General features: G+C 61.8%; 45 protein-coding genes and 1 pseudogene (1 of these 46 cut by a window edge). 27 read left to right on the top strand and 19 right to left on the bottom strand.

Annotated elements, in window-relative coordinates; translation table 11 throughout:
• The first annotated feature begins 342 nt into the window (after positions 1-342).
• On the top strand, positions 343-1,272 hold the full coding sequence (locus P3T20_RS26445) for an EamA family transporter (RefSeq protein ID WP_429288279.1): 930 nt from the start codon (positions 343-345) through the stop codon (positions 1,270-1,272).
• A gap of 37 nt (positions 1,273-1,309) precedes the next feature.
• On the opposite strand, the gene P3T20_RS26450 is transcribed toward P3T20_RS26445, so the two are convergent.
• Positions 1,310-3,340, bottom strand: coding sequence for an FAD-dependent oxidoreductase (locus tag P3T20_RS26450; RefSeq protein ID WP_429288280.1), 2,031 nt, complete (start codon positions 3,338-3,340; stop codon positions 1,310-1,312).
• 331 nt (positions 3,341-3,671) lie between these two features.
• Here P3T20_RS26450 and P3T20_RS26455 point away from each other — a divergent pair, with 331 nt between their 5' ends.
• Positions 3,672-4,463 carry a DUF4397 domain-containing protein gene (locus P3T20_RS26455; protein ID WP_074264071.1) on the top strand — a complete coding sequence of 264 codons (792 nt, stop codon included), beginning with the start codon at positions 3,672-3,674 and terminating at the stop codon, positions 4,461-4,463.
• Positions 4,464-4,760: 297 nt separating this feature from the next.
• Here the strand turns inward: P3T20_RS26455 and P3T20_RS26460 are convergent, their stop codons facing one another.
• Together P3T20_RS26460 and P3T20_RS26465 are read right to left on the bottom strand one after the other, a co-directional pair.
• Entirely contained in the window at positions 4,761-4,901 is a 141-nt protein-coding gene (locus P3T20_RS26460; RefSeq protein ID WP_074264072.1) for an entericidin A/B family lipoprotein, read from the bottom strand.
• Positions 4,902-5,130: 229 nt separating this feature from the next.
• Positions 5,131-6,570 (bottom strand): sensor histidine kinase, encoded by a 1,440-nt coding sequence (locus tag P3T20_RS26465; protein ID WP_429288328.1) that lies wholly within the window; start codon positions 6,568-6,570, stop codon positions 5,131-5,133.
• A gap of 262 nt (positions 6,571-6,832) precedes the next feature.
• Here P3T20_RS26465 and P3T20_RS26470 point away from each other — a divergent pair, with 262 nt between their 5' ends.
• The 5 genes from P3T20_RS26470 (at position 6,833) to P3T20_RS26490 (ending at position 9,161) form a co-directional block, all read left to right on the top strand.
• On the top strand, positions 6,833-7,009 hold the full coding sequence (locus tag P3T20_RS26470; protein ID WP_074266002.1) for a DUF1328 domain-containing protein: 177 nt from the start codon (positions 6,833-6,835) through the stop codon (positions 7,007-7,009).
• 89 nt (positions 7,010-7,098) lie between these two features.
• Entirely contained in the window at positions 7,099-7,260 is a 162-nt protein-coding gene (locus P3T20_RS26475; protein WP_074264073.1) for a DUF1328 domain-containing protein, read from the top strand.
• 88 nt (positions 7,261-7,348) lie between these two features.
• Entirely contained in the window at positions 7,349-7,912 is a 564-nt protein-coding gene (locus P3T20_RS26480) for a ferritin-like domain-containing protein (protein ID WP_074264074.1), read from the top strand.
• Positions 7,913-8,047: 135 nt separating this feature from the next.
• A complete protein-coding gene (locus tag P3T20_RS26485) occupies positions 8,048-8,680 on the top strand; it encodes a response regulator (protein ID WP_074264075.1) in 633 nt (210 codons plus the stop codon).
• Positions 8,681-8,735: 55 nt separating this feature from the next.
• On the top strand, positions 8,736-9,161 hold the full coding sequence (locus tag P3T20_RS26490; protein ID WP_074264076.1) for a response regulator: 426 nt from the start codon (positions 8,736-8,738) through the stop codon (positions 9,159-9,161).
• A gap of 33 nt (positions 9,162-9,194) precedes the next feature.
• Here P3T20_RS26490 and P3T20_RS26495 read toward each other — a convergent pair whose 3' ends face one another.
• Positions 9,195-10,400 carry an MFS transporter gene (locus tag P3T20_RS26495; RefSeq protein WP_429288281.1) on the bottom strand — a complete coding sequence of 402 codons (1,206 nt, stop codon included), beginning with the start codon at positions 10,398-10,400 and terminating at the stop codon, positions 9,195-9,197.
• Between the two features lie 172 nt (positions 10,401-10,572).
• Between P3T20_RS26495 and P3T20_RS26500 the strand changes: the two genes are divergently transcribed.
• Complete coding sequence (locus P3T20_RS26500; RefSeq protein ID WP_429288282.1) at positions 10,573-11,064, top strand: DUF2569 domain-containing protein; 492 nt, start codon at positions 10,573-10,575, stop codon at positions 11,062-11,064.
• An 88-nt stretch (positions 11,065-11,152) separates the two neighbouring features.
• The gene (locus tag P3T20_RS26505) at positions 11,153-13,084 is read left to right on the top strand and encodes an extracellular solute-binding protein (protein ID WP_429288283.1); all 1,932 of its coding nucleotides are present in this window, start codon (positions 11,153-11,155) and stop codon (positions 13,082-13,084) included.
• Here the strand turns inward: P3T20_RS26505 and P3T20_RS26510 are convergent.
• The 6 genes from P3T20_RS26510 to P3T20_RS26535 form a co-directional block, all read right to left on the bottom strand.
• A complete protein-coding gene (locus tag P3T20_RS26510; RefSeq protein ID WP_429288284.1) occupies positions 13,081-13,908 on the bottom strand; it encodes a phosphodiesterase in 828 nt (275 codons plus the stop codon). The genes P3T20_RS26505 and P3T20_RS26510 overlap by 4 nt on opposite strands.
• 27 nt (positions 13,909-13,935) lie before the next feature.
• Complete coding sequence (locus tag P3T20_RS26515; RefSeq protein WP_429288285.1) at positions 13,936-14,991, bottom strand: ABC transporter ATP-binding protein; 1,056 nt, start codon at positions 14,989-14,991, stop codon at positions 13,936-13,938.
• On the bottom strand, positions 14,988-15,923 hold the full coding sequence (locus tag P3T20_RS26520) for an ABC transporter permease (RefSeq protein WP_429288286.1): 936 nt from the start codon (positions 15,921-15,923) through the stop codon (positions 14,988-14,990). The genes P3T20_RS26515 and P3T20_RS26520 overlap by 4 nt, the downstream gene beginning before the upstream one ends.
• A gap of 89 nt (positions 15,924-16,012) precedes the next feature.
• Positions 16,013-16,837: an ABC transporter permease gene (locus tag P3T20_RS26525; protein ID WP_429288287.1), complete on the bottom strand. Its 825-nt coding sequence runs from the start codon at positions 16,835-16,837 to the stop codon at positions 16,013-16,015.
• Complete coding sequence (locus P3T20_RS26530; protein WP_429288288.1) at positions 16,834-17,919, bottom strand: ABC transporter substrate-binding protein; 1,086 nt, start codon at positions 17,917-17,919, stop codon at positions 16,834-16,836. The genes P3T20_RS26525 and P3T20_RS26530 overlap by 4 nt, the downstream gene beginning before the upstream one ends.
• 128 nt (positions 17,920-18,047) lie before the next feature.
• The gene (locus P3T20_RS26535; RefSeq protein WP_429288289.1) at positions 18,048-19,097 is read right to left on the bottom strand and encodes a LacI family DNA-binding transcriptional regulator; all 1,050 of its coding nucleotides are present in this window, start codon (positions 19,095-19,097) and stop codon (positions 18,048-18,050) included.
• A gap of 1,004 nt (positions 19,098-20,101) precedes the next feature.
• On the opposite strand from P3T20_RS26535, the gene P3T20_RS26540 reads away from it, so the two are divergent.
• On the top strand, positions 20,102-20,710 hold the full coding sequence (locus P3T20_RS26540; RefSeq protein ID WP_429288290.1) for a MarR family winged helix-turn-helix transcriptional regulator: 609 nt from the start codon (positions 20,102-20,104) through the stop codon (positions 20,708-20,710).
• Positions 20,711-20,862: 152 nt separating this feature from the next.
• On the opposite strand, the gene P3T20_RS26545 is transcribed toward P3T20_RS26540, so the two are convergent.
• Both P3T20_RS26545 and P3T20_RS26550 read right to left on the bottom strand, forming a co-directional pair.
• Positions 20,863-23,565, bottom strand: a complete 2,703-nt coding sequence (locus P3T20_RS26545) for a TonB-dependent receptor (protein WP_429288291.1) — start codon at positions 23,563-23,565, stop codon at positions 20,863-20,865.
• Positions 23,566-24,351: 786 nt separating this feature from the next.
• Positions 24,352-25,095: an SDR family oxidoreductase gene (locus P3T20_RS26550; RefSeq protein ID WP_429288292.1), complete on the bottom strand. Its 744-nt coding sequence runs from the start codon at positions 25,093-25,095 to the stop codon at positions 24,352-24,354.
• Between the two features lie 455 nt (positions 25,096-25,550).
• Between P3T20_RS26550 and P3T20_RS26555 the strand changes: the two genes are divergently transcribed.
• The gene (locus P3T20_RS26555) at positions 25,551-26,027 is read left to right on the top strand and encodes a DUF2501 domain-containing protein (RefSeq protein WP_074264088.1); all 477 of its coding nucleotides are present in this window, start codon (positions 25,551-25,553) and stop codon (positions 26,025-26,027) included.
• Between the two features lie 75 nt (positions 26,028-26,102).
• Here the strand turns inward: P3T20_RS26555 and P3T20_RS26560 are convergent, their stop codons facing one another.
• A complete protein-coding gene (locus tag P3T20_RS26560; protein ID WP_429288293.1) occupies positions 26,103-27,074 on the bottom strand; it encodes a helix-turn-helix domain-containing protein in 972 nt (323 codons plus the stop codon).
• A 94-nt stretch (positions 27,075-27,168) separates the two neighbouring features.
• On the opposite strand from P3T20_RS26560, the gene P3T20_RS26565 reads away from it, so the two are divergent.
• Together P3T20_RS26565 and P3T20_RS26570 are read left to right on the top strand one after the other, a co-directional pair.
• Entirely contained in the window at positions 27,169-28,413 is a 1,245-nt protein-coding gene (locus P3T20_RS26565; protein WP_429288294.1) for a DUF1479 domain-containing protein, read from the top strand.
• Positions 28,414-28,551: 138 nt separating this feature from the next.
• On the top strand, positions 28,552-29,397 hold the full coding sequence (locus P3T20_RS26570) for a protein-L-isoaspartate O-methyltransferase family protein (RefSeq protein WP_429288295.1): 846 nt from the start codon (positions 28,552-28,554) through the stop codon (positions 29,395-29,397).
• A gap of 86 nt (positions 29,398-29,483) precedes the next feature.
• Here the strand turns inward: P3T20_RS26570 and P3T20_RS26575 are convergent, their stop codons facing one another.
• Positions 29,484-30,749, bottom strand: coding sequence for a lactonase family protein (locus P3T20_RS26575; protein ID WP_429288296.1), 1,266 nt, complete (start codon positions 30,747-30,749; stop codon positions 29,484-29,486).
• A 425-nt stretch (positions 30,750-31,174) separates the two neighbouring features.
• Here P3T20_RS26575 and P3T20_RS26580 point away from each other — a divergent pair, with 425 nt between their 5' ends.
• Genes P3T20_RS26580 through P3T20_RS26595 form a run of 4 tightly spaced genes read left to right on the top strand, consistent with a single transcriptional unit; the run spans position 31,175 to position 38,660 of the window.
• Positions 31,175-33,319, top strand: a complete 2,145-nt coding sequence (locus P3T20_RS26580) for a type VI secretion system Vgr family protein (protein WP_074264092.1) — start codon at positions 31,175-31,177, stop codon at positions 33,317-33,319.
• Between the two features lie 21 nt (positions 33,320-33,340).
• Positions 33,341-33,802, top strand: a complete 462-nt coding sequence (locus tag P3T20_RS26585; RefSeq protein WP_074264093.1) for a DcrB-related protein — start codon at positions 33,341-33,343, stop codon at positions 33,800-33,802.
• Complete coding sequence (locus P3T20_RS26590; protein WP_254368802.1) at positions 33,799-38,124, top strand: RHS repeat-associated core domain-containing protein; 4,326 nt, start codon at positions 33,799-33,801, stop codon at positions 38,122-38,124. Before P3T20_RS26585 ends, P3T20_RS26590 begins: the two co-directional genes overlap by 4 nt.
• On the top strand, positions 38,118-38,660 hold the full coding sequence (locus P3T20_RS26595; RefSeq protein WP_074264094.1) for an SMI1/KNR4 family protein: 543 nt from the start codon (positions 38,118-38,120) through the stop codon (positions 38,658-38,660). Before P3T20_RS26590 ends, P3T20_RS26595 begins: the two co-directional genes overlap by 7 nt.
• 43 nt (positions 38,661-38,703) lie before the next feature.
• Here P3T20_RS26595 and P3T20_RS26600 read toward each other — a convergent pair whose 3' ends face one another.
• On the bottom strand, positions 38,704-39,498 hold the full coding sequence (locus P3T20_RS26600; RefSeq protein ID WP_074264095.1) for an aldolase: 795 nt from the start codon (positions 39,496-39,498) through the stop codon (positions 38,704-38,706).
• 353 nt (positions 39,499-39,851) lie between these two features.
• Here P3T20_RS26600 and P3T20_RS26605 point away from each other — a divergent pair, with 353 nt between their 5' ends.
• Entirely contained in the window at positions 39,852-40,493 is a 642-nt protein-coding gene (locus tag P3T20_RS26605) for a hypothetical protein (protein WP_074264096.1), read from the top strand.
• A 95-nt stretch (positions 40,494-40,588) separates the two neighbouring features.
• On the opposite strand, the gene P3T20_RS26610 is transcribed toward P3T20_RS26605, so the two are convergent.
• From P3T20_RS26610 to P3T20_RS26620, 3 genes and pseudogenes are all read right to left on the bottom strand, one after another.
• A complete protein-coding gene (locus P3T20_RS26610) occupies positions 40,589-41,734 on the bottom strand; it encodes a porin (protein WP_074264097.1) in 1,146 nt (381 codons plus the stop codon).
• A gap of 491 nt (positions 41,735-42,225) precedes the next feature.
• A pseudogene (locus tag P3T20_RS26615) lies at positions 42,226-43,131 on the bottom strand (LysR family transcriptional regulator); the annotation flags it as partial.
• Between the two features lie 175 nt (positions 43,132-43,306).
• The gene (locus P3T20_RS26620) at positions 43,307-44,299 is read right to left on the bottom strand and encodes a transposase (RefSeq protein WP_143787486.1); all 993 of its coding nucleotides are present in this window, start codon (positions 44,297-44,299) and stop codon (positions 43,307-43,309) included.
• A gap of 374 nt (positions 44,300-44,673) precedes the next feature.
• Between P3T20_RS26620 and P3T20_RS26625 the strand changes: the two genes are divergently transcribed.
• From P3T20_RS26625 to P3T20_RS26650, 6 genes are all read left to right on the top strand, one after another.
• Entirely contained in the window at positions 44,674-45,795 is a 1,122-nt protein-coding gene (locus tag P3T20_RS26625) for an ABC transporter substrate-binding protein (RefSeq protein WP_254368803.1), read from the top strand.
• Positions 45,795-47,615: a PAS domain S-box protein gene (locus P3T20_RS26630; protein WP_429288329.1), complete on the top strand. Its 1,821-nt coding sequence runs from the start codon at positions 45,795-45,797 to the stop codon at positions 47,613-47,615. Before P3T20_RS26625 ends, P3T20_RS26630 begins: the two co-directional genes overlap by 1 nt.
• Before the next feature lie 393 nt (positions 47,616-48,008).
• Positions 48,009-49,505 (top strand): ABC transporter substrate-binding protein, encoded by a 1,497-nt coding sequence (locus tag P3T20_RS26635; protein ID WP_429288297.1) that lies wholly within the window; start codon positions 48,009-48,011, stop codon positions 49,503-49,505.
• 8 nt (positions 49,506-49,513) lie between these two features.
• Complete coding sequence (locus P3T20_RS26640; protein WP_429288298.1) at positions 49,514-50,455, top strand: ABC transporter permease; 942 nt, start codon at positions 49,514-49,516, stop codon at positions 50,453-50,455.
• The gene (locus P3T20_RS26645; protein WP_429288299.1) at positions 50,456-51,286 is read left to right on the top strand and encodes an ABC transporter permease; all 831 of its coding nucleotides are present in this window, start codon (positions 50,456-50,458) and stop codon (positions 51,284-51,286) included. It abuts the gene before it with no gap.
• Positions 51,283-53,175 carry a dipeptide ABC transporter ATP-binding protein gene (locus P3T20_RS26650; RefSeq protein WP_429288300.1) on the top strand — a complete coding sequence of 631 codons (1,893 nt, stop codon included), beginning with the start codon at positions 51,283-51,285 and terminating at the stop codon, positions 53,173-53,175. Before P3T20_RS26645 ends, P3T20_RS26650 begins: the two co-directional genes overlap by 4 nt.
• Positions 53,176-53,309: 134 nt before the next feature.
• Here P3T20_RS26650 and P3T20_RS26655 read toward each other — a convergent pair whose 3' ends face one another.
• A complete protein-coding gene (locus P3T20_RS26655) occupies positions 53,310-54,509 on the bottom strand; it encodes a porin (RefSeq protein WP_074264104.1) in 1,200 nt (399 codons plus the stop codon).
• A 258-nt stretch (positions 54,510-54,767) separates the two neighbouring features.
• Here P3T20_RS26655 and P3T20_RS26660 point away from each other — a divergent pair, with 258 nt between their 5' ends.
• The 3 genes from P3T20_RS26660 to P3T20_RS26670 form a co-directional block, all read left to right on the top strand.
• Complete coding sequence (locus P3T20_RS26660) at positions 54,768-55,697, top strand: LysR family transcriptional regulator (RefSeq protein WP_074264105.1); 930 nt, start codon at positions 54,768-54,770, stop codon at positions 55,695-55,697.
• A gap of 244 nt (positions 55,698-55,941) precedes the next feature.
• On the top strand, positions 55,942-57,060 hold the full coding sequence (locus P3T20_RS26665; RefSeq protein WP_429288301.1) for a succinylglutamate desuccinylase/aspartoacylase family protein: 1,119 nt from the start codon (positions 55,942-55,944) through the stop codon (positions 57,058-57,060).
• Positions 57,061-57,093: 33 nt separating this feature from the next.
• On the top strand, positions 57,094-57,671 hold the 5' portion of the coding sequence (locus P3T20_RS26670; protein ID WP_429288302.1) for an ornithine cyclodeaminase. Its footprint extends 481 nt past the window's final position; the window shows 578 of its 1,059 coding nt (coding positions 1-578); the start codon lies at positions 57,094-57,096; its stop codon lies off the right edge, out of view.

The raw sequence follows: 57,671 nt of genomic DNA on the forward strand, positions 1-57,671 counted from the left end.
CCTCGATCTGAACCTCGCACCTGATTTTCGGAGACTTGAAACCTCGCATGCTCTAGCCGTCGCGGCGTCTGTTCGGCAGGCAGTCGCTCGCACGGACGCCCAGCCGCTTTCCGGATACAGAATTTACGATTCTTTCATGGACGCCCAACCGCGTTCCTGCATAATGCTGCGGTGCGTGCCGCGGTTGTCCGCCGTTGCCGTCCCCAAGTACTTCTGCCCGTTCTACCACCATGTCTTTGAGCCTTGCCTGCCAGGCCGCATCCACGATGCGGCGCCCGCCATCTGGACCCAGCGTCCCCAGCGGGGGCACAACGCCTCGAACGACATGGGTGGATTGAACGCATGTCGCTGCAACTTCCTGGCCGTTTTCCTCTCCGTTTTGCCTTTCGCCTGCCTCAGTCTCATGCTGGCCGGATCGCGCTCGCGCTGAGCGTCGTCTACCTCGTGTGGGGCTCCACGTATCTGGCCGTGCACGTGGCGCTCGGATCATTCCCGCCGCTCCTTCTGTCCGGCCTGCGCAACCTGTTTGCGGGCATCGGCCTGTTCGTCTTCGCCGCGCGTCGCGACCCGGTCTGGCCAAACGCTGCTGAGATTCGCAACGCCGGGCTGGTCGGCACGATGCTGGTGGGTCTCTCGAGCGGGATGCTGGCGTTCGGCATGCGCACGGTCGGCACCGGCACTGCCGCGGTCATGGTCGCTACCGTGCCGCTGTTCGCTACCGTCATCGCCGCTGTGGCGGGACGCAAGATCGGGCGGGGCGAATGGTTTGCCGTGGGCCTCGGACTCGTGGGGATTGCGATCCTGAGCCAGGGCGGTGGAGCGTCGGGTTCGGCCGGCGGGAGTCTCGCAATTCTGTGTGGCGCGCTCTTCTGGGCAGGCGGCGCGCATCTGGCTGGACGGCTGAAACTGCCGTCGGACCTGTTTATGTCTACCGCGTTGCAGATCGGATTGGGTGGCGCGATGTCGACGATCGTCGCGTGGCTGTCCGGCGAGCGCATGGCCGAACTGCACATCCTGCCGCTGCTGGCGTTCTTCTACCTGATGCTGGTCGGCACCATGGCCGCGTATGTCGCGTACGGCTATCTGATCCGGCATACCAGTCCGATCATCGCCAGCAGTTGCATGTACGTGAATCCGGTGGTGGCGGTCGCGCTTGGCGCGCTGCTGCTCGGCGAACCGGTGACCGGCGCAACGGTGATTGCGACGGTGGTGATCCTGGCGAGTGTCGGTCTGTCGTTCTGGTTCGATTACCGGCGCCGCGGTCTGGCGTGAGAGGCAGAGGCGCGCAACGCGCCCCCGCGTTGCCTGACTATAAACGCGCCGCCAGCTCCGCCCCTTCGCGGATCGCCCGCTTGGCATCGAGTTCGCTCGCCAGCGCCGCGCCGCCGATCACGTGATACCGCGGGCCGTCCGCAGGCGGCGTGGCCGGCTGCAGATCGCGCAAGGATTCCTGCCCCGCGCAGATCACGATCGTCTCCACTTCGAGCCACTGCTCGGCGCCTTCGCGTGCGATCTTCAACCCACGTTCGCTGATCTCCAGATACGACACGCCGTCGAGCATCCGCACACCGTTGCGCATTAGCGTGGCCCGGTGCACCCAGCCCGAGGTCTTGCCGAGCCCCGCACCGAGCTTGCCGGCTTTGCGCTGCAACAGCCAGATGTCGCGTACCGGTTGCGCAGGCAGCGGCGCTTTCAGACCGCCGCGCTCACGCACGGCCAGATCGACGCCCCATTCTTCGAGCCACGCGTCGCGCGGCTGCGGCAGCGGCTCGCCGGGATGATGCAGCAGGAACTCGCTGACGTCGAAGCCAATCCCACCCGCGCCGATTACCGCGACGCTGCGGCCTACTGGTGCGCCGCGCAGCACCTCGACGTAGGTCAAGACGTTCGGCCCGTCGATGCCGGGAATCGCCGGGCGGCGCGGAGCAATGCCTGTGGCGAGGATCACGTCCTGGTAGCCGCCCGCGGCGAGCAGCGCGGCATCGACGCGAGTGGCGAGCCGCACGTCGACGCTATACCGCTGCAACTGGCTCTGAAAATAGCGGATCGTCTCGCTGAACTCTTCCTTGCCCGGCACACGCATCGCGAGATTGAACTGTCCGCCGATGGTTGTGCTCGCATCGAACAGCGTCACACGGTGGCCACGCGAGGCGGCCACCGTCGCTGCCGATAGCCCGGCCGGCCCGGCACCCACCACGGCAATCGTCCGCGGCGTCTCCTGACTGGCGATCGGCCGGTACACCAGTTCAGTTTCGCGTCCCGCGCGCGGATTGACGAGACAGGTGGCGCGCCGGTTCTGGAATGTGTGATCGAGGCAGGCCTGGTTGCACGCGATGCAGGTGTTGATCTCGTGCGTGCGCCCCTCGGCGGTCTTTATGACGAAGTCCGGGTCGGCGAGTAGCGGCCGCGCGAGCGACACCAGATCGCCCGCGCCCTGAGCGAGCAGATCTTCGGCGACGTCCGGTGTATTGATGCGGTTCGAGACGATCACCGGTACCTTGACTGCTGCCTTCAGGCGCGCGCTGAGCGGCGCAAAGGCCGCTCGCGGCACCGAGGTGACGATGGTCGGCACACGCGCCTCGTGCCAGCCGATACCGGTATTGAACATCGTGACGCCGGCCGCTTCCAGAGCCTGCGCGACCTGCACGGTCTCCTCCCACGTATTGCCGCCTTCGACGAGATCGATCAGCGACAACCGGTACACCACGATAAAGCGCTCGCCGCACGCGGCCCTGACTGCTTCGACGATCTCGCGCGCAAGCCGCATGCGGTTCTCGAGACTGCCGCCGTAACGGTCGGTACGCTGGTTGGTGCGCGGGCAGAGGAACTGGTTGAGCAGATATCCCTCGCTGCCCATGATCTCGACGCCGTCGTAACCGGCGCGCTGGGCGAGCCGCGCGCAGCGCGCGTAGTCGCGCACGGTCTTCGCCACGCCGGCCAGCGTCAGTGCGCGCGGCTTGAACTTCGAAATCGGCGACTTCAGCGCCGAAGCGGACACCACGAACGGTTGATACCCATAGCGTCCCGCATGCAGGATCTGGAGCGCGATCTTGCCGCCTTCGGCATGCACGGCCTCGGTCACGAGGCGGTGATTGCGCAGGTCGAACACCGAGTTTAGCGTGCCGCCGAACGGCAGCAGCCAGCCTTGCCGGTTCGGCGAGATGCCACCCGTGATGATCAGACCGGCGCCGCCTCTGGCGCGCTCGCGGAAATACGCGGCGAGTTTCGGGTAGTTCCAGAAGCGGTCTTCCATGCCCGTATGCATCGAACCCATGACGACCCGGTTGCGCAGAGTCGTGAAGCCGAGGTCGAGTTCGGCGAGCAAGAATCGGTAAGGCATGCAACGGACCTTGTAAAAGTGGGGTGCGCCCGAACAATACACCGCCGATCGGCCGAACCTTCCGAGGAAAAATTCTAATCCTGCGAACTCGTTGGCCACCAGGCCTGTACCGACGGTATCTGATCCAGTCTGGTGCATGCGGCACATCGATTGCTGAATGCGAGCGTCCATATCACGCGCGTCACACTGAACCGATGCGCAACAGGGATAAGAGAGAGCGTCGCTGAGACAGCTCATCGGGGCCGTTCGCCTGAAAACGAACGCGCCATCCGGCGGGTACGGCGTTCGTACAACTAATGGGTCGAGACCCGACATCGATATAGGTGCACATATGAAGCTAATCCGAACCATGGCGGCCATGATTGGCGTTGCGGCCGTCCTGACAGCTTGCGGTGGCAGCGGCAGCGACGCCGCGAAAACGTTGGGGATCACCGATCCGGAAATCCACTTCGAAAATGCCGTGCCCGGCAGTTCGCCCTATGACTTCCTCGTCAACGGCTCGGCGCCAGGTGGACAAACCAATGTCGCCTACCTGGGTGTGACGAACTTCACCAACATCGGCACGGGCGCGACCACGGTCGCATATGCCGCTACGGGCACCAAGACGGCGCTTGCCAGCGGCAGTTTCCCGGACGTGGCCAACGGACATGAATACACCGTGATCGCCTTGCCGGGCCTCACGAGCCCCGGTATCGGCCTGATCGATGATCCGTTCGACAAGGGCCTGCTGTCGAACGACGCGCGCGTGCGGGCGTTCAATGCCTCGGCGAACGCGACCAATCTCGACCTCTATATCGTGCCGGCAGGGACCAACATCAACACTGTCAGTCCGACGATGGCGGGTGTTTCGTTCAGCAATGCCGTACCGGCTAGCGGTCAGGACTCGCTGTATCTGTCGGGTGGCACCTATATCGCGATCGCCACGGTAGCAGGCAGCAAGACGGCGATTTTCCAGTCGGCGTCGTTTAGTCTTGCTAACAACGCGGACTGGCTGGTCACCACGGTGCCGATCGCCGGCACGTTGAGCCAGTTGCTGCCGGGCCAGATTCACTTGCTGGTTGCACAGGGCGGTAACACCGGCACGCCGGCGATTGAATTGGCCAACACGCTGACGGGCCAATAAGCGGTCAAGCGGTCCTCAACAGGCGCTCAAAAGCGAGTCCATTAGCGATTAACAGGCAACTATAAGACCGACGTAGTTCGGCATGGCAGGGAGGAGCAGGGCGGCGATCCACCAATGGTGGGTCGCCGCGTTGCTATTTGTTGGCCAACATCGTGTGCGGCGCGATTGGCATGCGATGGCGTGTCCTTGCCACCCCGCGGCACGTAAAAAAGCCCGACGCGCAAACGCATCGGGCTCAACTTGCAGATCACATCGAAAGCGATCTTGCAGACGCCGCTACGGCGCCAGCAAGCCGCGTTACTTGGCTTCTTCCGCGCTGTTCGTGATGGCGTGGCCGCCGCTGGAGATATCCTGGCCGGCGCCAGCCACGGTGTTGCAGCCGGCGAGGGCCGCAGTGCCGGTAATCAGAAGCAAAGCGATGGCGATGAGTCGAGTCATGAGTTTTCCCCTTCTGAAGAATGCATCGATTGACGCGCCTGATGAGCGGCGCGCGCTCCCTGTCGACCAACCGGGCATCGCGCCAGCCGATCTGGTCTGATTGCATCTTAAAAAATGGGGCGTCGCGGCGATGTCGGTCACGCCGCGATTTTGTTGTAGGCGCGATCCGTTGTTTGCGTCGGCGCTGTCCTACAGGCGCCTGTGCATCCGCGCAGTACCACCTGCGCGGCTACATCGAAGCAGACGGAGCGTCGAGCGCCGACGCGGTCGTGCTGACGCAAGGCATCACCACGTGAATATCGGTGCCGTTCGGCACGCCGCGGCGGATATCGAAGCGGCCGCCGTGCGCCGCCACGCGCTGGCGCATGCCGAGCAGGCCATGCGTGTGAGTGCGCTTCAGGTCGGCGGGCGTGATGCCCACACCGTTATCGGCGATGGACAGCGCGACCTGGCCGTCCGCGATCTCGAGCCCAATCGATACTCGCGAGGCGCGCGCGTACTTCGCCGCATTCGTGAGGGACTCCTGCGCGACGCGGAACAGCGCGATTTCGGTCTGCTCGTCGAGCTGGATGTCGTCTTGGGGCAGATTCAGTTCCAGCACCCAGTTGTTGCGCTGCGCCGACTCGTCGGCAAGCGTGCGCAACGCGGTCACCAGGCCGAAATTGGTCAGCACGGTCGGGCGCATGTCTTCGATGATGCGGCGTTTGAGCGCGATGCCCTGATCGAGGTTGGCGAGTGCACGCGTGAGTTTTTCGGAGATCGCTGGTTCGCTGTCCTTCAGTTTGCGGTTGGCCCAGGCCACGTCCATCTTGCTCGCAGTGAGAATGGCGCCCAGCTCGTCGTGCAGTTCGCGCGCAAGCTGGGTCTTTTCGTTTTCGCTGACGGCCTGCAAGTGCCACCCCAGCGCTTCGAGCTGGCGAGTGCGCTCGGTGACCAGCTGGTCGAGCTCTTCCTGCTGCGTGATCAGTTGCCGCTGCACGCGCGCCTGGCGATCGATCTGGATGCCGAGATTGCGAAACAGCAGGATGAACAGCACGATATTCAATGCCGATAACCCGGCCGCCACCAGCGTCGACACGCGCTGATCGGCCCGGCTCGCATCGAGCGCATGCTGCGCGCGGCTCGCTTCGTTATCGCGCAGCAGCGACAGGGTGTTGTCGACGAGGCCCGCGTCGGCCGGCGCCGCGCCACTGGCGGTACCGCAGGCCGAGAGCGCGAGCGGTTGCGGCTCGGCTTGCTGCAACGCAGCGGCGCCCGCGCCGATGCGCGCGTCGATTAACGATGCGATCTGTGTGAAGCTCGCCAGCTCCGCGCTGCCCGCCTCGCGGCGGTGATAGTAGACGCTCAGTTGCTGCGCGATCTGGCGCACCCGGCCCGCGGTCGAGCAATAGGCCTGTACGTTGGCCGTCTGCTTCGTCAGAAGAAAGCTGCTTTGATAGGCGCTCAGTTGCGCCAGCTGGCTTTGGAGCGTGCTCAGTTGCACGGTGACGTCGCGTGCTTCGAGGGCGCTCTCGTACTCGGCCGCGATGCGTTCGCGGGCCGTCTCGAGAATCACGAGGCCGCCCACCGTGATGACGATCGCCACCGTCATCGCAATCGCCCAGCTCCGGTTGCGCATCCACGCGTTGAGCCGCGTCGCCGTGAGCGGCGTTTGCGCCGGATTGCGCATTGGGGTTTGCACCGAGCTATCCAGCGGGTTTTGCACGTTCTTCACACCTCGGTTCCTTGATGACCTTCTTAGTGTAGCGGGCGCCGCGCACGCGGGGCGGCTTCATGCACATGCACGGCTCATGCCGCGTCATCGTAAAGCACCTGTAATGCAATGTCGGCGGATTCTCACACGAAAAACGGCGTGAGCCGGAATGCGGTACGCCAAAGCGGTCATTACGATGGTTCTACTAGTCCAATCCTTGTTATGGGAGAAATCCATCATGCTGAAATGGGCCTTGATCTTCGCTGTGATCGCCATCATTGCCGGTCTGTTCGGCTTTACCGGCATTGCAGCAGGCGCCGCCGCAATTGCGAAGTTCCTGTTCGTAGTGTTCCTGATTCTCTGCGTGGTGTTCCTCGTACTTGGTTTTGTGGTCACCAAAAAAATAGTTGATTAGCGGCGGGGGCATCTAGCCGGGCACACGGATGTCGCACAGCCCGGCGCCTCATCGACCAACAACACTTAACTCAGGAAGGGAGAACCACCATGCTTCACTACGCAGTCGTATTTTTTATCATCGCGATCATTGCCGCGGTCTTCGGGTTTACCGGCATCGCGGCAGGCGCCGCCGAAATCGCCAAGATCCTGTTCTACATTTTCCTGGTCGTATTCGTCGTGACACTGCTGCTTGGCGTGTTCCGAACGTAGACGTTACCGAGCTCCGGCCACTGGCACATCAGGCGCGGTTCGTGCGTGATGTGCAGTTCCCCCCAATACCGGTTAAAGGAGAAGCTCAATGTCGAAGTCATCCAGCGCACCCACCCAGAGCCATGGTCCGTTCGTGATGGATCTGCAGAAAATTCGCGAGGACGCTCGCAAGCACATGTCCGATGGTGCCGTCACGCAAAGTTACGGCGCCGACCGCGAGGTGGTGCTCAAGCTGTTGAACGATTCGCTCGCGACGGAAATCGTCTGCGTGCTGCGCTATAAGCGCCATCATTTCATGGCCAAGGGCATCAATTCGGAGGCGGTCGCCGCTGAATTTGCCCAGCACGCCGCCGAGGAACAGGGACACGCCGACCGTTTCGCGGAACGTATCGTGCAGCTTGGCGGCGAGCCGGACTTCGCTCCGGACAGCCTGAAGAGCCGCTCGCATTCGGAGTATCAGGAGGGCAAGAACCTGACCGAGATGATTCGCGAGAACCTGATCGCCGAGCGCATCGCGATCGATACGTATCGCGAGATCGTTCGTTACCTTGGCGATAGCGACGTGACCACCCGGCGCATCTTCGAGGAAGTGCTGGCGGTCGAAGAGGAGCACGCCGACGACATGGCGGACCTGCTCGAAGGCCGCGAGTGAGAGTAGCAAGCGCGTGCAAATGAGCGTAGCAGCGCGCTCGACCGGGCAGGGCAGGGACGTTTCGCCTCACGTCGAGGCGAGACGTCATTACAATGTCCGCTTGGGATCGATCTTCGCTGCATAGACGGGAAGCCAATGATTCGAGTGTTGATAGCCGACGATCACGCCATCGTCCGGGGCGGTTTCAGACAGTTCGTCGCCGACGAGCCGGATATGTGCGTGGCCGCGGAAGCCGCGACCGGTGACGAAACTATCACCCTCGTGCGCGAGCAGGCCTTCGACGTGGTGCTGCTCGATATCGCCATGCCGGACAAAAACGGTATCGACACCTTGCGGGTCATCAAACAGGTGCGCCCGAAGCAGGGCGTGCTGATCCTCTCCGGCTATCCGGAGAGCCAGTACGCTATCAATCTGCTGCGGGCCGGCGCGAATGGGTATCTGAACAAGGACTGCGAGCCCGACGAAATCGTGCGGGCAATTCGCGCGGTGGCACGCGGGCATCGCTATCTGTCGGAGGCGGTGGCCGATACACTGGCGGACAATCTCGACAAGCCGGCCGCCGGCCGTCCACACGAAGGGCTGTCCGAGCGCGAATTCCAGATCTTCTGCAAGCTTGCCGCCGGGCAGATTCCGACTGACATCGCAGAAGAACTGCATTTATCGGTGAAGACCGTGAGCACCTACCGGGCGCGGGTACTGGAGAAAATGCGCCTGACCAACAATGCGGATCTGACCTACTACGCGATCAAGAACGGCTTGATCGAGTAGTCAATGAGTAGCGTCACGCAAGGAGCCATGCGCGGACATCGCGCGGAGCAAGGCAATGAGCAGCGATTCGATCTCTCCTGACAGCGCCGGCCAGCCGCCCTTGCGGGTGCTGCTGATCGAGGATTCGGCATTGATCCGCCGCAGCATCGTCGAGGCTATCGACGCGTCGGGGATGCTGCATGTCGCGGCCTTCGCCGATACCTCGGACGAGGCCATCGCGCTGTTGACCGGCGAATCCTTCGACGCGGTCATCATCGACCTGCAACTGAAGCACGGTTCGGGTGTGCCGGTGCTGGCGTATCTGCAGCGCGAGGGTTTGATCGATCGTACCTTTGCGGCGGTTCTGACCAATCACGCGTTGCCGGCCTACCGCGAGCGCTGCCTGCAATACGGCGTGCGCCATTTCTTCGACAAGTCGTTCGAGTTCGACCGGGTGATCGATGCGCTGCACGACTATGCGCAGACCCGCAGGGATGGCTGACGGTAGTGTGCGTCAAGCTCGTTCGAGCCCGTATCAGGCGTCCGCAACCGGGCGCTGCGGCTGGCGCAGATGATTCCACGTCGCGAGTCCCGCGAACACCACTCCAGCGATGCTCACGCCCACCCATCCGAACACCGGCCAGACCGCGGCACCGACCGCCGAGCCCGCCGCGCCGCCGATGAAGTACGCCACCATGTAGACCGTATTCACGCGGCTGCGGGCGTCGGGTGAGAGCGCGTAAATGCGCGACTGGTTGGAGATCTGCGCAGCCTGCACGCCCACATCGAGAATGATCACGCCGACCACCAGCCCGGCGATGCTCGTGCTGGACAAGCCGAACACGACGAACGATACGGCGACGAGTCCGATCGACAGCGTGATGATAGTGCGCGGTCCGCGTCGGTCGGCGAACTTGCCCGCCAGCGGCGCGGCCATGGCCCCCGCTGCGCCGACAATCCCGAACAGGCCAGCAGCCTGCGGCCCGAGATGGAACGGCGCGCCTGCCAGCAGCAGCGCCAGCACCGACCAGAAAATGCTGAACGCCGCGAACATGAATGCGCCGGTAAGCGAAGCCTCGCGCAGACCCGGGTGTTCGACGATCAGATGCCACATCGACACCATCAGTTTGCCGTAGGGCAGCGCTGAAGTCGGTTGACTCTTCGGCAGACGCAGCAGGATCACCACGGCCAGCACCAGCAGCGCCACCACGGAAACGCCGAAGACTGCGCGCCAGCCGAAATATTCGGCCACGAGGCCGGCAGCGGTCCGCGCCAGCAGGATCCCCAGCAGCAGCCCGCTCATCACCGTGCCGACCGCCTGACCACGCCCGGAGGGCGGCGCGAGTTCGGCGGCGAACGGCACGGCCTGCTGCGCGATGGTGGAGAGCACGCCGATCGCGAGGCTGGCGCCGATCAATACCGCGAGAGTCGGCGCCGTGGTGGCGACCACCAGCGCGACACACAGGCCGGCGATCTGCAGCAGGATCAGCAGACGCCGGTCGAAGCGGTCGCCGAGCGGCGCAAGCAGCAGCATGCCGGCCGCGTAGCCGAGCTGGGTGGCGGCCGGCACCACGCCGACCCACGACGCGCTACGCGGAAACGACTCGCGCAAGCTATCGAGCAGCGGCTGGTTGTAATAGATATTCGCGACGGAGACGCCGGCGATAACGGCAAGCAGAAGCAGCAGGCCACGCAGCGAGCGTTCAGTGGCGGCGGGTGAGGCGGAATCGGTCGTGGACATGAGCGGGGGCCTTCGACGGAGCGTCAGGATAGACGTTCCTCAAGCCCGCCGATCATACCGGAGCGAGGCGGATCGTGCTGATCCCATGAAAATGAGATGCCCGTTCGCTTTCGATCCGTACAATCCCCCGGCCCCGCGATGGGGCAATCGGCAATCTTCGACGCAACAGACCATGAAAACGCAGCGATTTGCAGGACTTGAACCGAAGGGCTTCGGCGGCTGGCTGCTGCTGGCGATGCTCGGACTCGTGGCCATGACGGCCGCCACGATCGTGGAGTTGCACGATCCGTTCAAGATGATGCTCGAGTGGGAATTGCTCGCGGTGTTTGTGCGGCCGGAAACGCACGGCTGGTATCGCGCCGTGATCGCAATGGTCGGCATGGACGTGGCGACCGGCGTGTTCATCGTGGCCGGTATGGGCTGGCTGCTTTTGCTTGCGTGGCGGCGCTCGGTGCGCTTTCCCGTGCATCTGCAGGCATGGCTTCTTGCCATCGTCGTGATGCGCACCATCGCGTATCTGGTAGGTGACCACATGACACACGCGATTGCGATCGACGTCGCGATTCCGTTCGACGGCTTCGGAATCGCCGTTGTAGCAGCGGCGCTCGGGATTCCGTACGTCAGGCGAAGCCGGCGGGTACGCAACACCTTTATCGCGCGCTGACCTCCGGGGTTGAGGCGCATCCGCGAAGCTAATATTTTCCAGACGGCCCTCTCGTACAATAGCGTCCACCGTTCTACGTGGACCGTTGATGAAGCCCGTGCCGTTGAAGTTGCCACATGCCATCCCGAAGCATCCTGACGCCGCGGTAGCACGTCGTCGTGCGTGGTTCCCCCGGTTGTTTCAGGCGTGGCGAGCCGTACCGCGCAGCACGCCGGCGATACTGGCCGCGTTGGCGGCAACGGCTCTGGTCACGCTGCCCGTTCACGCCGCTCCGTCGATCGCCCAGTTCGGCGAGCCGCGCTACCCGGCTAATTTCAGCCACTTCGACTACGCCAACCCCGATGCGCCCGCTGACGGCACGCTGAAGTTCGGCAACTACAACGAGCTGCAGAGCTACGATTCGCTCAATCCGTTCCTGTTGCGCGGGGCGCCCGCTCCGGACATTCGCGAGCTGATGTTCGATACGCTGATGCAGCGCAGCTGGGACGAAGTGGCATCGGAATATCCGCTGATCGCGGACGACGTCGAAGTGCAACCGGATTTTACTTCGGCGACTTTCCATATCAATCCCGCGGCGCGCTTTTCCAATGGTGATCGCATCACCGCAGCCGACGTCAAATATTCATTCGATATACTAACAAGTCCACAAGCTTCGCCGCTGTTCAATTCCCAGTTTGCGGTGATCAAAAGCGCGACCGTGCTCGACCCGTCGACGATCCGCTTCGATTTCACCCGTCCTGAACGGGATGCGCCGTTGATCGCAGGTGACTTGCCGGTGTTTTCGCCGAAGTGGGGCATGCGGCCCGATGGCACACACGTGACTTTCGAACAGACCGCCAACGTGCCGCCGATCGCGAGCGGCCCCTATCTGATCGAGCGCCGTATCAACGACAAGACGATCGTCTACCGGCGCAATCCCGCTTATTGGGCCGCGAATCTGCCGTCGCGGCGCGGCATGTTCCGTTTCGAACGCGTGACGTTCCAGCTCTTTCTGGACAACTTCGGTCCGCTCGAAGCCTTCAAGGCCGGCAGCATCGACGTCAACGTCGAAGGCAGCGCCACCATCTGGGTGCGCCGCTATGTGGGAGAGAAGTTTCGCACTGGCGAACTGAAGCAAGGCACGTTTCCCAACGGACCTGCGTATATGCAAGGCATCCTGATCAATGTGCGGCGGCCGATGTTTCAGGACGTGAGAGTGCGTCGGGCGCTGACACTCGCGTTTGATTACGAGTGGATGAACCGGATGATGTTCTACGACCAGTACCGGCGCTCGACCAGTTACTTTGACCCGGATTCGTTCGGCGCCACGGGCATGCCCGGTCCGAAGGAGCTGGCGCTGCTCGAGCCGTATCGCGCCAGTTTGCCGCCGGCCGTGTTCGGGCCGATGCTGAAGCAGCCGTCGACGCTGCCGCCCAGCTCGCTGCGGGCCAATCTGCGTGAGGCGCGCGATCTGCTTGGCGAGGCCGGCTGGCACTACCGCGACGGCGCGTTGCGCGACGCCAATGGCACCGCCATGACGATCGAGGTACTCGACGACGAACCCGGCATGGACCGTCTACTGCTGCCCTACATGCAGGCGTTGAATACGCTGGGCATCCAGACTCAATGGCGCGAGGTGGATAGCGCGCTGTACCAGCAGCGGCTCGACAGCTTCGACTTCGATATGACCACTGGCGGCTATCTGCCAGTCAGCGTTCCTGGCGTCGAATTGCTGCGTCGCTTCAGCAGTGCGGCGGCCGCGGAGGAAGGATCGGAAAACACCGTGGGCGTGCGCTCCAAGGTCGTCGACGCGCTGATTCAGAGCGCGTTGTCCGCGCAGACGCTCGACGATCTGCAGGCGGCCACCCGCGCGCTCGACCGCGTTTTGATCAATTCATATTACGTGGTGCCGGAATTCTATGCGCCGAACGCGCGCATCGCCTACAAGAGGACGTTCGGCTGGCCGGCGACCTTGCCGAAGTCCTATCGCGACGTGGATTGGGTGATCGACTACTGGTATGTCAAACCGCATGGCGCCTAGTCGATCAACGCACCTTCGGGCTCGTAGAACGGATACGGCCCCTCTGAGCGATCCACATACGCGTGGTGCGTCACCAGTCCCGTGGCCGCGTCGTAGTGGTGCAGGGCAAAGGCGGCTGGCTCCAGCATGAACGCGGACGGCGCCTCCTCACGCAGATCCAGCGCCACCTGGTGCGCAGGCGCCGGCACCGCTGAGGCGATCGTGCCGCCGAAGCGCACGAACATCGGGCGATGCACATGCCCACAGATCACCCGTTCGACATTCGGATAGCGCGCAATCAGCGTCGCCAGCTTCTGCGCCGCCTGCGGCTCGAGCCGGATTTCATCCATATGACCAATGCCGCAATCGAACGGCGGATGATGCAAGGCGACGATCACCGGTTTGCCTTGCGCGGCCTCCAGTTGACCGGCGAGCCATTCGAGACGCGCCTCGCACAGATCGCCGCCGCTTTCGCCGGGCACGATGGAATCGAGCGCCAGCAGGCGCAGCGGGCCGATATCAACTGCGTACTGCACGAAGTCGCCGCCCGCGCGTAACTCGGGACGATCGTTGAAGGCGTCGCGCAGGGCTGCACGGTCGTCGTGATTGCCGACCAGCAGGTAGTACGGAATCTCGAGCGGCGCGAGCAGTTTCTTCAGATGTTCGTATTGCTCCGGGTCACCCTGGTCGACGAGATCGCCAGTCATGACGACGACATCGGGACGCGGCTCGAGTGCATTGAGCGCCGCAACGCAACGGGCGAGCGCGGCGCCGGTATCGACGCGGCGGTAAGCGAGCGCGCCGGGCCGTTTGATATGCAGGTCGCTGATCTGGGCTAGCAACATGGGAATGTCCTCGTAGGTTCGCTTTGTTCAAGATAGCGCAATCAGCGCTTCCGGGGCGATCGAAATGCCGACCGGCGTGCCGCGCGCGAGTTCGACTCGGCCCGCCACGTCGACGATCAGGGCATCGGGCGCTGCGCCGCCAATCGTCAGACGGGTACGCTCGCCGAGAAAGGCCGCGCTTTCGACGGTGCCGCGCAGATGGGCGCTGGCCGGATCGGCCAGGTAGGCGTCTTCGGGCCGGAAAAACAGCTCGTTCTCTCCGGCTGCCGCCGAGCCAGGCGTGCTGCGCAATGGCAGCGGCACCGCGCCGCCTGTGGTGCTCAGCATGCCTTCACGCCGCTCGCCGGCGAGGCGGTTGATCGTGCCGACGAACTGCGCCACCGCCCGATTCGCCGGACGGTAGTAGATATCGCGCGGCGTGCCGATCTGCTCGATGCGGCCGGCGCTCATCACGACGATCCGGTCGCCCAGTTCCATCGCTTCGGCCTGATCGTGTGTCACATACACGGTGGTGATGCCGAGTTCGCGCAGCAGCGTATTCATCTCGCCGCGCAAGGCGTCGCGCAGGCGGGCGTCGAGCGCAGTGAGCGGCTCGTCGAGCAGCAGCACGCGCGGCTGCATCGCCAGCGCACGGGCGAGCGCGACACGCTGACGCTGGCCGCCGGAGAGCTGATCAATCGGTTTGTCGGCGTGGGCGGTGAGCCGCATCATCGCGAGCAGTTCATCCACGCGTTGACGCGCGGTGTCTGCTGCCACGCGTTTGATCTTCAGCCCATAGCCGATGTTGCCGCGCACGGTGAGGTTCGGAAACAGCGCGTAGCTCTGGAACACCATGCCGACCTGGCGCTTCTCGATCGGCAGCGCGGTGACGTCTTCGTCGCCAAAGGCAATCTGGCCACCGGCGTCAGGCGTCTCCAGACCGGCGATCATGCGCAACGTCGTGGTCTTGCCGCAACCGGACGGCCCGAGCAGCACGAGGGTTTCGCCGGCGCCGATCTGCAGGTCGAGCGGTTCGAGCACACGCGTGCCGCGAAACGTCTTGGCACATTGCGTCAGCGTGATGGGAACGGGAGCGAGTTTCATGGCGTGTCGATGGTGCGGGTTGAACGTGGCGAAGCTGCCTTAAGGCGTTTCGGCCTGCTGCTGCGCTGGCCAGTGGCGTCGACGCCGAGCCATTGCATGGCGACCAGCAGCGGCATCGTCATGATGAAGAACAGGATCGTGTAGGCGCTGCCGATCTCGATGCGCAGCGACGCGTAGGTATCGGCGAGGCCCACTGGCAGTGTCTTCGTGTCAGGGGTGTGCAGCATCCACGTGAGGTTGAATTCGCCGATCGAGAGCGTCACCACCGCCAGCGCGCCGGCGACGATGCCCGGCCGTACGTTCGGCAATACGATGGTCAGGAAGCGCTGAGTGAAACTCGCGCCGAGGCTCGCGGCGCCTTCCTCGAGTGTCCGCAGATCGGCGCTTGCAGCGACGGCGGCAACCGCGCGCACCATGAACGGCAGCGTGAACACGACGTGACCGACGACGATGAACCAGACGCTCATGCGGAACACCGTGATGCCGCCGTACACCACCAGCAGTGCGAGTGCGGACGCGAGACCGGGCAGAGCGATGGGCAGCACCAGAAACTCTTCGATGATGCGCGAGAGCCGCGTCTTGCTGCGTGCCAGCACGTAGCCCGCCGGCACGCCGGTGAGCAGCGTGATGACGAGCGTCGCCGCCGCGACTTCGAGCGACAGAAACACCGATGCGTGATACTGCGTCCACACTTCGATCAGCCAGCGCAGTGTTAGGCCGCTCGACACGCCCTTGAAGTAATTGACGGTGAGGCCGGCCATGATCGACATCACGACCGGCACGATCAGAAACGCGCACAGCAGCAGCGTTACGAGCCACTGGCCGGCTAAGAGCAGCGTGCGCGACGACAGGCGCGGCTGCGCGCGGCGCCGGGTCGACGGCGCCGACGGTGGCGCGGATGGCGGTCTGGCGGTGTCGGTTACGGAGTTCATCGGTGTATCTTCATACAGATTGATAGCAGAGCTAAGGGGTACTTGTTCAATGCGGCTGGCGTGTACACATCGTCACGTAGGCACCTGCGCTATGCACTCGCTGCGACAGCCGAGCCGGTAGCGCTACGTGCCAACGCCAGCACGAGCCACGTCACGAGGCCAAGCACAATCGACAGCCCTGCGGCCGTTACCATGTTCGCGTTCAGCGTGAACTCGGTGTAGATGGTCATCGGCAGGACGTCGATATCGGTGGCGAGCGTAAAGGCCGTGCCGAACGCGCCCATCGCGGTGGCGAAGCACACCGCGCCTGCCGCGATCAGTCCCGGCGAGAGGGCGGGCAGCACGATGTCGCGCATGATCTGCCACGGCGACGCGCCAAGCGAACGGGCCGCTTCTTCGAGCGAGGCATCGAGCTTGGTCGCCGACGCCATCACCGTCACGATCACGCGCGGAATCGAGAAGTACAGGTAGCCGAGAAAGAGGCCGCTCATCGAATACGCGAAGACCCAGCGGTCGCCAGTCAGCTTCAGCGACAGCGCGCCGATCAACCCCTGACGTCCCGCCAGCATGATCACCATGAAGCCGACCACTACGCCAGGGAACGCCAGCGGAAAGGTCAGTAGTGCGAGCAGTGTGCGTTTGCCTGGGAATTCGCGCCGCGCCAGCAACAGGCCCGAGATCACGGACAGCACCAACGTTGCCGCTGTGACCGCCGCCGAGAGCAGCACGGTCGCGCCGAGGCTCGTCATGTAGCGCGCGTTGGTGAGCATCGCGCGGTACGTATCGAAGGCGTGGCCGTTGCCGCTCAACTGCGCGAGCGCACCCATCGGCAGCAGCCAGAACGCAATGAAAACTGCGAGCGCCGGCGCGATCAACGCAATGCGCCAGCGCAGCGGAAACGTGACGTCGTTCAATGCATCACCTGAAGATACTGTTCGCCGAAGCTTTGCTGCTTCTCCGCCATCTTGCCGAAATCGACCGCCTTGGCGCGGGCGTATTCGCTTGACGGCAGGAATTTGGCGGCAGCTTCCGGGCTCATCGCATTGGCGCGGACCGGACGAAGGTAGGCATTGGCCCACAGCTTCTGGCCTTCGTCGGAGAGCACGAAGTCCAGCACCTTCTTGCCGTTGGCTTCATGCGGCGCGCCCTTCACGAGGCTCATCACATACGGCACCGAGATCGTGCCTTCCTTCGGAATCACGAATTCGACATTGGCCTGATCCTTGTACTTCGCGCGGTAGGCGTCGAAGTCGTAGTCGAGCAGGATCGGAATTTCGCCGGAGAGCACACGCGCGTAGGCGGTCTGCTTCGGCACGATCGGCGCGTTGGCCTTGAGCTTGCGGAACCAGTCCAGACCCGGCTGGAAGTTGTCGAAGCTGCCGCCTAGCGCCTGGTTCACCGCCACCGCGCCGGCATAGCCCACGAACGCACTCGACGGATCGAGGTAGCCGATCATGCCTTTGTACTCGGGCTTGAGCAGGTCGGCCCACGAACGCGGCACAGGCTTGCCTTCGAGCGCATCCTTGTTGACGAAAAAGCCCAGCGTGCCCGAGTGGATCGCGAACCAGTAGCCTTGCGGATCCTTCATGTTGGTGGGGATGTCGTCCCAGTGAGCCGGCTTGTATGGCTGGATCACGCCTTTGTCTTTTGCCTGGAAGGCCGACGACACGCCGAGGTAGACGACGTCCGCCACCGGGCTCTTTTCTTCGGCCATCAACTGGGCGATGGACTGCCCGGAGTTCTTGTTGTCGAACGGCACGCGAATGCCCGTCCTGGCCTGGATCGCCTTGATCTGGCTCGCCCAGTCGGCCCATTCGGGCGGGCAGTTGTAGCAGATCGCGGTTTCGTCGGCATAGGCCGCGGCGGGTGCGGCGAGGATAGTCGCGGCCGAGGCGAACAGGGCAGAGGCGGTTAGCACGGCGGTGGCGGTGGTGCGCGTCAGCTTGCCGGTCAACTGACGCAGGACGGCACCAAAACAGGAGGAACGGCGAGTCACAGCGGGTCTCCTTGGAAGGAAGGTAGCGAGAAGTTGGTTAAATCGTGCTTCAGCAGCGGGGCCTGCGAGGCGCCTGCGCTGCGTGTTGTTTCTATGCGCAGTGCTGGTGAATCAATGATACGGGTGCGTTACGCCAGCGGTTGTATCGAGCGCGGGCGCGAGGTTTCGCTGGTGTTCGAGATCGCGGCGATCGTGGCGCCTTCGCGCAACGCGTGGGGCAGCGTGAGCGATATGGACGTGTCGCTATAGGTGCCGTCGATGCGTGCCATCAGCCGGCGCCAGGCGGAGCAGCCGATTTCACGGTTCGGCGCGCAGACGGTGGCGAGCGGCGGCTGCAGCAACGCGCCCATGGAAAGCCCGTCGAAACCGAGGATCGACATGTCGTGCGGGATCTGCAGGCGCGCGCGGCGCAGACCGCGGATGACGACCATCGCCAGCAGGTCGTTGCTGCAGAAGAGGGCGGTCGGACGGTTCGGACCGCTGGTCAGATGGGCCAGCACCGAGGGAGCGAGCTCTTCAGCGTTGAAATCGATTTCAAGCGCCGGGGCCGGCGTCAGCCCGGCCTGCTGCATGGCTTGCGCGTAGCCCAGGTGGCGCAGGCGCGCACGATCCGAGGCGGCGAGCGTGCCTGCCAGCATGAGGATGCGGCGATGGCCGTGGGCGATCAGCATGCGCACGCCGTCGTAGGCGGCGAGCCGGTTGTCGACCGACACCGACGGACGGCGTACCGTATCGTTGTGCATCAGCACGTAGAGGAGGCCGGCGCGATCGAGGTCGTCGAGCAGCGGGTGGGTATCGGCGTCCGCGACGGTCAGCGCCAGGCCTTCGACGCGGTGTTCGCGCAGCGTCTCGATGGCGTGGCGCTCGCGTTCGGCGTCGTACTGGGTGGTCATCAGCATCAGCCGATAGCCCTGAGCGCTGGCCAGGTCGTCAATGCCCTGCAGGCACTCCGCGAACACCGGGTTGGCGATCGTGGGGAGGATGACGCCGATCAGGCGGGTGCGCTCGCCGCGCAGCTGGCGGCCTAGCGGGCTGGGGCGAAAATTGAGCGCGTCGATCGACTGGCGCACCTTGTCGAGCGTGACGGGATTCACGGTGTGCGGCGCGTTGATGGCGCGCGAAACCGTGGCAATCGAGAAGCCTGCGTGTGCCGCGACATCCTTGATGGTAGGGGTCATCGCTATGGTTTTGGCTCGGGTTGTAAACGTTTTCGTCGAGCGGATTATCGGCAAGCTTTGTGACTCGCCGATGACTCGGGAGGCATGGGAAGGCGCGGGTTTGGTGCGGCGGCGACCCAATGGTAGAATCGCGTCCGCCCTGCCGGGGTGATGAAATTGGTAAACATAGCGGACTTAAATTATTGAGTGCCCGACCGGAAACGGCCGGTGCAGAACCCCTCAAATTCGGTGAACCCCCTGGTTTTGCGCTGCGCGCGCAACCGAGGCAACGCCGAGCCAAGCCCGCCGTCGCATGAGTGCGAGGGTGCGGAAGGTGTAGAGACTAGACGGGGGGCGCCTTAGGCGGCGAGGGCTGGCGGTTTTGCCGCACAGTTCAGCCGCGATGGTGAAGGCATAGTCCAGCGCACGAACGAGGATGCCGCCCGGTATCGTCGGCGTCGAAAGACGTGGTGTGACGAAAATCCGCCGCTTAACAGCTTGCCGGTTCGAGTCCGGTCCCCGGCACCAAAGAAGTTTTTGACTGGCGCGCTCTGCGTCAGTGGCTTCCATACAGCCGCCGAACACCGCTAATTCCATTCTGTGCCCGCTAACCGTGGTTAGCCGAATACCTGCGGGTGCTCGGCAAGTATCGCGCTACCTGTTCCGATCAGCGCTACGCCTCCCGCCATCTCCGCTCGCCTGCCATGCTACATGGACAAGAAAACGGCCGATCAAGGACGTCAATGGCGAAAGGCTTGCGTAATGTCTGGCGCTACTTCTACCCACCTCACCTCGTGCGGCAGCGAAGCGAAGATATCCGAGCAATACAGTACTGCGAAATATGGCGGGAATAGCGCCGGTGGCCGCTCCGTTTACCACAAGGCCCAGAAAGGAATCTGGGCCAAGGTGGACAACGCTGGGTCGTCCGGTCAAGGAAGGCTAACACCTCACCTCATCATTGCGAGGCGGTTCGGCACTTGCGTGTCCGTTGGGAATTTACCGTGGTCGAGCGCAGGAGAGGGTGAGTGAACGTCGAAAACGAAAGCGGGTCTGGCGCGGTATCCGCTCAGGAGGACACAGCGAAGCCTAACGTCGCCATGATGACCAGAAATATTGGCCACCTGCTACGACTCGCGCGACTCAGGTTAGCGAATCTGATGGACAAGCAGCTGCTTAAACAATTGGGCATTACGAATGTTCAGGCGACTCTTTTGTTTCTCATTTCGACGGGCGAATCGGCGTCGTTGAAAACGCTTGCGCAGAGCAGCGGCACCGAGATGGCGAGAACATCACGACTTCTCACCTTGCTGGAGGAGCGGGGCCTGGTGGTGCGCATTCGCTCCGGCTCGGATCGCCGGGTTACCGAGTTGCAGTTGACGGATGCCGGGTCTTCTCTGGCCAGTCGACTGCCCATGATCCTCCGCGATGTCGCCGACCTGGCGTTATCGACATTCGATGAGACCAACAGGGAGCTACTGGTGGATATGCTCTCCGATCTGATTGGGAACTGCGAGATGATCGAGCATCAATCGGCGGGGCGGCCGAGCGAGAATGACCGGATGAATCCGCAAGAATACTGGAAGGACTCGCTAGACCTCGTCGAGCTCCCATGCTCGCGAGAGTATTGCCGGTAGCTGCGCTTTCGAGCTGCGGCTTTCGTGCAGAGTTGCGGTGGATCCTGCCTGGACGGTCATCAATAATAAAAAAACAGGCCGCTCCGGTGACAAGGGAGGGGAATCCGAAAACCGGAACGGCCTTGAAAGGCTACTCAAACATTCGATGCGCGTTAAAACTTGTAGGTCGCGCCGATCTGCAGGAAACGGCCCATATACGTATAGAGCGACTGGTCGTAGCCGGTCTGGTCGATCTGGCTCAGCCACTCCGGATCGAACGGAGGTGCACGGTTGAAGATGTTGTTCATGCCGCCGTAGACCGTCCAGTGCTTGAAGCCCGTGTACGCCACGTTAAGGTTGAACACGCTATACGACGCGGTCGAGAAGTTCAGACCCAGCGCGTTGGAGTACGGACCGGTGTACTGCCATGCGAGATCTGCATTCCACTGGTGGAAATTCCACGAGAGATCCGTGTTGCCCTTCCAGCGCGGGAACGAACCGCCGAACGGCTGCGCAAGCGTCAGGTCGTTACCCGCGCCGTCGACCGTCGAAGCGAGGCCGCCGATGCCGCTCATCTTGAAGTGCCACACATAACCCCAATCGCCCGATAGCTTGAACGTACCAATCGAGGTGGGCAGCGATTGCGCGAACGTCATTTCAAAGCCGTCCGTATCGAACGAACCGAGGTTCTCGTATTCGTTGGTCTCGAACGCAATCGAACCGTCCGCGTTCAGGACCGTGCCGCTTGGATCGAGCTGCGTGCCGATTGCCTTGTCGACGTGAATCTTGTACCAGTCGAAGCCGATGTCGGTCGTGCGTGTGGGCGAGAGTTCGAAGCCGATGTTGTAGTTCTTCGTACGTTCCGGCTGCAGGTTCGGATTGCCCTTGGTGATGACGTTTTCGTCCTGCCCATTCGGCCCGATCGGCTGGATGCCGATGTTCGACGAATTCGTGTTTTCGAGGAACTCCGGTGCGCGGAAGCCGCGGTTGTACGAAGCGTACGTGGTGAACTGCTGGATCGGCTGGAAGCGCAGGGCGAAACGCGGCGAGAACGCACCGCCGAAGTCGCTGTAGTGGTCATAGCGGCCCGACTGGCTGAACGTCAGCATCTTGTTGATCAGCGGAACGTCGACCTGGTAGTACACCGCGGCCACGTTGCGCTCACCGTCCACCGTCTGGAGGTTCGGTCCCAGCGTGGTGCCGTTCAGGTAGTTGGCGCCTTCCTCGATCAGTTCGCTTTCGTGCAGGAACTGCGCACCCAGACCCAGGCCGACGTCACCGGTCGGCAGATGGAACAGGTTCGGTGTCGCGAGCGTTGCGTCGAGCGCGTCGAGCTTGGAAATGCCCAGGTTGTTCGCCGTCGTCAGGATGCTGTTCACGGCGCCAGGCGTAGCCGACGGATTTACGAAATTAAGCGTGCCGTTGTTCAGCGCTGAGGTCAACGCGATCGGATTGACATAGTTTCCGAGCGTGTTGCTCACCGTGCTCATCGAATGCGTGTACCCGGCATTCCAGTCCCAGTCTTCCTGGCCGGTCGTGAAGCTTCCTTTCACGCCGGTTGCCGCACGCCAGTAGTTTGCATCCGTGGTCGAACCGAACGTACCCGGCAGGGTGCCAAACAGTTCCTGAGCCACGCCGGTCGTGTTGAACGGATTGTTGGCCGGTACCACTGCCGTGAACGGAGTCACGGTCTTGGTGACCGGGTTGAACTGCAGGCTATTGCCAAGGACAACGGGGCCGTCGTTCGTCGTCGTCGTATTGTTGCTTTCCCACAGATCGGCGTACGCGGTCGTTGTATCGTTGATCTTGAAGTCGCCGTGAACCTTGGCGCTGAAACGCTCCGTCATCGGCTCGATCGACGTGTCTTCAGCCGTATTCCTCAGGCACACATTGCCGCTATTGATCGCGCCGGTTTGCGACGCAATGATGCTGGAGGAAGCGGGCGCAATCTTGCCGCCAGCGCAGCCGAACGGCGTCGCAACACCGGTAGTGGGATTCAGGAAGTACGACGGTTGCTGGACCGAGCCGCCAAACATCTGGTTGCTGAAGTCCTGATTCTCTGTCGTGTCGCGATCGGCCAGCGTATAACCGTTCGACTTGTAGTAGCTCGCGGTCGCCGTGATGTTATAGCCGTCGGAGGTCAGATTGCCGAAGCCGCCAAGAATGCCGAACTTGGTCGTGCCTCCGCCGCCTTGTGTCGCGCCACCATAGCTTCCGTCGAGCTGCAGGCCCTGGAAATCATGTTTGGTGATGATGTTGACCACGCCGCCGATCGCGTCGGAACCGTACTGCGACACGGCGCCCGTCTTCACCACTTCGATGCGGTCGATTGCATCTATGGGAAGCGTGTTCAGGTCGAAGAACTGATCGGTGCCGTTGACAGCGAATGCAAACGGCGCAACACGTTGACCGTCGACGAGCACCAGCGTGTATTTTTCGCTCAGGCCGCGCAGTGCGATACCGGCGCCGCCGGCAGCAAAGCTGTCAGACGTGGACTCTCCCCAACTGTTGGCCGAGTTCGCGGAAATGGAGCGTACGTAGTCGGAGACACTCTTTTCCCCCGAGTTCTGAATGTCTTTCGTGGTGATCACCTGAACCTGCTGGAAGCCCACTTTGTCCGCCTGGCGGATCAGCGAGCCCGTGACCTGAAACGTCTGTAATTGCTTGACGTTCTTGCTGGTCGCCGTTGCTGCCGTGCCCGATGCCGCTGCGGGAGCGGCAGCCGCCGCCGTGCCTGAAGCCGCCGCGGTGGCGGCCGGCGTTGCCGTGGCTGCCGGCTGGCTTTGCGCAAACGCTGGAGCGGCGATTGCGGTCGTCAGTGCGAGCTCAGCCCAGACGATTCTTCGAATGGCTAACGCCATTGCCCGTTGTTTCATCTCACCCCTCATAGTTGTCAGTGATGGCCTACATTGTTTGGCGAGGAGAAGTCTTATGGATTCCTCCTCGCGATCCACGGCGTGGATACGCCGAATCCCTGCCTGCGCTGCGCGTGTGCCAACGAGCCATCTACACATGCGGCGCTTCGGACACAATAAGTTTGAATTTGAAAGTCATATCTGAATCGGACTACTAATCGTAGTCATTGTCGTATCGACGATTAGCCTCGGATTTCGAGGACATCGCAACGGCTATCCAACGGCGCGTGCCGGCGGCCTTACACCTGTCGCGTCTCGCTGGAGGGCTTCACGTAAATGAGTTGCGTGACCTTACCAAGTCACAATAATTTTTTGTCGACGTTTGTTTGTCGCGTACAAGCAATTCGCACGGGCGTTGGTTGATGTGATTCGACCGGGAGCGCATCGCGGAGTCGACGGTTTCGGCGCCAAGCCAGCTTCGCTGGGCCGTTCCTATGGAGTGGGAGCAAGTTACGAAGGGCCGCAACGAAACTCGATCCAGATTATTCCATGGCTTAAAAGAAATACATGAAGGGTCGCTAAACAACATTTCTCGAGCATTCCACTCTTTCGGAAATGAATTTCTGGAGGTGCGTTCTAGATCGGACGTGGCATATCTTCGGCGACGTCGAGGGCGACGTCGCGGGGAACCAGATAGGGTTCGGGGGGATTTGAATGTGCAGCAACCGGACGTGCTACGGGAGATGCCTTAACGGGCGGCCTGGACGAGTCCGCCGCCCGAGATCGTCGAAGCGCTCGCCCCAACCGTTAAACCAGCACGTGGCCACCATCGACAACGATGACCTGTCCCGTGCTAAAGCCCTGTTGCATCAGATAAAGATACGTTTGGGCAACGTCGCTTGCTTCTCCAACCCTTCGTACCGGCATCTTTTCGGCGATATAGTCATACAGACCTTCGCGATCGGCTTCGCTCATGTTGTCCCACAACGCCGTACGCAAGACGCCGGGCGCCACGGCGTTGACACGCAGTGGTGCAAGCTCGACGGCCAGGGTACGGGTCAGCGATTCGATCGCACCCAGGATGCTCGACGGGATGGTCCAGGCAGGCAGCGGACGCGACGACGCCACTCCGCTTGTCAACGTAATGGAGCCGCCCGCTCGAATGAGGGGAGCCCCATACTTGACCGCTTTGAGTGCGCCCCAGTAACGTACTTCAAAAGCTCGCTGCGCGGCTTCAATGCTGAGCTCCGCAAGGTTTTGCAGGAGCAGTGTCTCGCCGGCAGTGTAGACGAGATGGTCGAATGCGCCGACGCGCGCAAAAAACGCCCTTACTTGAGCCTCATCGGAAAAGTCGAGCGGCTCGCCACGTGTGCCTTGAGGTAGTCGCTCCAGTGCAGCCGCAACGCGTTCCGGCTTGCTCGATGCGATGATGACCTCGGCTCCGGACTTCGCCGCAGCTTCGGCCACGGCAAAGCCAATTCCTGATGTACCGCCGGCTATGACGATGCGGCTGCCTTGAAGAGTGATGCTGGAAAGCTGATTGTTTCCCATGCTTTAAGTTTCGTAAGAAGGAGATCCCGCACGGTGACGTCGAAAGTAGGCTGGATCGATGCGCCACCGCGGCCGCGAAAGAGTGTACGTGGTTTGCGAAAATCTCGTTGGAGACGCTGCACTCCGGCATACGTCGTGTACTGCCCGATCTTTAACGATGCGAACGGGAACGGCTAACCCACCAGCACGTCGGCATTGAGCGTTTGGACCTTATTGGTCATGGCAACGCGCGTGCCATCGTGGCCGCCCCTCATTGGTGTCGGGGTATTCGAACAGTGCTGGATGACAAGGACGTGAATTGGATGAGATCGGGAGGGTTGGTTGAGGGAGTGGAGCGCGTCCACACACGTCAACAACTGCCCTGAAAAACTTCCCGAAATTTCCAAACCGACATAGCATTCTTAAAGGAGCATCGGCGATGCTGACGCCGGGAAATAGAACCTTCTGGAGGAACCATGAAAGTACGCACGCATCACGTTGTAGTTGCGGCAGCGCTCATCGGCGTGACGATCCCAATGTCCACAGTTCACGCCCAACTCGGCAACCTGCTAAATCAAGGGAACAACGGTTCGTCGCCGAGTCTGGGTGGTTTGACCGGCGGCTCGTCGTCTGGAGGCCTCGGCGATCTTGGTAGCGCGCTGTCGGGCGGTTCGGTGACATCCGGCAACAGCAGCAATGTCGCAGGCGTGCTGCAGTTCTGCATCAAGAATAACTATCTGGGCGGCAGCAGCGCGTCGTCGGTAAAAGATTCGCTGATGAGCAAGCTGCCAGGCGGCGCGTCGAGTTCCAACGGCGGCTACACCGACGGCGCCAACGGCATTCTGGATACAGGTAGCGGCCAGAAGCTGAGCCTGGGTGGCGACGGCGTCAAGCAGCAACTCACCAAGCAGATCTGCGACAAGATTCTCGACCAGGGAAAATCGATGCTATAAGCATGGCGAGCTTGGTTCGCTCGCCCTGATCAAAGAATCTCGCGCTAGTGATCGCCGGCACCAGGTGAAGTACTGCTAAACAGTCTCTTTGTCGTTGCGCGCCGCGTTTGATTTGCGCTTCCTTTGAAGCGAAGGAGACCGTTCGGTCAAGCGGGCCCCCGCATCTTTATCCGCAGAGCCCGCGGCCGCGAACCGCCGTCGATACTCGGCTGGCGTCGTTTGTTTTGCAGCCCTGAACTGCCGATTGAAATTGGCGACGTTCGCGAAGCCCGAACGGGCGGCGATGACAGCAACGGGCAGGGAAGTGTCAACCAGCATCCGGCACGCGTGCCCGATACGAACCCGGGCGATATACCGTCCGACGCTCTCACCGATATGTTGAACGAAGTAACGCGTAAGCGTGCGTTCCGACAGGTTAGCGGCCTCACAGAGTTCCGAGAGTCGCAGCGGTTCGGCAAACCGCGCGTCGATTACCGAAAGAACCCGGTTAATCCGTTCGGGCTCGTGGCCAGACGGGCCGGCGTTCGCCTGATTGAAAGCACTCGGCGAGGCGAGCGGCTGTCCGGGCGCGTCGGCCAGCGTGCACAAGATATCGAGGGCGGCGCCAAGGCGCTCGCGCGCCTCGCTCGACAGCAATTGTGCGAGGCGCTCACGCATCGCTTTTCCAGCAGGTGGATCGAAGGCGAGCCCACACGCGGCTCTGCGCAACAGCTTGCGTAGCGGTTCATATTCGCGGCAACAATCGGCCATGCGCCGCGCCCAATCGCCGTCGAACCAGATGACGATAGCGACTTGGGGCGAAGAAGCGTCGATCGAACGGTTCGACGACCAGGTGTGCGGAAGATCCGGCGGCACGAGGACGAGATCCTCAGCCTCATAATCGCTAACGGAGTCGCCGATGTAGCGCTTGCCGTGACTGTTCATCGTCAGCGTGAGTTCGTACTCCGGATGATGATGCCACTCGAATGGAATACGCGGCAGACGCCGATGGTAAACCCGCAGTGAACAGTCCTCGCCGAACTCGACGTGCTCATAGGCTGGCTTCATGGCCGAAAACGCAAATGAATTGCCTGAATAGTATCACCATGGCGCGCATCCCCGTCATATGCTCTCGACATACCAGGTCCGTATGGAGACAGTCATGGCGTTGAAAATCGAAGATTTGCCAGGTGCAATTCGACAAGCGAAAAGAGAATTGCGCGCGGCGTTGCCGAACTATGGCGAGGTGTTCGCCGAGGTCGAAGAAGCGATCGGCGCCGAGGCGAAACGAATCGCAGGGCGGCGCGATCGGGGAGAGGACGTTATCCCCGAGATTCAGTTTTCCGACATTACCGAACAACGCGTCACCGCCGACCAGATCGCGATCGTCAAGGCACGCGGCGCGTGCGTGATTCGCAACGTGTTCCCCCGTGCGCTGGTGCAAAGCTGGGACCAGGAGATTGCCCAGTATGTCGAGCGAAATCATCTCGACAAGCGCCTGGAAAACCGCGCGGAGGACAAATACTTCGGACAGCTCGCTTCCAGCAAGCCGCAGATCTATGGCGTGTACTGGTCGAAGCCGCAGGTACTCGCCCGGCAGTCGGATTCGTTGACTGCGGCGCGCGTGTTCCTGAACCGGCTGTGGCGCAACGAGAGCGAAGGCCGCGTGCACTTCGATCCGGAGCGCGTGCCCGTCTACGCCGACCGTCTGCGTCGCAGGCCACCAGGCTCCGCGTCGCTTGGTTTGTCGGCGCATTGCGACGGCGGGTCGGTCGAACGTTGGATCGAAAGCAATTTTCGCAAGGTCTACCGCCACGTGTTTGACGGGAGCTGGCGCGACTACGATCCGTTCGACGCTGCGTTCCGGCCCGATGTGCAAGAGATCGCTTCGCCCGCCGTTTGTTCGATGTTTCGCACGTTTCAGGGCTGGACTGCGTTGACGCCGCAAGGTCCGGGCGATGGCACCTTGCAACTCGTACCCATCGCCAACGCAATGGCGTACATCCTGTTGCGGGCGCTTCAGGACGATATCGCGGAGGACGACCTGTGCGGTGCCATGCCCGGGAGGGCGCTGTCGATCAAGCCGGAATTTCACGCGCCATTGTTCGAGGCGCTGTCGTCGATTCCTAAAATGGAAGCGGGCGACACCGTGTTCTGGCATAGCGACGTCATCCATGCGGTCGAAGACGAGCATAAAGGCGCGGGCTATAGCAATGTAATGTACATTCCCTCGGCACCCGCATGCGCCAAAAACGATGCGTACCTTGAGCGCCAGTTGCCGAGCTTCATGAAGGGAGAAAGTCCACCCGATTTCCCCGCTGACCATTTCGAGGTTGATTTCACCGGACGCGCCACGGCTGACGACCTGACGCCGCGAGGCAAGGCGCAACTTGGCTTTGATCTGTAGTTGGGCAAAGGCGTTTTATACGCGCGGAAGCGGGCACGCAAGCTTACCGGTACTGCAGCGTTGAGACTGGCAAGTGTTTCGTGACCGCCAGACCATACCGCGATACGATATGGCGGTCCCTGCCTGGAGAGCCGTCCAATGACAAACATCGCAGCGCTTCGCGACTTCTATGCGCGATACGTAACAGCCAAGGCTGGGTGCAAAGACGCAAGAATCTGCGAGGCATTTGCTGCGATTGAAAGAGAGAGGCATCTGGGCCCTGGACCGTGGAATGTATTGACGCTGTCGGGTTACGTCTCGACCGAAACGTCGGACCCGGCCGTTCTCTACCAGGACATTGTGATCGGGCTCAAGACCGAGCGGGGCCTCAACAACGGGGAACCGAGTCTCCACGCACGTTGTCTGGACGCAGCGGCCATCTCGCCGGGCGAGACCATCACCCATATCGGCTCGGGAACTGGCTACTACACAGCGTTGCTCGCGTACCTCACCGGTCACGCCGGGAGCGTGGCCGCGTATGAGATCGACCCGGAACTCAGTGCGAAAGCAGCTTCGAACCTCGCGCACCTGACGCAGGTTCGGGTCGTCAAGGAAAGCGGAACGCAAGCGGTGTTGCCGCTATCGGATCTGATTTACGTCAGCGCCGGCGCGACGCATCCATTGAACAGCTGGCTCGAATCGCTCAACGTGGGTGGCCGTCTCATCTTCCCATTGACACCTAACCGCGGTCTCGGCGGCATGCTGCTCGTGACGCGCGTGGACGCCAACTCATACGCGGCAAAGTTCATCTGCGGTGCGATGTTCATCGAGTGTATTGGGGCGCGCGATGATGCGACCGGAGAGTCTCTGGTTGCCGCCTTCGAATCGGGTGATATGGCGGCAGTCAGGTCGCTAAGATTGAAGACGTCCGCTGATTCGTCGGCGTGGTTTGTGGGAACCGACTGGTGGCTATCAACGTCAGAGCCGCAAGGTTTCGCGGCTTGATATCCCACATCGGACCCGGTTCATAACGCGACGACGACCGGAAGGCGAAGTCGCGGGCTAAACGAGCAGGGATCCAATCCGCAACGCTATGCACTTGCAAAGGCGATATCGGACGGGCTCCCAACCGCAACATACGTCCCGGTAAACCGCGGCTTCCCACTGGCCTTATCGACCGAAAAGATCGCGATATGGTCACTGCGCTGATTCAGCGAATACATGAAACGCCCCGACGGATCGAATTTGATCACACGCGGATAGTCCCCACCGGTAGGCACTTCCCCGACGCGCTGCAGATGTCCGTTTCCGGCGACGCTGAACTGCACGATCGTGTCGTGCAGCCGGTTCGCCACATAGATGAACCGGCCATCATGTGAAAACACAAGTTCCGACGCGAAGCTCGTGCCCTGATACGCGTCCGGCAGCGTCGAGACCGACTGCAACTGCGTCAACGTTCCATGCGCACTGTCGTAGGCATAGCAGACCAGCGTCGACGCTTCCTCTGTGACCTCATACAGATAGCGCCCATTGGGATGAAACGCGAGGTGCCGTGGTCCGGCGCCTGCCGACGCGGCGACGAACGGCGGATCGTTCGGTGACAGCGCGCCGGTCGTTTCGTCGAACTTCCAGATGTACGTTCGATCGACACCAAGATCGGTTGAGATCGCGAATCGACCATCCGGCGAAGGCACAATCGTATGCGCGTGCGGTCCGTCGTGATCGCTGATGGCAAAGCTGCCAGGCACACCTTCCGCCGCGTGCTGCGCACCGGCTGGCGCCTTCGGCTGCTGAACAGAGCACGCCTCGCCCAGCGTGCCGTCGTTCGAAACCGGAAAGACCGCGACGCTGCCGCTGTTGTAGTTCGCGACCATCAAAAAGCGGCCGCCTGGATGCAAGCTCAGATAGACCGGACCGGCGCCGTGCGAGTCGACCGTGTTGATCAGTTTCAACGTGCCCGTGCCGCTTTCGATCGCATAGGCGCTGACCGAGCCGTCGGTCGTGCCGTTGAAGTTCTTCACCTCGCTAACAGCGAACAGGAAGCGTTGTTGCGGGTCGACGAGGAGACTGCTTGGATTCTCGACGCCACGCAGGGGCTCGAGTGCATCGAGCTTGCCGCTACTCCGGTCCACCTGGAAGCGATGGATACCGAGGCCATTGGGCGTGTAAGTACCGACGTACGCAAACAACGGCTTGCCGCTATCGGCGGTGGCTGTGGCACTTTTGCTCGCGGCCTGTGCCGGACGAGTCGCCGCGATCGAGCCGATCGCGGAAGCGGCCGCCAGCGCACTTACGCTTCTGAGCCAAACGCGTCGCGCCTGCGAACGAGGTACCTCGAGATTCCCGACATTGCTCATTGTTTGTCTCCAAAGTAATAACCGACATTCGCTCGACGCTTCATCGGTATTTGATACTGGTAGTCTGCCCACGGCTGTCTGATATATCGGACATGAGTCCGACTCGGCAGATGAGTTGAAGTGTTTCACGGAAAATAAATCGTGGCAATGGGGCGAGTGCCGTCCGCTGGAGCGCGTGAACCGAAACCTTTAGGATGACGAAACTCGTGTACCCAGAATCGCTGCGCATCGAAATCTTCAATATGCATTTTGAATAGATCCGGATGACGAGGTCTTTGCGCGAAGTACGAAAAAACGATCAGTTGTCACGAAATGCAAATGTTCGTCTGTAACGTTTCAGGGTGTGAGAAATTATCGTGCGGTAGCAGGGCCTCGGGTCAACCGGCGGTGGGGGAAAAGCCTGAGAAAACAAGAAAGGAACGGATATGAGCTTCGCTCCAGACAGTCTTATTTCAAACGGTTCAGGTGGCAGTCCGTCAGGTTCGATGAGCGCGCTAGGAGGCCTTGCCGGATCAATGACTTCCGGCGTCGCCAATCAGCTAGGGCCGCTTGCTGGCCTCGCGGGTCATGTCGACACCGTGCAGCGGGCGGCGCAGCTTGCGCAGACGGGTTTCTCGCTGATGAACAAGCCGCCCTCGGCGGTGGCTGACACGATCAACAATACCGGCACCGCGGGTGCCGCGCCGCTGACCCAGCAGAACCGATACGTCACGCTCGACACACCCCTCGGAACCGATGTTCTGCTGGTGACTGCGGCGATCGTGGACGAACACGTGAACCAGCTGCCGGAAATTCACCTCGATCTGCTGTCCCATACTCAGGATCTGAAGCCCGAGGACCTGATCGGCCAGCAGGTGCATCTCAAGTTCGATCAACAGGCGCGGCAATCGACCGTTGAGCGGATCGTCGCATCCGATAGTGCAGACGAGTTCCGCTACTTCGACGGCTATGTCGCCTCGTTCGATCGAGCGGGCAACCCGGGCCGGGTCACGCAGTACCACATGACGGTGGTGCCGTGGTTCTGGTTTCTGACGCGCTCGACCGACTGCCGCATCTTCCAGAACGAGACCGCGCAGGAGATCCTCTCCGGGATTTTCCAGGAACATGGTTTCTCCGACTTCGTTTTCGATATCCAGACGAGCCAGAATCCGCTCGAGTACGTGGTGATGTACCAGGAGTCGTATTTCAATTTCTGCGCGCGGCTGATGGAGCAGGAAGGACTGATCTGGACTCATCGTTATCAGAAGGACAAGCATCTGCTTGCGATTGGCGACACGAATCTCGTGTTCCAGCCAATTGATGGACTGACGACGGTGCAGTACGCCGATAGCACGTCGAGCGAGTTCAACGGCATCGACCAGTTGCACGAAGGGCGGCGCTTTGGAGTGGGCAAGGTGACGTTCCGCGATTTCAATCATCAGACTCCCTCGTCCCCGCTGATGCTGGTTGAGGCCGAGCCGCAAACGCTCAAACACGCACGGCTCGATTCCACCGAGCGCTTCGAACACCAGTCGCTGTACGACCATAGCGACGACGGTAATCGCTATGCCCGCTACGCCATGCAGGCGGAAGAGGCGAACGCCTATCGCTATACCGGCGGTGGCTATGCATGGCGTATGACGGCCGCGGGCAACGTGACGGTGACGAATCACCCGGTGCAGACAAATAATCAGGAGTACGTGATCCTTCGTGTGCGTCACCAGGCGGTCAACGACTACACGCAACACGCTGCCAAAACGCCGTACCGAAACAGCTTCTCTCTGCTGCCGCAGAAGATAGCCTATCGCCCGCAACGGATCACGCCCAAGCCGCTGATTCAGGGCACTCAGTCGGCGATCGTCGTGGGCCCGAAGGGCGAGCAGATTTATACCAACGGCAGTTGCGTGAAACTGCACTTCCTGTGGGACCGGCGCGGCAAGCTCGATGGTACGGATTCGATGTGGATCCGCATCTCGCAGCCGTGGGCGGGCGATGGCTGGGGCGCGGCGGCGATTCCCCGGATCGGCCAGGAAGTCCTCGTTGCCTTCAATCAGGGTGATGCGGATAACCCCGTGATCGTGGGGCGGGTATACAACGGCGATCAGGGCAACCCCTACCACGGCGCCGCTGGCCAGACGATGGGGATCAAAAGCCAGACGCACAAGGGCGCGGGTTCGAACGAACTGTCGATGAGTGACGTGAACGGTTCGCAACTGCTGTACATGCACGCCCAGAAAGACATGAACACCGTCATCGAAGACAGCGAGACGCACCAGGTGGTCGCTGGATCTCGCACTGTGACCGTTGCGGCGGGAGACGAGACGAAGCAGATCGGTAAAGGCAATCTGACCGAAACGATCGCGCAAAAGCGCAGCACGACCGCGGCCGATGTTCAGGTCTTCACACCCGCAGGCGACGCAGGCGGAGGAACCCAGGTATATGGCGCGGACAAGAGCATTACGCTTGCGGTCGGCGACAGCACGCTCGTTCTCACGCCTGACGGCATTCTCCTGAAGCACGGCAGCTCCACCATTATGCTTAGTGATGCCGGTGTGTCGGTCAACGGTCAGCGTATCGATCTCAACAAATAAATATTGATAGGGTTCCTCATCATGTACTACGCGATCCACGAAGGAACGTTCGTACTGCCCGATGCAGCGCTGGACCGCACGGTCAATATGCTGATGTTGAACCAGGGGCCCGGCGGCTTCAACCTCGTGATCTCGCGCGGCCGCCTGCGCGAGGGCGAGGATCTCGACGCGTTCATCGCGCGGGAGTGGGGGCTTGCGACACGCGAGGCACCGAAGCTCACCGAGCGTTCGCGCGAAGCTGTGACCGTGGGCGGCCGCCCTGGTATCCAGATCGAGGCGACCCAGGAGCAGGACGGCAAGCTCAGGCATCAGTTGCAGAGCGTATTTCCGGCCGATGACAACGGCAGCGTGCTGGTGATGACGCTCACCTGCGCGTCCCCGTTGAGCGAAGAGCAGCGCGCGACGGCCGACCGGATGCTCGACAGTTTCGAGCCGCGCGTGGCGCGGCCAACGCTGGGCGAGCCGCCGGAGGACGCGAAGTGAGTGACGAACAGTACGCCGCCGCGCGCTATCACGATCCGATCCAGCATACGTCGCTGCTGGGCGATCTGCTTGGCATGGGTGGCTCGCTGCTGGGCGGTGCGGCCATCGGGTGGGCGCTTTCGACGTTGGCGGAAGGTGCCGTGGTGGCGGGACTGGCCGCACTGGAAATCGGCTCGGGTGGCCTCGCAACGCCGCTCGTGATTGGGATCGGGATTGGCGTGGCCGCCGTCATGGAAGGAAGCGGTCTGAACGAGAAGATCGACAACGCGGCACATGCGCTGGGTAACGCGATCGCTCCGCCGGAGATCAAAGGCAAGATCACGAGCGGCTCGCTCAATGTCTACGTCAATAATCTGCCGGCTGCCCGCGCGGCAAAGCCGGGCGACATGGACACGATTGAATGCCAGAATCACTCCGGGCCGCAGATGATTGCCCAGGGCTCGGGCAACGTCTATATCAACGATCATCCCGCGTCGCGCGTGGGGGATAAAACCACGTGTGACGCCAGCATTGCGGAAGGTTCGGACAACGTATTCATTGGCGGCGGTACGCAAACGGTGCGCGATATCACCGCGGCGCGCAAATGGGTGGCATGGCTGGGGGCGGCAATCGGGATCGCGCTTGCCCTGTGCGGGCGCGGCAAGATGAATTGGGACGACTTCCTCAAGAGCAAGCTGCCTTGTCTCGCACTCAATATGGGCGCGGCGCTGGTCGGCACCGCGCTGGGTCATTTGATGCGGACCTCTGCTGGTCACCCTGTCAACGTGATCACCGGCGGCAAGATCCTGGACGGCACGCACGACACGGATTTTGTTTTGCCCGGGGCGCTACCGATCGTCTGGCGTCGTTTCTACAGCAGCCACGATGACCGGGCCGACGGTCTGTTCGGACTGGGTTGGAGCGTGCCAGTCAGTGTCGAACTGAAGCTCGGCCGCGACGAAACGGGCCGCATCGAATCGATTACCTACTGGGACGAACAGGGGCGCGACATGGTATTTCCGGCGGTGCCTCCCGGAGAGAGCCATTTCAGCGTGCCAGAAGGCATCTACCTGATCTGCACGGCCGGCGGCCATTACGTCGTCGAGACGGTGGACGGGCTATACCGCGATTTTGGACGAGCTGACACCACCAGCGGCGATTCGCTGAAGCTCTGGCGACTCGAGGATCGCAATGGCAACTGGATCGAGGTTCAGCGGGAAGCGGTGGAGCATGTCAGCCGGCCGGCTCGCGTACTCGACAGTGCCGGTCGAACCCTGAGGTTGACGTATGCGCAGGCGCACCCTCAGCGTCTCGCATCGATAGATCTAAGCCACGGTGTCGAGGGTGAGCCCCCCGAAACGTTGGTGCGTTACACCTATTCCGACGCGGGCGAACTGGAGACGGTGACGGATCGCAGTGGACAGATCGTGCGCCGCTTCGCTTACGACAATGGTCTGATGGTCCGGCAGACCCTGCCGGGCGGACTGCAATCCTTCTATGCATGGCAAGGGACGGGACGAGACGCCAGGGTCGTGCGCCACTGGACCGATGATGGTGAGGAATACGTATTTGATGCGGAGCCCGAACACCGTGAAGTCACGATCACCGATCAGCTCGGACGCGTGACTCGCTGGACCTGGAACGCGGACCGGCAGCCGACCCATTATAAGGACGCGGAAGGCCACAAATGGCAGTTCGAATGGAATGCTCAGCGGCAACTGGTCAGCACGACTGACCCTGCCGGTCACACGACGCGCTTCGAATACGATGAGCGCGGGCGCCAGACGGCCCGAGTCGATGCGCTTGGACGCGTCGAGCGAACCGAATGGAATGGCTTTTACGATCTGCCAGTCTCGGAGATCGATCCGGCGAACGCGCGATGGATCTACCGCTACGACGAGCGCGGCAACCTGACGATGACGCGCGACCCGGCCGGGTTCGCGACGGAATATCACCGCGACGAGAGGGGACTCGTGCACACGATCCGTGATGCACGTGGCGGCTACAAGCATCTCGAGTGGAGCGCTCGTGCACAGCTGACCGCTTATACAGACTGCTCCGGCAAGACGACGCGCTTCGTGTACGACGCGCGGGGGATGCTTGCGCGTGTGATCGATGCCGCCGGCCACGAAACGGTCTACGAGGCCGACCCGATGGGGCGCGTCACGTCGATCGTGACGGCCGATGGTGCCCGTCAAACGTTCCGGTACGACTCGGGTGGACGGTTGATTGAAGTCACCGATCCGAACCAGCGCAGCACCCGCTACGACATCAACGCACGCGGTCTGCTGTTGTCGCGCACGGATGCGGCGGGACGGGTGGTGGGGTTTGGCTACGACGAAGCGTTCCGGCTAGCGTCGCTGACCAACGAGAACCGCGAAAGCTACCGGTTCCGTTATGACCGCCGCGACCAGCTCGTCGAGGAGGTGGGGTTGGACGGCACCAGACGCTCGTACGCTTACGATGTATGCGGATTCGGTGTCGCTGCGCGGGAGGACGTCCTCGAGACGACGTACGAGCGCGACGCGCTTGGGCGGCTCGTGCGCAAGGTGGCCCTGCGCGAGGCCTGCGCTTACTTGTACGACAAGGCGGGCCGGATTGCGTCGGCGGAGCTCTACAGTGTCACGGCAAGGGGGTTGTCGCTGAAGAATCGGGTGAACCTGAAATACGGACCGCGCGGCGAGTTGCTCGAGGAGTACACGCCGACCGGATGGCTCGTACATAGCTATGACGAGTTGGGCAACCGGGTCAACACGACGATATCGGGCGAACGTACGATTGACTGGCTGCACTACGGCTCGGGACATGTCCACCAGGTGCGCGTCGATGACACGACGATCACCGATATCGAACGCGACGATCTGCATCGCGAGGTGCTGCGCACCCAGGGCAGACTGACCAGCGAATTCGGCTATGACAGTGTTGGGCGCCGTGCCCAGCACGCGGCGCTGCGTGGCGCGTCGACCGAAGCGTTACTCGGCAAGCAGTGGCAATACGATGCAGTGGGCGACGTGATGCAGAAGCGGGATATGCGGCACGGCGTCACAAGCTATCGCTACGATCCAACCGGGCGTATCGAGCAGGCGGTCGGGCCGGGGCTGCCGTCGGAAGTGTTCCGTTGGGATGCGGCGGCGAACCTTGTGTCGGGGGATCACCCCGGCGGCTACGTCGAGCACAACCGGCTGCGGATGTTCGAGGACAAGCGCTTCGAATACGATCGCTTCGGGCGTCTGTCGCGCAAGCTGAGTGGGCGTGGTCCGACGAAGGACCAGACATTCGAGTACGACGACTGGCATCAGTTGAAGACGGTGGTGACGAAGGACCGGATCGGTATCGCGACGACGCACTTCGAATACGATGCACTTGGGCGGCGTGTTCGAAAGCTGAACGGCGGGTACGCGAGCACGGATTTTCTGTGGGACGGGATGCGGCTCATTCAGGAGACATATCACGACCGGCAGGGTGAAGAGGCGCTGACGTATCTGTATGAAGATGGCAGCTATGTGCCGCTTGCTCGGATCGATCATCATGCGCCGGCTGCGAATGATAGCGGCACGACGGATGCGGTTTACTATTTTCATAACGATGTTTCTGGAATGCCGGAGGAGTTGACTGACTCGGGCGGTGATTTGATTTGGCAGGCGCGCTATAAGGTCTGGGGTAATGCGGTACAGGAGGAGTGGATCCAGCGTGCTCCGGCGCGGGCAGTGGTGGTGTGGGATGAGGTTCAGGCGGCTGCGGCTGCGCCAGGACATGTTCCGAGACCGCAGAATTTACGGTTCCAGGGACAGTATCTGGATCGTGAGACGGGGCTGCACTACAACACGTTTCGGTTTTATGATCCGGATGTGGGGAGGTTCATCAACCAGGATCCGATCGGGTTGCGGGGTGGGGTGAATTTGTATCAGTATGCGGCCAATCCCTTGGTCTGGATCGATCCTTGGGGCTGGGCGGCCGATAGATTGCCAAGGTCTAATGGCTACTGGGACGGCGAGCCAGGAAATAGCAACTGGTACTCCGACAACCCAAGTGTAAATGCCGTTACCGGTGGTGATCCAGTTCCATTCCAAGGTGGACGACCCGATTTTTCGGCATGGTCCAAGGGCGAGTTGACCTTCCCAGAAGGTGCGCTCGATGGCAGCCGGCAAGACTTCACCAAGGTCTACGAACAGATTGGGCGTGCCAAGGATATAAGTCCAAGCGCTGCGCAGAAGCTTTTGAGAGAGAATGGCCTAACTCCGCACCATTTGAGCCAGACCCAGATACAGCTAATTCCGTCCGATCTACACGGGAATGTTCCCCACACTGGGTCGGCTGCCGATATGAGGAAGACGCGATGCTAGACAAACTTTCGAGGCTTGGGGCTACGCCCGCCAATGTTTCGGCAGAGGTCACCGCCGCCCGGCTGAAATCCTTCGAAACCGTAACCGGAGTGCTCCCGGAAGACTATGCAAACCTATTGCTTCATTTTGGTGGGGACATCGAGTTCAGCGCGATAGTTGCGTTCCGCCCGGACGTGCCGTCTCCATGGACTTCGGGCGACGGAAGGGACACTCTGGAAATGCTGTATGGCTTAGGAAGCAAATATGGCCTGTCGGTCCTGGAAATGTACAACAGGTACAGCACGCGTATTCCGACTGGCTGGATTCCGATCGGCGCGGCACCTGGAGGGAATCAGATATGTTTGTACATCCGGGACCAAGCAAGCGCGCGCGTGAGTTTCTGGGACCATGAAAGTGAGGTGGCGCCAGGGCTATCTCCAGGAAGCGACGGCTTAACGTCGATCGCAGTCTCCCTCCAGGATTTTGTTGATCGGCTTACGCCAGAAAGGCCCTCAACGAACGTACCAAACGACGTCAAAGTAGACTTGCGGTTTTAGTGGCGAGACTTCTCATCGCTGGCGCGTCCGAGTTGCATCACGATCAAAGCGCGTAGTCGGGCGCATCCCGATCGAGTAATCGGCGAACGCTCGCGAGGTGCTGGCGCGCGCTATCCTGCTCGCCGCCCCGCATCTGCCGGTAGGTTTTTGCTGCGATGCCGGGATCGACGATTTTCAGCGGCCTGCCCGTCGAGAGTGCGAGCCGTTGCACTTCGCATGCGCGTTCGAGATAGTAGAGGTCGTCCCACGCTTCGGCGATCGTTGCGCCCACCACCATCACGCCGTGGTTCTTCAGGAATGCGATGTCTGCGTCGCCGATTGCATCGGCGATACGATCGCCTTCCGAACTGTTCAGCGCCAACCCGTTGAAGTTTTCGTCGACAGCTGTGCGGCCATAAAACTTCAACGCCGTTTGTCCTGCCCACAGCAGCGGCGGTCCTTCGAGCATTGCCAGCGCGGTCGCATTCGGCATATGCGTATGAAAGGCGACCTTGATGCGTGGCTGCCGCAGATGCACGCGCGCGTGAATATAGAAAGCGGTGATCTCGGGTACGCCGTCGCCTTGCACGACATTGCCATGCATATCGCAGACCAGCAGTTTCGACGCGGTGATTTCGTCGAACGCGTAACCGTACGGATTGACGAAGAACAGGTCGTCGCGGCCCGGCAGTACGGCAGACAGATGATTGCACACGCCTTCGTGCATGCCGAGTTTTGCCGCCATCCGGAAACACGCCGCGAGATCGATGCGCGCTTCGCGGATCGCCGCCGTGTCGAGTTCGTCGGGTTCGATTTTTGCACGCGCCGAGGCGGGTACTGAAGTGAGGCCATGTGCCATTGCTCTCTACCTCCAAAGTGATAAATGCAGGCTCCGCGAATGCGGGCGGGACGTCAGTGGGCAAATGATGCCATTTTTTCTCCGGGCGTATGAATTCACAGCATGGCATTCAATCCTTCCCGGGGATGCCGGGCAGGGCGTCCGGAGCGCGGTTCCGGACTTTGGTATACAGACGTATGGCAATGTTGTAGTAATGTTTCAGGGTAAGATGGTCGGGCAAGTTTCCCTGCGGCTGCCCCCATTACCCGCCTGAACACCCCTCGTCTTGCGCTGCACACGCGCTGAAAGAGCTAACCCTGAATACCTATGACGTAGTTAGACGTTCGCGAGAGCGTCTTTCAGCGGAGATACAAATGAAAAATGGAAAACCTAAGCGCACCCGGCAAGATGCCGAGCGCCTGTTCGAAGGACTGCCCCAGGCAAGCGTCAGATCGGCGAGCCGGCCCACCAATCCATTCGAAGAAGGCGCGTTCGATGAGGTCGAACGCGTCGACGAAGAAGCCAAACTGTGGAAAGACAATCTGGTTACGTTGCCGCTGGCGATCGAGTTGCCTGCAGGCTATGCGTCCGTGTCCGCCGTGCGTACCGCCATGGAGCGGGCATGGCGGCTGAAGTGGGTGAGGGAGGGCAGGAACGAGGTGGTGACCGACTTTCCAGAAGGGTGGTCGGCCGTGCGCCCCGCAAGCGGACCGATCGAGTTGCGCGATCCGGCCGGCGTAGTCCGAGCCGTGTATGGATGGGCCGAGGATGCCGAGCTGAGGATTTTACCGCGCTATCTGGTGGAGTCGCAGACGAATAGCTCGAGCGGCCTCGGCAGTCTGTTTGTCCGTGATCGTGAGAACGGTCAGATCCTCGAGCGCTCGTCGGTCTGGTCGGCGCAGACCGGCACCAATCATCCGGATTGGGCCAAACTGTCGGCATGGCTTGACAGCAAGTATCCACTGCACCGTGATCCGCTGCGGCTATGGGCCGACTGCGAAGCCAACCGTGCTTAAAAAAGCCGTCCAGCTTGTGGCCGGACGGCATTTCCTCGACATCGCTTCGTTAGTGTCCTGCTGCTGCTTCGATAATGCAGCAGTGCCGATACCGCTTAGAACGTGTGACGGATACCTGCGGTCACCGCGACCTGGTTGTTATTGGCCGAGGCTTCGGACAGACCGTTGATCATCGCGCCGATATTCAGGCCCGATTCGATCACGTGCTGATATTCGCCTTGCACGTACAGCTCAGTGCGCTTGGACAGCAGATACGCGGCCTGAATATCGACCTGATTCCACTTCGGATCCGCGCCGTTCAGGCTGCCGTCGGTGTACGTGTAGTTGCCGGCGAGGGTGATAGCCGGCGTGATGTAGTACACGCCGTTGATTTCATAGTTGTTGAAGCGGGCGCTGCCGCCGTTCAACGCCAACCCGCCGGTTACGCCAGACTGACTCGCGGAAATGCCGAATGCCTGGTTAAGCATGGTCTGCGTAAATACGAAGCCTGCCGTAGCCGGGCCGAAGACGTATTTGACGCCGGCACCCCAGGTGCGCTGGCGGCCTGCGAAGAAGGTATTGTCGCCATCGAGCACGCCGTTGGTGTTCGTAATGACAGCCGAGGTAACGTCGTTGTTGATCTGCAGGTAGCCGGCTGCGACTGTCAGGCCGAGATAGTTATACGACGCACCAAAGCTGTACGCGCGGTTATTCGAAAACTCACCCGCTTCGTTCGAGAAGCCGTACAAACCTTCGAACTTGAGGCCGTTGTAATTGGCGCTCTGATACTTGATCGAGTTGTCGATACGGAAATCGTTGTCGAGGTTATCGTTGTCGAACGGGTGCGCGAAGTACGTGCCGCCGTATTGCGTGCCGGTCAACGCCAACGGGCCGAGGTAATCGACCACGCTGTCGTACTGGCGGCCGAGGGTGACCGAGCCATACTGGTTATCGGACAGGCCGACGAACGCCTGACGGCCAAACAGACGGCCGTTCTGGCGAAGCGCGCCGGTGGAGACATTGAAACCGTTTTCCAACGTGAAGATAGCCTTCAGACCGCCGCCCAGGTCCTCCGACCCACGCAGACCCCAACGGCTCGTATTGATGGCACCGTCGGTTTCCTGCACGTTGCTGTGGCCACCCTGATTGTTCGTGTAGGTGATACCCGCGTCAATCAGGCCATACAGCGTAACGCTGGTCTGAGCATGTGCAGCAGTCGCAAAAGCGCCCGTCAGGGCAGCTAACATTACGGCCTTTCTCATTTCTTAGCTCCGGGAACAGAATACTGAATTGTTTATATATAGAGCCCGCTTTCCAGCAACGGCTTCGCGCACTCGCAGGCAAAGCAAGTCCACCGACGTGCAACTCGTGCAACGCGCGCGCTCGTTTGGGGGCATGTGAAGTGTAGAGAGGGGCTTGTTGAGCGAATCCGCGAATTTGCGCAATTCTGATTTTGACGGCCGGCAACGATACGAGCTGCGCGCGCCGCTAAGCCGTGATGGCAAAGGGATTCGGCATTTTGCAAAAAATCTGCGGAGGGTGAGCGGATGAGTGGCTCGACCGTTGTATGTGGTCGCAGCGAGAGCAAAAATGATGCGCAAATACAACGACAACAACGGGAGTCTGAAGGCGCGTGTGTGCGTGCGCCTCGACTGCGCGCTGCACATAACAGGAGGCGGTGTAGCGTGTTTTACGTCCGCGATGGCTGCGGGATGGACGAACCGAACTCCGACGCCGCGAGAAGTTCTGGGCCGCCGAGCATGCTGTGGAGCATCGGATTGAAATGCCCGATCAGATGATGAATGAACGTGCGCGTCCTGGCCGAGAAATAACGGCGGCTTGGGTAGGCGACGCTGACCTCGATCTGTGGCAGATGGTAATCGGTGAGTAGCGGTACGAGCCTGCCACGCATGATGTCCTGCTCGATCAGATAGCTGGGCAGCACCGCGATGCCCATCCCGACCAGCGCGAACTGCCGCAACATCTCGGTGTTGTTCGCGACAATCGCGTTAGTGGGGCTCACTCTCACCTCGCCGGCCCTGCCTGTAAACGCCCACTCTTCGCCCCAATAATCGGTAGAGAGCGAGAGGCACGGATACTCGAGCAGATGCTCGGGATGCGTCGGCGTGCCGTGCCTTTGAAGATACTCGGGCGGCGCGCAGACGGTCATGAAAGCGGTCGTCAACGGCCGCACGACGACGCCAGCGTTACCCGTCTGCCGCGCGACCACGATGCCTGCATCGAAACCGCGTTCAACCAGATCGACGGGGCGGTCCACCAGCGTGATATCCGGCGTGACCCGTGGGTAGCGTGCCGTATAGCCTTGTAGCACAGGCGCAAGCTTGTGCAGGCCGAATACCATCGGCGCCACGATACGCAGGGTCCCAGCAGGTTCGAGGTTGCGCGATGCGACCATCTGCTCGATATCGTCGAGTTCCTCGAGAATCTGCCGTACACGCAGGAGATAGGCGTGACCGGACTCGGTTGGAGACAGGCTGCGGGTGGTGCGATTGAGCAATCGCGTTCCCAGACGGTCTTCGAGATCGGCGACGTGGCGTGTCGCTACTGCATTGGAGATCCTCAACGCGCTGGCGGCGCGGGCGAAGCCGCCAAGATCTGCCACCTTGACGAAGATTCGCATCGAATCCAGATGATCCACAGGACAACTCCTACCGCTGGCGAAACCCGGCGAACGAAATGAGCCGCACCGTCGCGGCGCGGCATGGCTCGCATCAACTATTCTTCAAACTGGCAGATTGTATGGGGTCGTCAATGACGATACTCTGACATCGACATGGCGGCGCCGTCAGCTTTGCAAACGGGGAGAGCTCATATCACCATCGCACGCTCTCGTGGTAGTACTCGTCCTGTTCGGATACGGCCTCGTCTCGCGCGACCGGTTGAGGAAGCGATGTTGTGTTCAACGTTCGCACGGGGTTTGCAACCTCGATGATGGCCGGTGTGGGGCAATGCCGATCGATCCATTTGCGCGCCCAATCGATCGCGTAGTGCTGCGCGTCCTCGGCGTTGGCCAGGCGCGGGCCGACCAGACCCGAGCGCGCGACGCGCCGCCCGTTCTTCACGATTTCCGCCCAGCCGCGAAACGAGGCTTCCTCAAGCCGGTCGACAGCGGCATAGATGACGTAACCTCGTGGGTCGCTGACCTGTGCGCCGTGTGAATGCAGGCCCATCCATTGCGAGTATTCCGTGCGTGGCAGTCGCGGCTTCTGGCGCGCCGGTTGCGCAGCCACGCTGGATTCGTTCGCCGGAACATTTTGGCGTCCTGATAGCTGACGTGTGATCTCGGAGAACGGGGTCGCCGCGCATGCCCTGTCCACGACGCCAGACGAAGTTTGCCAGGCATCCGCGCTTTTCCATAGCACCTGGGGTCCGCCGTCCTCGCGAAGAAAGCGCGGCGGGTGCGGTAACGCGCGCACAATCTCATTGGACGACGGCGTGGGGACATAGGTGAACGTTCGCCCATGTTTCGACAGCAAAGTTACCATCGCGAGGAGCGTGCCGTTCAAACGCCACTCTTCGAACCGGCACCGGCATGTCGGGCCGGACGGATAACCGCAGGGAAGGCGCGACCACGACTCACCGGTAGTCATTACCCACAGAACAGCATTGACCACGACGCGCAGTTTTGCACGAGGCCGTCCGCGACGGGGCGGGTGCTCGGCACTCTGGTCGGAAATCATGGGCTGCAGGAGTGCCCACTCGTCATTGCTTAGCTCATCGAAATACATGTGCTTCTCCACGTCGCCATAGCTGCTTTGCAGCTGGAGCGTCACGAATGCGTGATCGACGATTCGTGCTGGGTCCAAGGGTTGCACACTGATCGTAAGCGCCAGACCTTTTTGGTCCAAGTCGGGCAATACGAAGAATTTCCCGGCATTTATGCCGATTTTGATGTCAGGAAATTCCTAATGCAGCCTGTCTGCGGAGCAGTCGGCCTGCGGCCATGGCGTCCACGCCAGCCGGGGATTCGACTGTCGATTGATCTGACAATAACGCTTCGAGCCGTGCCGTCGTGCCAGCAGCAAACCAGGCGAGGCACGACGAAGGCGTCAGCCGTGGCCCGTGGACTATGGCGCGAATATTGGCGGCATTCCGGCAAACCGTAAAATGGGCGGAGTGGAGTCATATTTAAGGGGAGCATGTCCGTAGTACATTACGGGGCTTATAAAGGTGAGACGCCGTGGACCGACCCGTCAAACGTAGAGCAGCGCTACTCGCGTTGGCGAACGCCAGCCTGCTATGCATGGCCGGTCCCGCTTTCGCATCCGGCCCGGCGCCCCGCGTGGTCTTTCTCAATCCTGGCGAAGCCGTCGAACGCGGCACCGGACAGCAGTGGCAACTCGTTTCCCGCTTCATGCGGGTGGCCGCCAAAACCTTCGGTATGCAGCTGGAGGTCCTGTACGCCGAACGCGATCACCTGTTGATGGTGCGTCAGGCGAGAGAGGTCGCAGCGCGCGCCGACGCCCCCGACTATGTGGTCATCGTCAACGAGAAGATGGCCGCCGCTCAGATGCTGACCGCGCTGGCAGGTTCGCGAGCCAAGGTCCTGCTGATCCACAATGACCTCACTCCGGGCCAGCGCCGGGCGATCGGCAATGAACGGGAAGACATCGCCAACTGGATCGGCACAGCGACGGCGAACGCAGCGCAAGCGGGTTATCGCCTGATGCAATACCTTTATCAGCGCGTGAGTCCGGCCGGCGCGCAGGTGATCGGCATCACGGGGGATCCCAACACGCCGGTGTCGCTCGAGCGTGCCCAGGGCGTCGATGCGTTCCTGTCCCGCGAGCAGGACGCGCACACCTGCCAACTGGTGTTCGGCGACTGGAGCTATGCCGATAGCGCGCAAAAAGCCCGCGTATTGCTGGCGCGCTATCCGCAGGCCAACCTGATCTGGGCCGCCAACGACGCGATGGCGCTCGGCGCCATGAGCGCAGTCACAGAGCGGCATGCGCATGTTCTGGTGGGCGGCATGGGGGCGTTGCAGGAAGCCTTGCAGAGTATCGTCGACGGCGGGCTGGCCGCGATGGTGGCAGGCGACTATTTCATCGGGGCATGGGCGATGGTGTTGCTCTACGACTATCATCACGGCAAGGACTTTGCCGCGTCCGGAGGCGTGCGCCAGAAGCTCGACTTCCTGCGCGTGATCCACCGCGCGAACGCTGCGCAATACTATGACGCCGTGTTCGCTCATGGACAGTCGCTGAACTTCGGCGTGTACTCGAAGTGCCTCTACCCAAGCCCGGGTCCTTACGACTTCGGCCTGCAACGGCTCCTGACTACCGTCCCGACACTCTCGTGATGCACCTTTCTCCGCGCCATGCGCTGCATTCGCTGGGCCTGCACGCCAAGCTGATGCTCGCGCTTGCGGTTCTCGTCGCGATCGTCGCGGGCAGCTCGGCTTATGTCGTGGCCCAGCACGAACGGGACCGGCGCGAAAGCGCACTGGAACAACGTGCCTCGCGGGTTGCGGATCTGCTTAGCCGTTCGCTGGCGCAGCCGCTGTGGAATGTCGACCGCGCGGCTATCGACGAGCAGCTTCAGGCGCTTGCGCCCAACCCCGAGCTCGTCGAATACACCGTCACGGCGACGAATTACGGTGTCGTGTCCACGGTGAAGGGGCCGTCGGCGAACGAACGCGCCGATACCGTGGTACGGGTCCGGCCAATCGAGTTCACCCCGCCTGGCGATGCGCCGCGCGAGCAGATCGGCGAAGTGCGGCTGGTCTACACGCGAGCGTTGGCCGAGCAGGCCATCGGCGCGGCGCGCCGGTCGATCCTCTGGACGGTGGCGGCCATCGTCGCCGCGCTCTATATCGTCACGTTCGTGCTGCTCAAGCGCATGGTACGCGGGCCGATCAATCGTCTCGAAGAGATGGTCGATCGCATCGCCGGCGGCGACCTGCTGGCGCGCTGCGTGGTGGAATCCGGCGACGAGCTGGGGCGGCTCGCCACACGGGTGAACTCGATGGCGGAACGGCTGCGCCAGTCCACCACCTTGCTGCGCGAAAACGAGCGCAAGTACCGCAGCATTGTCGAAAATGCGCTTGAGGGCATCTTCCTGCTCGAGCGCAGCGGCAGGCTCACCGAAGCTAACCCCGCCATGGCGCAGCTGCTCGGCTACCGCAGCCCGAACGAACTGATGGCGGCAGGCGCGGCCGCCTTGTACGGACTGCCGTTCGATGCAGCGCAAATTCGCACGCTGTTCGAGGTGCTGCGCGCCGAGGGTGAGATCGTCGGCTTCGAACTGCGCCTGATGCGTCTGGATGGTGTCCCGATCTGGGTAGAACTGAATGCGCGCGGTGTCAGCGTCGAGGGGAGCGAGCCGGCCGTTCTGGAGGGCTTGATGAGCGATGTGACGGCCCGCAGGCACGTCGTCGAAAACCTGCAGCAGCATCGCGACCAGCTTGAGCGCGAAGTGGCCGAGCGCAAGCGGACCGAGGCTGAACTGCGGGTGTCGCGCGAGCGCTTGCGGCAGCTTTCCGCGCATCTGGAAGCGATCCGCGAGGAAGAGCGCAAGCGTATTGCCATGGAGATTCACGACGATCTCGGTCAGTTGCTCACGGCTTTGAAAATGGATGTATCGCTGCTGCGGATGCATCTCGCGGACGATTCAGCTGCCCTTCGCAAGGCTGATGGCATGCGCGAGCTGGTCGAAAAAACCATCGGCATTGTGCGCAGTGTGGCAAGCCATCTGCGTCCTGCCGCGCTCAATTTCGGTCTCGCCTCGGCGCTGGAGTGGCTGGCCCACGACTTCACGCGCTATGCGCAGATTCCTTGCCACTTCCACCTTGAGGGCCCGGAACCACATCTTCCGGATCCCTCTGCGACGGCCATCTTTCGCATCGTGCAGGAGTCCTTGACCAACGTTGCCCGTCACGCGAAGGCCTCGCGCGTCGACGTGACGCTGCGCAACGTCGACAGCGCGATCGAACTGACGATACGTGACGACGGGCAAGGTTTCGACGTCGCGGCTGCTCGCGAGGGTTATTCATACGGGTTGCTGGGCATGACCGAACGGGCCCGCCTGATCGACGCCGAGCTGCATGTCGAAAGCACGGCCTCAGCTGGCTGTGTGATTCGCCTCTACGTGGGGGAGAAAACCGTCGTTCCGTCTGGCTGAGGGGCCTCGAGCGGGGACAACACGCTCGGAGCCGGGGTGATCTAAAAAACAGATCACGATATTATGTCGTGACTTCCTTGGCTCGCGCGGTGTGCTTAGGATCGCTCCGAGTGGTCGATGTTTCGCAACTCAACCAGACCGATACCCAAAACGCGGAGACCCGATGTTCCGGCTCAACCCCTTCCCGCAAGCGTGCGTGCCCGATGCGTCGCCAGACCCCGATCTCACGCCTGCCTGCCGTGGGCAGATCTTCGCGGAGTGCCGTTTGTGACCGATCGCGGGATGCGTTTCTGCCGCTGTCTGCTCCAGACAGCCGTGCTGCTGGCGAGCTGTGTCATAACTTCATTTGCTTCGGCGTCTTCGTCGTCTACTGACACTGCGTCGAGCGAGGCGGTGGCCCAGCCGTCAGGCCAGGCGGCCACGCACGAGATCCGGGTGGCCGAAGGCGAGGACACACCCACCTCGATGCCCGGCAACGTGGCGCGCAACACTGCCACCGACAATATTCTCGGCAACGTCGTCGAATCGCTGGTCGCACTGCGTGCCGATCTGAGCGTGGCGCCGATGCTCGCGGACAGCTGGGACATTTCGCCGGACGGCAAGAGCTACACGTTTCATCTGCGGCATGGCGTGCTGTTTCATAACGGCGCGCCGGTGACCTCCGCCGAGGTCAAATGGAGTTTCGGGTTCCTGATGAAACGCAGTTCGGGCTTCGAGTGCCGCAGCGTGTTCGACGGCGGCCGGGGCGTGAAAGTCGTGGCGGTGACGGCTCCCGATCCCGAGACCGTCGTGTTCGAACTGGACCGACCCTACGCGCTCTTCCTGAAGCAGATGGTCGACCCGCGCTGTCCGTTGGCGGTGCTGCATCCGTCTAGCGTCGACAGTGACGGCAAATGGTTGAAGCCGGTTGCCACCGGCCCCTATGTCTTCGCCGACTGGAAGCACGGCCAGTACGTGCTGCTCAAGCGGTTCCCGCAATACCGCCCGCGTACCGAGCCATCCAGCGGAGGCGCGGGCGCCAAGATCGCATACGCGGACGTGCGTTTCGTCGTGATTCCCGATGAGGCCGCGCAGAAGTCCGCGCTGGCCGCCGGTCAGATCGACGCCATGACGATCGACGAAAACAATCTGTTGCCGCCCGATCCGCGCTGGCATCTCGTCGAAGGGCCGAGCGCCGATCCTGCCGTGCTGTTGATGCAGAACCGCGACCCGTTGCTCGCGGATGTGCGTATGCGTCGCGCCATTGCCCTCGCGCTCGATCTGCCCGGCATCGTCAATGCGGTCACGGATGGGCACGGGCACTACAACCCGTCGCTGATTCCCGATGCCAACAAACTGTACTCGACGATCGACGCGACCGGTTATACGAAGAACCTGCCGGAGGTCAAACGTCTGCTGGCGCAGGCGGGCTACCACGGTCAGACGCTGAAGCTGGAGACCAGCCGTCGCTTCGAACATATGTACACGCTGGCGGTTTACGTGCAGTCGCTGCTGACGAAGGCGGGAATTCGCACCGAGCTCGATGTCGTCGAATGGAGCAAGCAGGTCAGCGACTTCCGCTCGGGCCGGTTTCAGCTGATGTCCTTCGCCTATTCCGCACGCATTGATCCCGCGCTGATGTTCGGCGATGTGCTCGGCGACAAGTCGAAGACGCCGATGGCGCAGTGGGAGAACCCCGCCGCTCTGGCGCCGCTGCACAGTCTGCAAGGCGTCAGCGACGAAACGGCGCGCAAGCAGGCCTTCGACCGTCTGCACCAGATGATGATTGCCGACGTACCGCTGCTCGGCATGTACAACACACCCGATCTGATTCTGGTCAGCAGCCGTCTGCACGGTTTGACGTCGTGGCCGATGCGGCGCATGCGCTTTTACAACGTGAGCAAGGACTAGATAACGCGATGCTCTCCTACATGATCAAACGCATCGCCATGGCGGTGCCGACCGTGCTGATCGTGACGCTGCTCGTGTTCGGCATGATGCGGGCGATTCCCGGCGATCCGGCTTCGCTGATGCTCGGCGATGTCAACGATCCGGCGCTGCTCGCGCAACTGCGTCATCAGTTTGGGCTGGATCGTTCGGTGCCCGAACAGTTCGTGTTGTGGGTGACGCATCTGGCGCATGGCGACCTGGGTATGTCGATCGTGCGGCACCAACCTGTGGCTGACCTGATCCGCACCACCTTCCCGGTGACCGCCGAGATCGTGCTGTCCGCCACGCTCCTCGCCAGCCTGATTGCTATTCCCGCGGGACTGTTTGCTGCGTGGTCGCAAAACCGCCGGGCCGATCCGGCGATCGTGCTGACCAGCATCCTGCTCGTGTCGCTGCCAAGCTTCTGGGTGGGCATCCTGCTGATGTGGCTGTTCGGTGTGAAGCTGCAATGGCTGCCTACGTTTGGCTTCGAATCGTTTAGCGAGGTGGGGTGGGGTACGGTGCGCTATCTGGTGCTGCCGGTGATCGCGGTGGCGCTCGGCGAAATCGCCGTGCTGACGCGGATGATGCGGGCGAGCAGTCTCGAAGTGCTGCGGCTCGAATACATCTCGCATGCGCGTGCGAAGGGCTTGTCGGAGCCACGCGTGCTGTTGCGGCATGCGTTGCCGAATGCGTTCGGTCCCGCGCTGACGGTAGTCGGGCTGATTCTCGGCCATCTGCTGGCGGGAGGAGCGGTGATCGAAACGGTGTTCACGCTGCCGGGCATGGGACGCCTGCTGGTCGAGAGCATCTATGCGCGTGATTACCCGGTAGTGCAGGCCTGCCTGCTGGTAATTGCGTTGCTGTATGTGCTCGTCAATCTGGTTGTCGATCTGCTGTATCCGGTTTTCGATCCACGGATGAAGCTTTAAATGAAACTGCGCTCCTTCAAACGCTTCAATCTGACGATCGGCGCAGTGCTGGTCGGGCTGCTGGTCGTGACCGCTCTGCTCGGTCTTGTCTACACGCCCTATGATCCGACGGATGTCGATCTGGTCACGCGCTATGCGGCGCCCGGCATCCACCATTGGCTCGGTACGGATGAGTTCGGCCGCGATGTGCTCTCGCGCATCATGGCCGGCGCAGCGGTCAGCCTGACCGTCAGCATCGGCTCGGTGCTGTTCGCTCTCGCGCTCGGGACCGCACTGGGCACCGTGTCCGGTTATGTAGGAGGCTGGCTGGATCGTCTGGTGCTCGTGCTGGTCGATGCGCTGATGGCGTTTCCTGGCCTGCTGCTGGCGCTCGGCATCATGACCGTGCTTGGGCCCTCCAAATGGTCGGTGGTGCTGGCGCTCGGCCTTGCGTACACGCCCTCGGTGACACGGCTCGCCCGCGGCGGCACGCTGTCGTTGCGCAGCCGCGATTTCGTGGTCGCTTCGCAAGCGATGGGCAACGGCGGTGTGTGGACACTCTGCCGTCATGTGCTGCCGAACTGTGTCGCCCCCTTGCTGATTTTCTCGACTTCGCTATTCGGGTCCGCGTTGCTGGCCGAAAGCGCGCTGAGCTTTCTGGGACTCGGCGTACCGCCGCCCGCGCCGACCTGGGGCGGCATGCTCGCCGATAGCCGCAACGCCATCGACCGCGCAATCTGGCTGGCGATTTTCCCCGGCATATCGATTTCGCTCGCGCTGCTCGGCATTAACATGCTGGGCGACGCGGTACGCGACCTGCTCGATCCGCGCATGAACGGAGGAGCCAAATGACGACGCGCCACTCTGCCTCTGCGATGGAGTTCCTGGCGGCTTCCGGTTCGGTGCGGGCAGCCGCGGGATCGGCTCATCAACCGCTCCTCAGCGTGCACGATCTGACGCTGGGATTTCGTGGTCCTGACGATAAGGCGAAGCCGGTCGTGCACGGCGTCAGCTTTGATCTCGATGCGGGCCGTTCGCTGGCTGTGGTCGGGGAGTCCGGCAGCGGCAAGACGCTGATCGGCAAGACCTTGCTCGGCCTGCTGCCGGATGCCGCGCAGATCATGGGGGGCCACGTGAGTTTCGCGGGTCAGCCGCTGCTTGAACAGACGCCGGCCCAGTGGCGAAGCACGCGCGGTATCGGTATCGGCATGGTGTTTCAGGAGCCGATGGTCTCGCTGAATCCGGCGTTCCGGATCGGCGAGCAGTTGACCGAGGCGCTCGTGCGCCGCCGCAACGTGCCGCGCGCGCAAGCGTGGACGCAGGCCGTCGCCATGCTCGAACGCGTGCGCGTGCGCGATCCGCAAGGCTGCATGAAGCGTTATCCGCATGAGTTCTCGGGCGGGATGCGCCAGCGCATCATGCTGGCTGCTGTGATGTTGCTGCGTCCCAAACTGCTGATCGCGGACGAACCGACCACAGCGCTCGACTGCGTGGTCCAGAAGGAAGTCCTCGATCTGATGACGGAGTTGACCCGCGAGGAAGGCACCGCGCTGATCTTCATCAGCCACAATCTTGCGCTGGTGGCGGCTTACACGGAGCAGGTGCTGGTTATGCGTGCGGGTGTCGCCGTCGAAACCGGGCCGGCCGACCAGGTATTATCGCGACCGTCGCACGATTACACGCTGGCCTTGCTCGATGCGTTGCCGCGACGTTTGCCCCCCGTTGACGTGGCGTTGCGCGATTCCGCGCTTGCTGAAACCGCGCCGGCTGCTGCTGCGGCTCCTGCACCCATCCTCGAAGTGCGCGACGTCGCTATCGACTATTCGACCGTGCGCAGCGGCTTCGCGGCCTGGTTTGGCGGCAAGCGTAGCGTGCGGGCCGTCCATCGCACCTCCTTCAGCGTTGGGCCCGGCGAGACGCTGGCGATCGTCGGCGAGTCGGGCAGCGGCAAGACGAGTCTCACCAAGGCCGTGCTCGGCCTGGTCACACCGGCAGAGGGTGATGTGCTGCTGAACGGCGAGCAGTTTCTCGACGCCGGCGCAAAGCGTCTGCAGGCTGCGCGTCGGGCGATCCAGATTGTCTTTCAGGATCCCTATTCGTCTCTCGATCCGCGCATGCGGGTCGGCTCGCTGGTGGCTGAAGGATTAAGGGCCGACCCTAGTCTCGATGCAGCGCAACGTGCAGAGCGTGTCGCTACCGCGCTGGCGGATGTGGGTCTCTCCGATCATGCGCGGCGCTTCGTGCACGAGTTGTCCGGGGGACAGCGTCAGCGCGTGGCGATTGCACGGGCGCTTGCGAGCCGTCCCGCAGTCATCATTGCCGACGAACCTGTTTCGGCGCTCGACGTCACCGTGCAGAAGCAGGTGCTCGATATGCTCGTCGCGCTACAGGCACGGTACGGCTTCGCCTGTTTGCTGATTTCGCATGACCTCGGTGTGGTCGAACAGATCGCCGACCGCGTGCTGGTGATGCTGCGCGGACATCTGGTCGAGGAAGGCACGCGTGACGCGGTCTTCGACGACCCCTGCCATCCGTACACGCGCCGCCTGCTGCAAGCCGTGCCTGAGTTGCGCGGCAACCGCACGGATGGCTTCAAGGTGCTGTCGCGCGAGGTGCCTGCGCCGCGTCTTGCCGACGATCGCTATTTCGATCCCGACAGGCCGGAGAAAGGCGCGCCGCTTCTCACTCAGGTGGGGCAAGGTAATGCAGGGCATCGAGTCGCGCTATACGCGGGCACCTGAACGCAGCGCTAGGCGTTGCGAAATGAACGAGGCAAAGCAACGAAGCAAAAGCGGCACAAAACAACGTGCCAGCCAACGCGACAAAAAGAGGTGCCCAGCGGCACCTCTTTCGAGAAAGTAGCTTGAATGAAGCGTCAGAAGCGATGTCGAATGCCGACGACGACGGCCGCCTGCTTGTCGGTCGACGAGTTCGACAGATTGGTAATCGCCGCCACCGCCTGTTTGCCGGTCGAATCTTCGCCACTCGCGTGTTCGTAGATCCCGACCACATACAGGTCGGTGCGTTTCGACAGGAAGTAGTTCGCGCCGAGGTTCACCTGGTTGTACGTAGCACCGGAGATGCTGCCGACCGAATCGCCACGGGTATAGGTGTAGGCCACGCCAAGCTGCAGGGCAGGGGTCACGAGATAGGCGAAGTTCAGTTCGCCGATATTGAAGCTTGCGGTGCCGGTCAGATGTTCTGGGTTCAGCCCAGCGCCCGCTTCGCTGCCGAGGTTCTGGAAGGCCACGTTGCTGTAGGTCCCGCCGATCGTCGCATTGCCGATGCGGTATGCGGCGCCCGCTGCGATCACCTGCCACGCGCCGGCCGAGGCGAAGCCGCTGTACACCGGGCTTGACATATTGAGGGCGCTGGTCGAAGTCGAGGAGTTGGCGTTCGGGTTGGTGCCGAACACGGAGTAGTTCGGATCCTTGGCCTTTTCATAGACGAGGCCAAGGCTGAGCGAGCCATTGTGATATCCGGCGCCTACGCCGAAGAGCTGGTCCTCGGTGAAATCGCCTGCCTTGCCGCCGAGGCTGTACATGCCGCCGAAGGTGATACCGCCATAGTTCTGGCTCGCGAACTTGATCGAGTTGTTGATGCGGTAGGAGTTGTCGAAGTTGTCCATGTCGCCCGGGTGTGCGCCGTAGATGCTGCCCCATTCGGTGGCGGTCACGAGCTCTTCGGCATTGCCCGATTCGAAGCTGCCGACGTAGTCGCCGAGCGGGTCGTACTGGCGGCCGAGGGTGACGGTACCATAGGGACTCGACAGGCCGACGTAGGCCTTGCGTCCGAACAGATCGCCGCCCTGGCCGAGCGTGCCGTTGTTGATGGCGAAGCCGCCTTCGAGGCGGAAGATCGCGGCGAGGCCGCCGCCGAGATCTTCTGTGCCGCGCAGGCCCCAACGGTCGCCCTGCAGGTTGCCGGAGGCCAGCGAGTACTGCTGGGAGCCTTTGGCATTCGAGTTGAACGCGATACCAGTGTCGAGCAGCCCGTAAAGCGTCACGCTGCTTTGCGCATGCGCAACGCTGGAGAACGCGGCGAGTGCGGCGATCATGGGTATGGTCTTTTTCATCGTATTTGTCCTCGGCGGAGCCGGATGCAAGTGGTGTGAACTCAGGTAAACAGCAGTGCAGCGAGACCTGCGCTTAAGCACGGGTTGCGGCAAATCCTATGTGGCTATTTTTTGACCCGGAAGACCGATCCTTGGCATCGCGATCTAATCGGAAGATCACAAGAGAGACCCGCATTTGCAGCGTGTCGAAGACGTGCTAGTCACGTGCCAAAGAGTTGCTAAGGACCTTTAAGAAATGCAATCGAATAAGGTGATCACATGACGTTGAGCCAGCTCAGAGTGTTTTGCGCAGTGGTCGAGCAGGGCAGTTTCCGGGCCGCGTCGCGCTCGCTCGATATCGCGCAGAGCGCATTGACCCACGCGATCCAGAGTCTCGAAGCGGAACTGGCCGTGCCGCTGCTGACGCGCTCGCACCTAGGCATCAGCCTCACACCGTTCGGGGAGAAGTTGCTGGCCCGTGCGTCGTCGATCCTCAAGGATTGCGAGCGCATCGATCAGGACATGCGTGAACTGGAAGGCGAACCGTCGGGACGCATCGCCGTTGGCCTGACCTCCGAACCGCTTGCCGAGTTGCTGGTGCCGGTGGTCACGCGCTTCATGTCGTCGTTCCCGCGTGTGCTCGTGCATCTGTCGAGCGGGTCGTCGCAAATGCTGATTGAACGGATTCGCGATGGACGCCTCGATTTCGCGCTGTGTCCGCTTGCGCCGGAGTTCGACGACGTGGATCTGCATATCGACCGGCTTTATCGCTCCGCGCCGGCGATCCTGGCGCGCGCCGGTCACCCGATGGCTCGCGCCACGTCGATTGCCGAGCTGACCGATTGCGAATGGGTGGGCTTCAAGCGCGAGGGCGTTGTCGGCATTGCGGCGAATCGTCTGGTGGGCATGTTCGCGGCGAATGGCCTGGGCATGCCCAAGATCGTCATTACCGCCGAGACCCTGCTCGAATCGCTGTTCTTGGTGTGCGAAACCGACTATCTGACCATGGACCCGGGCGTGCTCGCCGACTACAAGCTGTTCTCGGGATCGCTCATCCGGGTGCCGATTCGCGAGACCTTCCAGCCGCGCGATATCAGCCTGATCCGGCGCAGCAATTCTCCGCTGACGGGGATCGCGCACGAGTTATCGAGCATGCTGGTTTCGTATGCGCGTCTAAAGCGCGGCGTGTCGCGTAACAGCGAGTCCTGAACCGCCTGGCAGACGGATTCAGGGCGATTTCGGGGGTGATCTGATCTATCGATCACGATAACCCCGACCAGGCTTCTGCAGGCCTGTTGCGACGCGTAGCATCATGTCCATGCTTCGACGTGTCCGGTTTATCCGGCTTCTCCGGCTCATCAGGCGTCTTTGCCGCAACGCCGCACTTGGGGCATCAGCCGGTATGAGTCACGAGCGTCGCAGCCTGTCGATGAACCACAGGACAATTTTCTAAATGCACAGCGCTAAACACCGCCTGCTTGCTGCCTCGGACGGCACCGCGCATCAGCTGGTTTCGCATCATTTCGGCGACCAGACTTACGGCAAGAAGATCTATATCCAGGCTGGCCTGCACGCCGATGAAATGCCGGGCATGCTGGTCGCGCTGACCCTCCAGGAGGAGCTTCAGCAACTGGAGAAAGAGGGCCGCCTGCGCTGCGAAGTCGTGCTGGTCAGCACGGCCAATCCGATCGGCCTCGCGCAGGTCGTGCTCGGCTATCCGATCGGGCGGTTCGATCTGGCGAGCGGCCGCAACTTCAATCGGGGTTTCCCGCTTCTCGCAGGGAAAATCGCTGAAGCGGTCGAAGGAGAACTGGGCGGCGACGCAAAGAAAAACGTCGCGACGATTCGCCGGGCCTGGCGTGATCTGTTGCTCGCGCAACAGCCTCGCCAGACCTTCGACGACCTGCAGCGCGCGTTGATGCTGCTATCGCTGGATGCAGACATCATTCTCGATCTGCATTGCTCGCGGGAAGCCGCGCTGCATCTCTACACGGGTGAGGCCCTCTGGCAGAAGGCGGAGCCGCTGGCCCGCTATCTTGGTGCGAGCGCTTCGCTGCTGGCCGTCGACTCGGGTGGTCAATCGTTCGATGAAGCGCACAGCTTCACATGGTGGCAACTGCAGCAACGCTTTAATGAACGCTTTCCGATCGCGCATGGAAGCACGGCGATTACGGTCGAGCATCGCGGTCAGCGCGACGTCAACGACGAACTGGCCCGGAAGGATGCGGCGGCGATTCTCGATTACCTGACCTGGTACGGCGCGATCGAAGCGCAAGTCAAACCGCTGCCGCCGCTTGCTTACCCCGCAACGCCGCTGGCCGGCAGCGAACAGTTTTATGCGTCGGTCACGGGCATCCTGCTGCACTGCGTGGAACCCGGTGCGCGCGTCAGCGCCGGTCAGCAGATGTTCGTGATCGTCGATACGACGGATGGTACGCGCACCGCGATCTGCAGCCGTACCGCCGGCATCTTTTATATGCGAAGAGACGTCCGCTATGTGCGGCAGGGCGATCCGCTCGGGCGCGTGTCGGGCGACGAAGTAATCCGCTCCGGCTATCTGCTGAGCGCATGAGGTTCTTCGAACGTTGATGAGAGTGAACACAAAATGACGAGATATATTGACGTAAGCGATGTTCGCAAGCTGGTGACGTCGATCGGCGCGGAAGCGTTCATCACGACGATGGCGGACTATATCCGCGCGGATTACCTGCGCTGGAACGAGTTCGAGAAATCGGCGCGGGTGGCTAACCATGTCCCGGGCGGAGTGATTGAACTGATGCCGACTTCGGACAGCACGCTCTATGGATTCAAGTATGTCAACGGGCACCCGAAGAATACCCACGTCAATATGCTCACGGTGATGGCATTCGGCGTGCTGGCGGAGGTCGAATCCGGTTTTCCGGTGCTATTGAGCGAATTCACGATCATGACCGCATTGCGCACCGCCGCGACGTCCGCGTTGGTCGCCAAGGCGCTCGCGCGGCCTGCGTCAAGATCGATGGCGTTGATCGGCAACGGTGCGCAAAGCGAATTCCAGGTGCTGGCGTTCAAGGCGATGCTTGGCGTGAACGAAGTTCGCGCGTTCGATATCGACCCCGCGGCAACCGACAAACTGATCCGCAACCTGTCTGGTCTGAAAGACCTCAAGATTATCCGTGCGGCGAGTGCGGCCGAGGCCGTGCG

The organism is Paraburkholderia sp. GAS206C, assembly GCF_050435645.1.
GTDB lineage: Bacteria > Pseudomonadota > Gammaproteobacteria > Burkholderiales > Burkholderiaceae > Paraburkholderia > Paraburkholderia phenazinium_B.

What these genes read in the sequence shown, in the direction of transcription:
- P3T20_RS26445 (WP_429288279.1), top strand. Translation starts at nt 343, where the DNA reads ATGTCGCTGCAACTTCCTGGCCGTTTTCCTCTCCGTTTTGCCTTTCGC.
- P3T20_RS26450 (WP_429288280.1), bottom strand. Translation starts at nt 3,340, where the DNA reads ATGCCTTACCGATTCTTGCTCGCCGAACTCGACCTCGGCTTCACGACT.
- P3T20_RS26455 (WP_074264071.1), top strand. Translation starts at nt 3,672, where the DNA reads ATGAAGCTAATCCGAACCATGGCGGCCATGATTGGCGTTGCGGCCGTC.
- P3T20_RS26460 (WP_074264072.1), bottom strand. Translation starts at nt 4,901, where the DNA reads ATGACTCGACTCATCGCCATCGCTTTGCTTCTGATTACCGGCACTGCG.
- P3T20_RS26465 (WP_429288328.1), bottom strand. Translation starts at nt 6,570, where the DNA reads ATGCGCAATCCGGCGCAAACGCCGCTCACGGCGACGCGGCTCAACGCG.
- P3T20_RS26470 (WP_074266002.1), top strand. Translation starts at nt 6,833, where the DNA reads ATGCTGAAATGGGCCTTGATCTTCGCTGTGATCGCCATCATTGCCGGT.
- P3T20_RS26475 (WP_074264073.1), top strand. Translation starts at nt 7,099, where the DNA reads ATGCTTCACTACGCAGTCGTATTTTTTATCATCGCGATCATTGCCGCG.
- P3T20_RS26480 (WP_074264074.1), top strand. Translation starts at nt 7,349, where the DNA reads ATGTCGAAGTCATCCAGCGCACCCACCCAGAGCCATGGTCCGTTCGTG.
- P3T20_RS26485 (WP_074264075.1), top strand. Translation starts at nt 8,048, where the DNA reads ATGATTCGAGTGTTGATAGCCGACGATCACGCCATCGTCCGGGGCGGT.
- P3T20_RS26490 (WP_074264076.1), top strand. Translation starts at nt 8,736, where the DNA reads ATGAGCAGCGATTCGATCTCTCCTGACAGCGCCGGCCAGCCGCCCTTG.
- P3T20_RS26495 (WP_429288281.1), bottom strand. Translation starts at nt 10,400, where the DNA reads ATGTCCACGACCGATTCCGCCTCACCCGCCGCCACTGAACGCTCGCTG.
- P3T20_RS26500 (WP_429288282.1), top strand. Translation starts at nt 10,573, where the DNA reads ATGAAAACGCAGCGATTTGCAGGACTTGAACCGAAGGGCTTCGGCGGC.
- P3T20_RS26505 (WP_429288283.1), top strand. Translation starts at nt 11,153, where the DNA reads ATGAAGCCCGTGCCGTTGAAGTTGCCACATGCCATCCCGAAGCATCCT.
- P3T20_RS26510 (WP_429288284.1), bottom strand. Translation starts at nt 13,908, where the DNA reads ATGTTGCTAGCCCAGATCAGCGACCTGCATATCAAACGGCCCGGCGCG.
- P3T20_RS26515 (WP_429288285.1), bottom strand. Translation starts at nt 14,991, where the DNA reads ATGAAACTCGCTCCCGTTCCCATCACGCTGACGCAATGTGCCAAGACG.
- P3T20_RS26520 (WP_429288286.1), bottom strand. Translation starts at nt 15,923, where the DNA reads ATGAACTCCGTAACCGACACCGCCAGACCGCCATCCGCGCCACCGTCG.
- P3T20_RS26535 (WP_429288289.1), bottom strand. Translation starts at nt 19,097, where the DNA reads ATGACCCCTACCATCAAGGATGTCGCGGCACACGCAGGCTTCTCGATT.
- P3T20_RS26545 (WP_429288291.1), bottom strand. Translation starts at nt 23,565, where the DNA reads ATGAAACAACGGGCAATGGCGTTAGCCATTCGAAGAATCGTCTGGGCT.
- P3T20_RS26550 (WP_429288292.1), bottom strand. Translation starts at nt 25,095, where the DNA reads ATGGGAAACAATCAGCTTTCCAGCATCACTCTTCAAGGCAGCCGCATC.
- P3T20_RS26555 (WP_074264088.1), top strand. Translation starts at nt 25,551, where the DNA reads ATGAAAGTACGCACGCATCACGTTGTAGTTGCGGCAGCGCTCATCGGC.
- P3T20_RS26560 (WP_429288293.1), bottom strand. Translation starts at nt 27,074, where the DNA reads ATGAAGCCAGCCTATGAGCACGTCGAGTTCGGCGAGGACTGTTCACTG.
- P3T20_RS26565 (WP_429288294.1), top strand. Translation starts at nt 27,169, where the DNA reads ATGGCGTTGAAAATCGAAGATTTGCCAGGTGCAATTCGACAAGCGAAA.
- P3T20_RS26570 (WP_429288295.1), top strand. Translation starts at nt 28,552, where the DNA reads ATGACAAACATCGCAGCGCTTCGCGACTTCTATGCGCGATACGTAACA.
- P3T20_RS26575 (WP_429288296.1), bottom strand. Translation starts at nt 30,749, where the DNA reads ATGAGCAATGTCGGGAATCTCGAGGTACCTCGTTCGCAGGCGCGACGC.
- P3T20_RS26580 (WP_074264092.1), top strand. Translation starts at nt 31,175, where the DNA reads ATGAGCTTCGCTCCAGACAGTCTTATTTCAAACGGTTCAGGTGGCAGT.
- P3T20_RS26585 (WP_074264093.1), top strand. Translation starts at nt 33,341, where the DNA reads ATGTACTACGCGATCCACGAAGGAACGTTCGTACTGCCCGATGCAGCG.
- P3T20_RS26595 (WP_074264094.1), top strand. Translation starts at nt 38,118, where the DNA reads ATGCTAGACAAACTTTCGAGGCTTGGGGCTACGCCCGCCAATGTTTCG.
- P3T20_RS26600 (WP_074264095.1), bottom strand. Translation starts at nt 39,498, where the DNA reads ATGGCACATGGCCTCACTTCAGTACCCGCCTCGGCGCGTGCAAAAATC.
- P3T20_RS26605 (WP_074264096.1), top strand. Translation starts at nt 39,852, where the DNA reads ATGAAAAATGGAAAACCTAAGCGCACCCGGCAAGATGCCGAGCGCCTG.
- P3T20_RS26610 (WP_074264097.1), bottom strand. Translation starts at nt 41,734, where the DNA reads ATGAGAAAGGCCGTAATGTTAGCTGCCCTGACGGGCGCTTTTGCGACT.
- P3T20_RS26630 (WP_429288329.1), top strand. Translation starts at nt 45,795, where the DNA reads ATGCACCTTTCTCCGCGCCATGCGCTGCATTCGCTGGGCCTGCACGCC.
- P3T20_RS26640 (WP_429288298.1), top strand. Translation starts at nt 49,514, where the DNA reads ATGCTCTCCTACATGATCAAACGCATCGCCATGGCGGTGCCGACCGTG.
- P3T20_RS26645 (WP_429288299.1), top strand. Translation starts at nt 50,456, where the DNA reads ATGAAACTGCGCTCCTTCAAACGCTTCAATCTGACGATCGGCGCAGTG.
- P3T20_RS26650 (WP_429288300.1), top strand. Translation starts at nt 51,283, where the DNA reads ATGACGACGCGCCACTCTGCCTCTGCGATGGAGTTCCTGGCGGCTTCC.
- P3T20_RS26655 (WP_074264104.1), bottom strand. Translation starts at nt 54,509, where the DNA reads ATGAAAAAGACCATACCCATGATCGCCGCACTCGCCGCGTTCTCCAGC.
- P3T20_RS26660 (WP_074264105.1), top strand. Translation starts at nt 54,768, where the DNA reads ATGACGTTGAGCCAGCTCAGAGTGTTTTGCGCAGTGGTCGAGCAGGGC.
- P3T20_RS26665 (WP_429288301.1), top strand. Translation starts at nt 55,942, where the DNA reads ATGCACAGCGCTAAACACCGCCTGCTTGCTGCCTCGGACGGCACCGCG.